General features: G+C 71.1%; 34 protein-coding genes. 21 read left to right on the top strand and 13 right to left on the bottom strand.

Annotated elements, in window-relative coordinates; all coding sequences use genetic code 11:
* The first annotated feature begins 244 nt into the window (after positions 1 to 244).
* The gene (locus H0E84_RS06765) at positions 245 to 1,987 is read left to right on the top strand and encodes a LysM peptidoglycan-binding domain-containing protein (protein ID WP_180677880.1); all 1,743 of its coding nucleotides are present in this window, start codon (positions 245 to 247) and stop codon (positions 1,985 to 1,987) included.
* Positions 1,977 to 2,738 (top strand): hypothetical protein, encoded by a 762-nt coding sequence (locus tag H0E84_RS06760; protein ID WP_180677879.1) that lies wholly within the window; start codon positions 1,977 to 1,979, stop codon positions 2,736 to 2,738. Before H0E84_RS06765 ends, H0E84_RS06760 begins: the two co-directional genes overlap by 11 nt.
* Before the next feature lie 7 nt (positions 2,739 to 2,745).
* Here H0E84_RS06760 and H0E84_RS06755 read toward each other — a convergent pair whose 3' ends face one another.
* Positions 2,746 to 4,269, bottom strand: coding sequence for a transglycosylase SLT domain-containing protein (locus H0E84_RS06755; RefSeq protein WP_180677878.1), 1,524 nt, complete (start codon positions 4,267 to 4,269; stop codon positions 2,746 to 2,748).
* Between the two features lie 130 nt (positions 4,270 to 4,399).
* Here H0E84_RS06755 and H0E84_RS06750 point away from each other — a divergent pair, with 130 nt between their 5' ends.
* Together H0E84_RS06750 and greB are read left to right on the top strand one after the other, a co-directional pair.
* A complete protein-coding gene (locus tag H0E84_RS06750; protein ID WP_180677877.1) occupies positions 4,400 to 5,899 on the top strand; it encodes a helicase HerA-like domain-containing protein in 1,500 nt (499 codons plus the stop codon).
* Positions 5,900 to 5,912: 13 nt separating this feature from the next.
* Entirely contained in the window at positions 5,913 to 6,419 is a 507-nt protein-coding gene (gene greB, locus H0E84_RS06745) for a transcription elongation factor GreB (RefSeq protein WP_180677876.1), read from the top strand.
* Between the two features lie 17 nt (positions 6,420 to 6,436).
* On the opposite strand, the gene H0E84_RS06740 is transcribed toward greB, so the two are convergent.
* From H0E84_RS06740 to H0E84_RS06725, 4 genes are all read right to left on the bottom strand, one after another.
* Complete coding sequence (locus H0E84_RS06740) at positions 6,437 to 6,964, bottom strand: type 1 glutamine amidotransferase domain-containing protein (RefSeq protein WP_180677875.1); 528 nt, start codon at positions 6,962 to 6,964, stop codon at positions 6,437 to 6,439.
* Between the two features lie 352 nt (positions 6,965 to 7,316).
* A complete protein-coding gene (locus H0E84_RS06735) occupies positions 7,317 to 7,751 on the bottom strand; it encodes a hypothetical protein (RefSeq protein WP_180677874.1) in 435 nt (144 codons plus the stop codon).
* Positions 7,748 to 9,106: a 30S ribosomal protein S12 methylthiotransferase RimO gene (gene rimO / locus H0E84_RS06730; RefSeq protein WP_180677873.1), complete on the bottom strand. Its 1,359-nt coding sequence runs from the start codon at positions 9,104 to 9,106 to the stop codon at positions 7,748 to 7,750. Before rimO ends, H0E84_RS06735 begins: the two co-directional genes overlap by 4 nt.
* Positions 9,107 to 9,221: 115 nt before the next feature.
* On the bottom strand, positions 9,222 to 12,071 hold the full coding sequence (locus H0E84_RS06725; RefSeq protein WP_180677872.1) for a S8 family serine peptidase: 2,850 nt from the start codon (positions 12,069 to 12,071) through the stop codon (positions 9,222 to 9,224).
* A gap of 256 nt (positions 12,072 to 12,327) precedes the next feature.
* Between H0E84_RS06725 and H0E84_RS06720 the strand changes: the two genes are divergently transcribed.
* The 5 genes from H0E84_RS06720 (at position 12,328) to H0E84_RS06700 (ending at position 16,863) form a co-directional block, all read left to right on the top strand.
* Positions 12,328 to 13,503 (top strand): thiolase family protein, encoded by a 1,176-nt coding sequence (locus tag H0E84_RS06720; protein ID WP_180677871.1) that lies wholly within the window; start codon positions 12,328 to 12,330, stop codon positions 13,501 to 13,503.
* A gap of 128 nt (positions 13,504 to 13,631) precedes the next feature.
* Positions 13,632 to 13,979, top strand: coding sequence for a hypothetical protein (locus H0E84_RS06715; protein WP_180677870.1), 348 nt, complete (start codon positions 13,632 to 13,634; stop codon positions 13,977 to 13,979).
* Between the two features lie 122 nt (positions 13,980 to 14,101).
* Entirely contained in the window at positions 14,102 to 15,709 is a 1,608-nt protein-coding gene (locus H0E84_RS06710; RefSeq protein ID WP_180677869.1) for a carboxyl transferase domain-containing protein, read from the top strand.
* A 234-nt stretch (positions 15,710 to 15,943) separates the two neighbouring features.
* Positions 15,944 to 16,489, top strand: coding sequence for a bactofilin family protein (locus H0E84_RS06705; RefSeq protein ID WP_257644108.1), 546 nt, complete (start codon positions 15,944 to 15,946; stop codon positions 16,487 to 16,489).
* Complete coding sequence (locus H0E84_RS06700; RefSeq protein ID WP_180677867.1) at positions 16,486 to 16,863, top strand: hypothetical protein; 378 nt, start codon at positions 16,486 to 16,488, stop codon at positions 16,861 to 16,863. Before H0E84_RS06705 ends, H0E84_RS06700 begins: the two co-directional genes overlap by 4 nt.
* 174 nt (positions 16,864 to 17,037) lie before the next feature.
* On the opposite strand, the gene H0E84_RS06695 is transcribed toward H0E84_RS06700, so the two are convergent.
* Genes H0E84_RS06695 through H0E84_RS06685 form a run of 3 tightly spaced genes read right to left on the bottom strand, consistent with a single transcriptional unit; the run spans position 17,038 to position 19,429 of the window.
* A complete protein-coding gene (locus tag H0E84_RS06695) occupies positions 17,038 to 17,289 on the bottom strand; it encodes a DUF6587 family protein (RefSeq protein ID WP_180677866.1) in 252 nt (83 codons plus the stop codon).
* A gap of 5 nt (positions 17,290 to 17,294) precedes the next feature.
* The gene (gene feoB, locus H0E84_RS06690) at positions 17,295 to 19,184 is read right to left on the bottom strand and encodes a ferrous iron transporter B (protein WP_180677865.1); all 1,890 of its coding nucleotides are present in this window, start codon (positions 19,182 to 19,184) and stop codon (positions 17,295 to 17,297) included.
* The gene (locus H0E84_RS06685; protein WP_180677864.1) at positions 19,181 to 19,429 is read right to left on the bottom strand and encodes a FeoA domain-containing protein; all 249 of its coding nucleotides are present in this window, start codon (positions 19,427 to 19,429) and stop codon (positions 19,181 to 19,183) included. Before H0E84_RS06685 ends, feoB begins: the two co-directional genes overlap by 4 nt.
* A gap of 116 nt (positions 19,430 to 19,545) precedes the next feature.
* On the opposite strand from H0E84_RS06685, the gene H0E84_RS06680 reads away from it, so the two are divergent.
* From H0E84_RS06680 to rnt, 7 genes are all read left to right on the top strand, one after another.
* A complete protein-coding gene (locus H0E84_RS06680; protein ID WP_180677863.1) occupies positions 19,546 to 20,334 on the top strand; it encodes an enoyl-CoA hydratase-related protein in 789 nt (262 codons plus the stop codon).
* Positions 20,335 to 20,432: 98 nt separating this feature from the next.
* Positions 20,433 to 22,439 (top strand): acetyl/propionyl/methylcrotonyl-CoA carboxylase subunit alpha, encoded by a 2,007-nt coding sequence (locus tag H0E84_RS06675; RefSeq protein ID WP_180677862.1) that lies wholly within the window; start codon positions 20,433 to 20,435, stop codon positions 22,437 to 22,439.
* A 244-nt stretch (positions 22,440 to 22,683) separates the two neighbouring features.
* Complete coding sequence (locus H0E84_RS06670) at positions 22,684 to 23,613, top strand: hydroxymethylglutaryl-CoA lyase (RefSeq protein ID WP_180677861.1); 930 nt, start codon at positions 22,684 to 22,686, stop codon at positions 23,611 to 23,613.
* Positions 23,610 to 26,204, top strand: a complete 2,595-nt coding sequence (locus H0E84_RS06665; RefSeq protein ID WP_180677860.1) for a sensor domain-containing protein — start codon at positions 23,610 to 23,612, stop codon at positions 26,202 to 26,204. Before H0E84_RS06670 ends, H0E84_RS06665 begins: the two co-directional genes overlap by 4 nt.
* A gap of 251 nt (positions 26,205 to 26,455) precedes the next feature.
* Entirely contained in the window at positions 26,456 to 27,226 is a 771-nt protein-coding gene (locus H0E84_RS06660) for an SDR family NAD(P)-dependent oxidoreductase (protein ID WP_180677859.1), read from the top strand.
* Between the two features lie 100 nt (positions 27,227 to 27,326).
* Positions 27,327 to 27,893: an elongation factor P-like protein EfpL gene (gene efpL, locus H0E84_RS06655; RefSeq protein WP_180677858.1), complete on the top strand. Its 567-nt coding sequence runs from the start codon at positions 27,327 to 27,329 to the stop codon at positions 27,891 to 27,893.
* Between the two features lie 55 nt (positions 27,894 to 27,948).
* Positions 27,949 to 28,593: a ribonuclease T gene (rnt, locus tag H0E84_RS06650; RefSeq protein ID WP_180677857.1), complete on the top strand. Its 645-nt coding sequence runs from the start codon at positions 27,949 to 27,951 to the stop codon at positions 28,591 to 28,593.
* Positions 28,594 to 28,857: 264 nt separating this feature from the next.
* On the opposite strand, the gene dapE is transcribed toward rnt, so the two are convergent.
* From dapE to map, 5 genes are all read right to left on the bottom strand, one after another.
* Positions 28,858 to 29,988 (bottom strand): succinyl-diaminopimelate desuccinylase, encoded by a 1,131-nt coding sequence (gene dapE / locus H0E84_RS06645; protein ID WP_180677856.1) that lies wholly within the window; start codon positions 29,986 to 29,988, stop codon positions 28,858 to 28,860.
* 234 nt (positions 29,989 to 30,222) lie between these two features.
* Positions 30,223 to 30,579: a Spx/MgsR family RNA polymerase-binding regulatory protein gene (locus H0E84_RS06640; RefSeq protein ID WP_180677855.1), complete on the bottom strand. Its 357-nt coding sequence runs from the start codon at positions 30,577 to 30,579 to the stop codon at positions 30,223 to 30,225.
* A 106-nt stretch (positions 30,580 to 30,685) separates the two neighbouring features.
* Complete coding sequence (dapD, locus tag H0E84_RS06635; protein WP_425600468.1) at positions 30,686 to 31,624, bottom strand: 2,3,4,5-tetrahydropyridine-2,6-dicarboxylate N-succinyltransferase; 939 nt, start codon at positions 31,622 to 31,624, stop codon at positions 30,686 to 30,688.
* Positions 31,572 to 34,190, bottom strand: a complete 2,619-nt coding sequence (gene glnD, locus H0E84_RS06630) for a [protein-PII] uridylyltransferase (RefSeq protein WP_180677853.1) — start codon at positions 34,188 to 34,190, stop codon at positions 31,572 to 31,574. Before glnD ends, dapD begins: the two co-directional genes overlap by 53 nt.
* Entirely contained in the window at positions 34,190 to 34,969 is a 780-nt protein-coding gene (gene map, locus H0E84_RS06625) for a type I methionyl aminopeptidase (RefSeq protein ID WP_180677852.1), read from the bottom strand. The genes glnD and map overlap by 1 nt, the downstream gene beginning before the upstream one ends.
* Positions 34,970 to 35,770: 801 nt before the next feature.
* On the opposite strand from map, the gene rpsB reads away from it, so the two are divergent.
* The 5 genes from rpsB (at position 35,771) to pyrH (ending at position 43,411) form a co-directional block, all read left to right on the top strand.
* Positions 35,771 to 36,640, top strand: coding sequence for a 30S ribosomal protein S2 (gene rpsB / locus H0E84_RS06620; protein WP_180677851.1), 870 nt, complete (start codon positions 35,771 to 35,773; stop codon positions 36,638 to 36,640).
* A gap of 143 nt (positions 36,641 to 36,783) precedes the next feature.
* Entirely contained in the window at positions 36,784 to 37,662 is an 879-nt protein-coding gene (tsf, locus tag H0E84_RS06615) for a translation elongation factor Ts (protein ID WP_180677850.1), read from the top strand.
* Positions 37,663 to 37,837: 175 nt separating this feature from the next.
* The gene (locus tag H0E84_RS06610; RefSeq protein ID WP_180677849.1) at positions 37,838 to 39,322 is read left to right on the top strand and encodes a GGDEF domain-containing protein; all 1,485 of its coding nucleotides are present in this window, start codon (positions 37,838 to 37,840) and stop codon (positions 39,320 to 39,322) included.
* A gap of 249 nt (positions 39,323 to 39,571) precedes the next feature.
* Complete coding sequence (locus H0E84_RS06605) at positions 39,572 to 42,577, top strand: TonB-dependent receptor (protein WP_180677848.1); 3,006 nt, start codon at positions 39,572 to 39,574, stop codon at positions 42,575 to 42,577.
* Positions 42,578 to 42,688: 111 nt separating this feature from the next.
* Positions 42,689 to 43,411, top strand: a complete 723-nt coding sequence (gene pyrH / locus H0E84_RS06600) for a UMP kinase (protein ID WP_180677847.1) — start codon at positions 42,689 to 42,691, stop codon at positions 43,409 to 43,411.
* Positions 43,412 to 43,443: the final 32 nt, after the last annotated feature.

Here is a 43,443-nt window from a genome sequence, read left to right as displayed (position 1 = left end):
GATTCACGGCGTGTCCCGCACCGGGGCGCCGTGCCGGCCCGCCCGCGAACTCATCCATCTTCGGATCGACACCCCCGCACCATCTGCATCGGTGTCGTGACTGCCGACACGGATCGTTCGGCGATCGCCGTCACAGAACGGGGTGCCGCGCCGCGCGCTCGGGTTTGCCCCAGCTTGGTCGTCGTGCATTCGCCCACCACCCTGGCTTCAGGAGCGAAGTTTCCGCAGAGGAGTGAGAGCGACCATGACCGAGGTCCAGCCGCGCAACGAGACGTCCACCCCCGGCCACGCCGGCGGCAATGACGCCTTCCATACCATCGCCCGCGGCGAGACCCTCGGCGCCCTGGCGCAGCGCTACGGAATCGGCGTGGACGCCCTGCTGCAGAGCAATCCGCAGATCCGCAACCCCGACCTGATCTACGCCGGAGAGCGGCTGTCGATCCCGGACGGCGGACAACAGAGCTACCTGGTGCGCTCCGGCGATACGCTCGGCGCGATCGCCCGCGAACACGGCACCACGGTCGGCGCCCTGGCGACCGCCAACAACATCCGCAATCCGGACCTGATCTTTCCTGGCGACCGCCTGGTCGTGCCGGCGGCGCGATCGGCACCCGAACCGCCGCCGGTATCGAGTCCCGCGCCGGAAGGCCCGCCGTCGACGCATTCACCGGTCCCGGTGGCCGGCGCGCCGCCGGCGGCCGAGGGACCGTTCGACTACGACGGCATCGTCGGCGTGCGCGGCAACCCGAACGTCACCCCCGACTTCATCGCCGGCGTCGAGGCCATGGCCGAACGCCTCGGCGCCGAGCCCGAGCACCTGCTCGCAGTGATGAGTTTCGAGACCGGCGGCAGCTTCGATCCGGCACAGCGCAACATGGCCGGTTCCGGAGCCACCGGCCTGATCCAGTTCATGCCCGCCACCGCGCGCGGGCTGGGGACCACCACCAGCGCACTGGCGGCGATGACACCGGTGCAGCAGCTCGAGTACGTCGAGCGTTATTTCGCCCAGTACCCCGGCCAGCTCGGCACGCTGGAAGGCGTCTACACCTCGGTGCTGTCGGGGCGCGCCACGCCCGACCCCGCTGCCACGCTGCGCACGCCTGCCGGCCGCGAATTCGTCCAGGGCAATCCGGAATACGCCCAGAACTCGGGCCTGGACTTCGACCGCGACGGCCGCATCACCGCCGGCGAGGCGACCCAGGCAGTGGCCGCGCGCCTGTACGGCGGCGTGTCCGCGGTCCAGCAGCAGCTGGTCGACGCCGGCGTGGTCCCCGCGGCGTTGCGCGACGGCTTCGTCGACGGCCAGTTCGGCCGCAACACCTCGGCTGCGGTGCGGGCGTACCAGGAGGCCAACGGCCTGCCCGCCACAGGCCTGCTCGACGCCGCCACCGGCGCCGCGCTCTCCGGCGGCGCGATGCCGCCGACCGAGGCGCCGGCGCCCGCAGGCGACCTGCAGCTCAGCCAGCCGGTGCACGAGCGCGGCACGCCGGGGCGGCAGACCATCACCTCGCCGGTGCTCGGCGAATTCATCCTGACCGAGGGCTTCATGGCGCGCGGCGGGCCGCACAGCTCCAAGCGCGAGGCGCTGGCCGTGTATTCCGACAATCCCGGCGTGGCCGAACGCGTGCCGGCCGGGGTCTACAACCTCGGCATCGACTACGTGGCCACCGACGGCCGGATCCGCTCCTGGTTCGATGGCACCGTCGAGGAGATCCGTCACGACGCCGGCGGCTACGGCAACTACGTCATCACCCGCACCGACGCCACCTTCGAATACCAGGGCCGCGAGTACACCGTCCATGCCCACTACGCCCATGCCGACAGCTTCGACGTGCGACCGGGCGACCGGATCCAGGCCGGACAGGACATCGGCACCCAGGGCAGCACCGGCGGCAGCACCGGCGACCACGTCGACTTCCTCGCCTGGATCAATGTCGAGGGCCAGCGCGTCTTCCTGTCGCCGAACCTGCTCGCCGGTGCCGGCTGATTTCGCCGCGCGCGGCGCGGCGGCTGCCGCCTGCCTGCTGGCGGGGCTGCTGGTCGGATGCAGCGCCGGCGATGCCTCGCGGCCGGAAGCGCTCGCCGCAGGCGACGCGCAGCCCGCCACCGCGTCGGCGGGCGCGCCCGCCCGCGCCGGCGAGGTCCTGTTGGACCTGCGCGCGCCCGCAGCCGCATTCGAGACCACCGCGGAGGAAACCCGGCGAGTGGTCGCCGCGGTGTACGGAGAAGGCGCGCCCGGCGACCTGGAACTGACTTCGCGCGCCGATGGTGCGTTCACCGCGCCCGATGCGCGGCAGACCGCCTACACCCTCCGCCGCGGCGGCGCGGTGCCCGGCCCGGACCGCGCGCGGACGCTCCTGGCGGTGCTGGAGGACGACGACCGCGTGGCCGCGCAGTTCGTCGTGGACCACGACCGCATCGCCGCGGCCGCGGATGTCGAGGGCGACGGCATCGAGGAACTGTTCCTCGCCAGCCACGGCTACCAGATGGGCCAGGCGTACGTCGGCCTGGAACTCGTCTCGCTGGCGGGCGGCCAGCGCCGCACGCGCGCGGAGTACCCGCAGGCTTGGCTCGACGCCTGCGGAAATCCCGCGGGCGAGCGCCACGTCGAGGCCGCGGTGATCGTCCGCGGCGCGCCGCAGCCGGAACTGCGCCGTTTCCGCGCCGACTGCACCGGCGACCGGCCGCCCGCCATCGACGACTACCGGCCCGCACCGCCGCCGGACGAGCCGGCCTGAGCGGTCCTCAGCGCGCGCAGCCCTCCAGGCGCAGGCGCTGTCCCTGGCGCACCGTATAGCCCGGCGCGCGCAGCTGGTTGGCCTGGGCCAGCACGCGCAGGCTGCAGCCGTAGCGCTCGGCGATGCGGCCCAGCGACTCGCCGCGCGCCACCCGGTGCTCGCGCACTGCGGCGGATGGTGCTGCGGCGGCGGCGCCGCCGGTAGCCGCCAGGGGCTGGGCCGGTCCGGAACGCACGATCGCCCGGCCGGGATCGCTGTTGACCAGCTCGCGGGCGAGCTCGGCGCGGGGGCCGCGCGTGCACCAGCGGCTGTACAGGCCGGCGACGCGGGTGGTGGCGTTGAGCTCGGTCCCGGCCGGAATGACGTCGTCGGCCTGGTAGCGCGGGTTGAGGTTGCGGAGCATGCGCATGTAGCCGTAGCGGCTGCCGCTGCTGCCCAGGCAGATCGTCAGCTCGTAGATCGAGGCCGGCCGCTCCAGCGCGAAGCTGGCCGGACGGGCATCGACCTTCGGGAAGGTCAGGCCGTACTTCTTCGGGTGCAGGTACAGCCAGGCCGCGGCGATCACCATTGGCACGTAGTCGCGGGTCTCGGGCGGGAACTGGCTGTAGACCGATTCGTCCCAGAAGCTGCGGCCGCCGTTGGCGTTGTACACCCGCAGCGCCCGGCCCTCGCCGCCGTTGTAGGCGGCCAGGGCGAGTTCGATGTTGCGGTTGAGCTCGGCCATGCGCTCGTTGAGGTAGGCGGCGCTGGCCTGCGCCGAGGCGTAGGGGTCGTAGCGGGTGTCGAAGCCGGTGGCGTCCGGGCCCAGCCCGAAGCGACGCCCGGTGGCGTACATGAACTGCATCGGCCCGGCGGCGCCGGCACGCGAGGTGGAGTGCACGCGGCCGGTGGACTCCTTGGCCAGGATCCCGAACAGCAGCGCCTCGGGCAACGCCGAGCGCTCGTAGTGGGGCCACATCAGGTGGCGCATGTACTGGTAGTTCTCGTGGCTGACGATCAGCGAGTGGCGCATGTCGGTGAGCCAGCGGCGGATCGCCTCCTGCACCGCGGGGTTGTACTGCACCATCTCCACGAACCGGCGGCCGTCGCTGAGCAGCGCCGCGGCGCGCGCTGCCTCCGGGACGTCGGCGCCGATCCCGCCGGCCATGCCGTCGGGGTCGGTGTCGAGGGGATCGATGTCCTCCTCGTCCTCGACCGCGGCGGCGGAGTCCGCGTCGGCCTTGAGCAGGCGCTTGAAAACGGTGACGTGGCGGATCGGGTCGCAGCCCCGCACCCGCCCGCACTCCACCATCACGTCCTCCATGTCCTCGAGCGCGGCATCGCCCTCGGCCACCGCATCCGGCTCGTTGTTGCGCACGCGCACCATCGCCTCGCGGTACCGGGCCTCGGCCTGTTCCATGCGCCGGTCCAGCTCCTCGACGGCGGCACGCTCGCGGCGCGATTGCGCTTCGGCGGGCGCCGCCGCCGCGAGGGTCAGCGATGCCGCCAGTACCGCCAGCAGGAGGAAGGACGAACTGCGGACTGCTGGCATGTCGACGGCGGCCGGGAGAAAGGGGACGGCAGGGTAGCCGCCGCCGCGCGAACCTGGCAAATCGGCGCGCCGCGGCGTGGAGCGGCCGGGCGATCGCATAGAATCTGCGCACTCCCGGCCGGACCTCTCCATGCCACCGATCCTCCTCGGAAAGTCGCTCACCAGGGCCGATGGCCATCAGGTCCACCTGCTCCCGAGCCACGGCAACCGCCACGGCCTGGTGGCCGGCGCCACCGGCACCGGCAAGACCGTCACCCTGATGACGTTGGCGGAAGGCTTCTCGCGGATCGGCGTGCCGGTGTTCATGGCCGACGTCAAGGGCGACGTCGCCGGCCTGGCGGTGCCCGGGGAAACCAGCGACCGCATCGGCGAGCGCCTGCGCACGATCGGCATCGACGACTACCGCAACGAGGGCAGCCCGACGGTGTTCTGGGACCTGTACGGCAGGCTCGGCCACCCGCTGCGGACCACCGTCAGCGAGATGGGGCCGACCCTGCTGGGGCGCATCCTCGAACTCAACGACACCCAGTCCGGGGTGCTCGACATCGTCTTCAAGCTCGCCGACGACCGCGGCCTGCTGCTGCTGGACCTGGCCGACCTGCGCGCCCTGCTCGCCCTGATCGCCGAGGAGCGCAAGGCTGTCTCGACGGAGTACGGGTTGGTCAACGTCCAGTCCGTAGGCGCCATCCAGCGCGCGCTGCTGCGGCTGGAGCAGGACGGCGGCGCGCAGTTCTTCGGCGAGCCCGCGCTGGAACTGTCCGACCTGATGCGCACCACGCCGGACGGACGCGGGGTGATCGGTATTCTCGCCGCCGACCAGCTGGTGCTGCGGCCGCGGTTGTATTCGAGCTTTCTGCTGTGGCTGCTGTCGGAACTATTCGAGGCGCTGCCCGAGGTCGGCGACCTGGACAGGCCGAGGCTGGTGTTCGTGTTCGACGAGGCCCACCTGCTGTTCAAGGACGCGCCCGCCGCGCTGCGCCAGCGCATCGAGCAGGTGGTGCGGATCATCCGCTCCAAGGGCGTGGGCGTGTATTTCTGTTCGCAGTACCCGGACGACGTGCCCGACGAGATCCTCGGCCAGCTCGGCAACCGCGTGCAGCACGCGCTGCGGGCCTATACCCCGCGCGACCAGAAGGCGGTACGCGCCGCGGCCGAGACCTTCGTCGCCAATCCCGCGCTGGACGTGGCTGCCGCCATCGGCAGGCTCGGCACCGGCGAGGCGCTGATCTCCACCCTCGGCGACAGGGGCATCCCCACGCCCGTCGAACACACCCTCGTGGCGCCGCCGCGCTGCCGCATGGGCGCGATCACCGAAGCCGAACGCGCGCGGGTCCGTGCCGGCAGCCCGGTCGGCGCGAAGTACGACACCCCGGTCGACCGCGAGTCGGCAGCGGAGCTGCTGGCCCGCCGAGCCCGGGCGACGAGCGAACAGGCGCGGGCGCCCGACGCGAAGCGCGCCTCCGGCGGCGAGCGCGGGCTGGGCCGGACCATGAAGGACGCGGTGTTCGGCACCGGCCGCCGCCAGGGCATGCTGGAGACCATGGGCAAGCAGGCCGCGCGCACCGTCGGCAACCAGATCGGCAGGCAGATCCTGCGCGGCGTGCTCGGCGTGTTCGGCGGCAAGCGCTGACGCCGGCCTGCGGATGGGACGCTGGCGCCCGCCGGGCGAGAAGAGCACCGCGCTGATCACCCCGCAAGGGCACGCGCGGCTGAAGGCCGAGCTGGACGACCTCTGGCGGGTGCAGCGGCCGGAGGTGGTGCGCGCGCTGGCCGCCGCCGCCGCCGAGGGCGACCGCTCCGAGAACGCCGAGTACACCTACCGCAAGAAGCAGCTCGGCGGCATCGATCGGCGGGTGCGCTACCTGTCCGGGCGGTTGGAGTCGTTGCGGGTGGTCGATACTCCGCCGGCGGACCGCGGCGCGGTCTACTTCGGCGCCTGGGTCGAGCTCGAGGAGATCGCCGGGGGCGCGCTGCACCGCTACCGCATCGTCGGCCCCGACGAGACCGACGCCCGGCAGGGCTGGATCAGCATCGACTCGCCGCTGGCGCGGGCGATGTTGAAGAAGCACGCCGACGACGAGTTCGAGGCGGACCTGCCGGCGGGCAAGGTGCGGATGGCGATCGTCGGCGTCGCGTACCGGGAGGATTGACCGCCGCACCCGGCCGCTCAGGACACCGCGTCGATCACCGCCCTGGTGAAGGCCGGAATGTCGTCCGGCTTGCGGCTGGTGATCAGGTGTCCGTCGATCACCACCTCGGCATCCTTCCAGCGCGCGCCGGCGTTCTCCAGGTCGGTGCGCACCGACGGCCAGGAGGTGACCTCCCTGCCCTTGGCCGCGCCCGACTCGACCAGCAGCCACGGCCCGTGGCAGATCGCCGCCAGCGGCTTGCCGGCCCCGTCGAAAGCGCGCACGAACTCGACCGCCTTTTCCTCGCGGCGCAGGGTGTCGGGATTGATCACCCCACCCGGCAGCACCAGTGCGGCGTAGTGGTCGGCATTGGCCTGCTCCAAGGTGACGTCGACCTGCACGCTGTCGCCCCAGTCCTTGCCCTTCCAGCCGCGGATCTCGCCCGCCGACGGTGCCACCACGTCGACCTCGAAGCCGGCCTCGCGCAGCTTGGCGCGCGGCTCCATCAGTTCGGACTGTTCGTATCCATCGGTCGCGAGGATCGCGATGCGCTTGCTGTCGGTCATGGTGAACTCCTGACGAATCGGAGGAGCGGGCACGCTAGCGCCACCGCGGTGGCAACACCGTGAATCGCGACCGCAGGCGGCGGCCAACGGCCCCGCGCTGTCGCAGGAACGCGCCAAGCGCGCGAAAGCCGGCGCGGTCGGAAACGTCGGGGCTCACCACCGACCCGGCCGGAGCCACCCGCGGCCTTCGCGGCCATGGGCCGCTCCTACGGGAGGCAGCCCCGAGCCCTGCAGTCGTAGGAGCGTGCCATGCACGCGAAGCCGGCGCGGTCACCAAAACCCCGAATCACCGCCCACTCGCCAGAGCCACCCACGGTCTTCGCGGCCATGGGCCGCTCCTACCCCGGGGCCGTCAACGTCCGGTGCCGTCTCCTTCGGCGCCGTCGATCCGCTCCAGCTCGAACAGGCCGGCGTCGGCCAGCACCGAGAAGTAACCGCTGCCCGACTGGAAGCCGTCGCGCGGGAAATGCGTACCCGGTTCCACCCGGCACAGCATGAACATCGCCGACAGGCCGCACTCGAGGCCGCGGCTCTCGCCGACGCCGGGAAACAGCCCGGCCATCTGGTCGGGCGTGGCACGCGCCAGCTCCAGCGGCTGGCCTTGGAACCAGGCCCGCCAGCCTCCGCCCGGGATCGGCTCGACCCGCAGCTCGCCCCCCTCGCCGGACGGCGCCGCACCGTCGCCGAGCGGCCGGTAGCGTCCGCTGAGGCGGTCGGAGGCCGCCGCCGGCAGTGCGATGCAGATCGTGGCGGCCAGCGCCACCGCGAAGCGGAGGCCGGGGGTCACCGCGCCACCTCGCCGTAGAGGTCGTGCTCGTCGCTGCCCATGATCCGCACCTCGACGAAGTCGCCGGGCTTCAATCCGGCCGCGGCGCCGTCCTGGACCTGCACCAGGCCGTCGATCTCCGGAGCGTCGGCCCGCGAGCGCGCGATCGCCAGCTCGCCATCGATCGCGTCCACCAGACAGCGCTGCACGCTGCCCACGCGCGCCTCGAGCCGCGCCGCGGAGATCGCCGCCTGCCGCTCCATGAAGCGCGCCAGCCGCTCCTGCTTGAGCTCCTCGTCGACAGGGTCCGGCAGCGCGTTGGCGCTGGCGCCCTCCACCGGCGAATAGGCGAAGGCGCCGACCCGGTCGAGCTGCGCCTGATCGAGGAATTCGAGCAGTTCCTCGAACTCGGTTTCGGTTTCGCCCGGGAATCCGACGATGAAGGTCGAGCGGATGGTGAGTTCCGGGCAGATTTCGCGCCAGCCGCGGATGCGCTCGAGCGTGCGATCCACTGCCCCGGGGCGCTTCATCAGCTTCAGGATGCGCGGGCTGGCGTGCTGGAACGGGATGTCCAGGTACGGCAGCAGCCTGCCCTCGGCCATCAGCGGGACGATCCGGTCGACGTGCGGATACGGGTAGACGTAGTGCAGCCGGGTCCACACGCCGAGTTCCGACAGGCCTTCGCAAAGCGCCTGCATCCTCGTCTCGTAGCGCCTGCCGCGCCACTCCCGTTCGGCGTAGCGCAGGTCCACGCCGTAGGCCGAGGTGTCCTGCGACACCACCAGCAGCTCGCGCACCCCGCCGCGGACCAGGCGCTCGGCCTCGCGCAGTACCTCGTCGACCGGCCGCGAGACCAGGTCGCCGCGCATCGACGGGATGATGCAGAAGCTGCAGCGGTGGTTGCAGCCCTCGGAGATCTTCAGATAGGCGTAGTGCCGCGGGGTCAGCTTGACGCCGATGTCGTCCTCGCCGGCGCGCCGCGGCACCAGGTCGACGAAGGGATCGTGCTTCGGCGGCAGCGCGGCGTGCACGGCGCGCATCACGCTGGCGTAGTCCTGCGGGCCGCTGATCGACAGCACCCCGGGATGCGCCTGGCGGATCACCTCCTCGCGCCTGCCCAGGCAGCCGGTGACGATCACCCTGCCGTTCTCGGCGATCGCCTCGCCGATCGCGTCCAGCGATTCCTCCACCGCGGCGTCGATGAAACCGCAGGTGTTGACCACCACCACGTCGGCGTCGTCGTAGCTTTGCACCAACTGGTAGCCCTCGACCTTCAGCTGGCTGAGGATCCGCTCGGAATCGACCAGCGCCTTGGGGCAGCCGAGGCTGACGAAGCCGACCCGGGGGCCGGCGGTCTTGAGGGGGATCACTGACATGCGGGGGCCGGACGGGGCGGCCGGCGATTATACCGCCGTGGCCGTTCCGGGCCGTCGGGGGCGACGCCGCCGCCCCACCCCTCCCCGCGCCAGGCGGGAAGGGGAGCCGGCCGCCTCAGAACCCCAGCGCGTAGCGCAGCGAGACCATGCGCGCGTCGCCGCGCGGCCCGAACCGCTGGTCCCACCCCAGCGTCACCACGCCGCGGCGCCCGGCCCAGGCCTCCAGCCCGAGCCCGAACAGCCCTCCCGAGCGCCCCGGTTGCAGGCCGCCCAGCGGCGACCAGGCGTCGGCGCCGACGAAGCTCGCATCGAAGTCCAGCCCGCTGGCGCCCAGGGTGTGCTGCCACTCCGCGTAGCCATGCAGCGTCAGGCCCCGCCAGCCGCGCTCGGCGCGAACCCCGGCGATGGCCTGGCTGCGGCTCGAGGTCCACGGGTCGGCGCGCAGCCCGAACCCGTCCGCCCCGGGCTCGAGGAAGCCCTCGCTGTCGACCCGGGTGTACTCGGCGCCGACGTATGGCGTCACCGCCGCATCGTGTCCGCCGAAACGGTAGCCGCTCTCGAGATTGGCGTTGAAAAAATCGCCGGCGTAGGCGGTCGCCACGCCCGCCGACCGACGCCCGGTGAACAGGTGCCGTTCGAGTTGCCGGTCGAAGCGCCCGAAGCCGGCCTGGGCCAGCGTATACGCGTTGCCGTGCAGGCTGCCGGCGTAGAGCTGGGCATGCGTCTGGCGATCGCGTCCACGGTCGCGGCTGCCGTCGCGACGGCTGTCGGCGCGACTCTCGCCGAACGCGAAGCCCGCCACGCCGTTGCCGCCGAAACGGTGGTCGCGGCCGATCATCCAGCCGTCGAGCGCGAACCCGTTGCCGGTGAAGCCGCCCTGTCCGCCCTGGCCCAGCTGCCGCTGCCAGACCTGCGGCCCCTGTACGCCCCGCCGGGCCGCGGCCTGGCCGAACTGCGCCGACAGCGCGCGCCGGCCCAGGTCGATGGCGTCGAACGTGGCCGAGGACGCCAGCGCGTGCAGCTCGCCCGAGAGGCTCGAGAGCGAGGCGGCGGCAGTGGCTTCGTCAGGGATGCGCTGGAACTCGCCGGCGGCGCGGATGAAGCCGTCGGCGATGGTGCCGGCCCCGCTCTCGCGCTGGCCGTCGATCTGCCGGAACGCGGTCTCCACGCGCTGCGCCGACGATAGCGATGCCGCGCTGACGGTCCCGAACGCGGAGGCGGTGGCGAGCACGTCGAGGCGGTTGATCCTGAGCAGCACCAGGTCGAAGCTGTAGTCGTGCACCAACGCGCCCTCGAAGAACACCGCGTCCTCGTCGAACGTGTAGCCGTCGAAGGCGCCGTTGAGTGTCCCGTCGGCGCGCAGCACCACCTCGTCGTTCTGGGTCGTGTAGCCGTCGAGCACGCCGGCCACATGCACGGTGCCGCCTTCGATGTGGGCGTCGCCGCCGACCGCCAGCGCGCCGGCGCCGAACAGCAGCGACAGCTGCGCGCCATCGCGATGCCGGTAGTCGCCGCCGACGGTCAGCGCGGTGGTGCCGTCGCCGGCATCCAGGTACACGACGCCGGCGTTGTCGACGTTGCCGGCGACCACACCGTCGCCACTGAGCATGCCGTTGCCGGCGATCGACACCGCCGAGCGGTTCAGCGCGCCGCTCAGCCGCAGCACGCCCTCCTCGACGCGGGTCTCGCCGCGGTAGTCGTTGTCGCCGGAAAGCTCGAGCAGCCCGCTGCCGCGCTTGGTCAGCCCGCCGCTGCCGGCGATGTCGTTCGACCATTCCGAACTCATGTCGTCGAAGTCGGCGGTCACCCGGCCCCAGTCGAAGCGGCCGGGTCCCTGCACGGCCTTGCCGACGTCCAGCAGGCCGTAGCCGAATACCTCGTCGACGCCCGGAGCGCCGATGTCAGCGGCGGTGCCGAGGATGGTCTGGCGCACCAGATCGTTGTCGAACCAGGGGAAGGCCTCCCAGACCAGCGCGGCGGCGCCCGAGACCTGCGGCGCGGCGAACGAGGTGCCGGACCAGCGCCAGTACTCGGGCGCGTCGGGCGCATCGTCGGTGCCGGTGACAACCACCGTGCCGGGAGCCGACAGGCAGTAGTTCATGGCGATGCCGCAGGCGTTGGAGTACTCAGCCAACTGCGTCGGGTCGTCGGCGTCCAGGGCCGCGACGGCGAGCCAGCCGCGCTCCAGATCCGCCGCCGGAGTGGTGCCGTTAGGGCCGGGCTGGCTCGGCAGAGCCGACATGTCGGTCGGGTCGGCACCCTCGAGGTTGCCGGTGGCGAACACCACAAGCCCGTCGTTGTCGAAAATGAAATCCCGGTACTCGTCCGCGATCGGTGCGGTCGCCGCGGAATCGTCCCAATACAGTCCACCCCAGGAATTGTTGAGGATGCGCACGCCGCGATCGATCATGTCCTGGTGGATCGGCTCGAGACCGAGCGGCCCGTCCACCTCGTTGCCCTCGCCGCTGCCGTCGTCGTCCGGCGGCTCGTCGTTGATGATGCGTGCCGAGACGATCTCCGCACCGGGAGCGATGCCGCCGGGCCACTGACCGAACGGGGTCCCGGCGATGATCTGCGTCACCGCGGTGCCGTGGCCGTCGACATCGTCCACCGAGAGATCGTTATCGATGCTGCTCACGTACACCAGGTTGTCCACGACCCGTCCGGCGAGGGCGGGATGTTCGCTGTTCACGCCGGTGTCGAGCACGCCGATGCGTACGCCCTCGCCGGTCAGGCCGGCGTCGTGCGCCTCGTAGCTATTGGTGAGCGCGAGGTGTTCGCTGTAGTCCGGGTTCGGCGGCTCGACCGTGGTCGGCGGCGGCGGCGGCCGCTCGGTAGGCGGCGGATCGGGACGGTTGTCGCTGCCGCCGCCGCCGCAGGCGGTGAGCGCCACGCCGACCGCGAGGGCCAGCAACGAAAGTCTGCAGGACGGTGCCGCGCGGGCACCGGAAATCTGTTCCGCCATAGCGATGGGTTCCTTCTCTGTTCCGGGCGCCACTGCCGTTGCCGCACCACGCGGGCGACACGCACCGATCCCTGCTCCACCATCCGGTGCGGTCATCTATACCCGCAAACAACGGGGCGTGCCACCGCGGAAACGTGACGCAGCGCGTTTCCCCGGCGATCGCAACCGCTGAATGGGCATGCGTTTGCCGCACCATCCACGCGGCGCGATAATCGCCGCTTTCCCGGGGCCCCCCGCCCCTGCCGGAGCAAGCTTCATGAGCGACATCGTCATCGTCGGCGCCAAGCGCACCGCCATCGGTTCCTTTCTCGGCCAGTTCACCGGCGTGCCTACCCCGACGCTCGGTGCCTCGGCGATCACCGGCGCGCTGCAGCACGCCGGCCTGGCCGCCGACCAGGTCGACGAGGTGATCATGGGCTGCGTGCTGCCGGCCGGCCTGGGGCAGGCCCCGGCGCGCCAGGCGTCGCGCGCGGCGGAGATCCCGGACCGGACCGGCTGCACCACCATCAACAAGGTCTGCGGTTCCGGCATGAAGGCGATCATGCTGGGGCACGACATCATCCGCGCGGGATCCTCGGCGGTGGTGGTAGCCGGCGGCATGGAATCGATGACCAACGCGCCGCACCTGCTCAACGGCTCGCGCACCGGGATCCGCTACGGCAGCGCCGAGTTCCTCGATCACATGGCCTGGGACGGACTCACCAACCCCTACGACGGCAAGGCGATGGGCGTCTTCGGCGACATCACCTGCGAAAAGTACCAGCTGAGCCGAGAAGACCTCGATGCCTTCTCCGCCGAGAGCGCGCAGCGCGCGCAGGCGGCGATCGCCGGCGGCGCCTTCGCCGGCGAGATCGTCCCGGTCACGGTGCGTACCCGCAAGGGCGAGCATTCTGTCGACACCGACGAGGAGCCCGGGCGCATCGACACCGCGAAGATCCCGACGCTGCGTCCGGCCTTCGGCAAGGAGGGGCGCCTCACCGCCGCGTCGTCGTCGAAGATCTCCGACGGCGCCGCGGCCACGGTGCTGATGTCCGCCGACGAGGCCGGCCGCCGCGGCCTGCAGCCGCTGGCGCGCATCGTCGCGCACGCCGGCCACGCCCAGGCGCCGGAGTGGTTCACCACCGCGCCGGTGAAGGCGATCGGCAGCGTGCTCGAGCGCGCCGGCTGGAAGGTGGAGGACGTCGACCTGTTCGAGATCAACGAGGCCTTCGCCTGCGTGGCGATGGCGCCGATGAAGGACCTGGGAATCGCCCACGAGCGGCTGAACGTGAACGGCGGGGCCTGCGCGCTCGGCCACCCCATCGGCGCCAGCGGCGCACGACTGGTGGTGACCCTGATCCACGCCCTGCGCGCGCGCGGAGGGCGCCGTGGCGTGGCTTCCCTGTGCATCGGCGGCGGCGAGGCGACCGCAATCGCGGTTGAACTGCTCTAGCCGGTTAACGCCATTTTTACGAAAAAAATCAAACACCTACTTGACACCCAACGGCGGCTTGTCATGATGTGCCCCGGCGCGCCGATTCGCGCGTTCTGACTCACCAACACGACGAGGAAATATCAATCATGTCCATCAACAAGGCTCTGCTTGCCCTGGCCATGGGTTTCGCCCTGGCCGCCTGTTCGAACCAGGACGCCGCCCAGGACGCGGCTGCCGATGCCGCTGACGCCGCTGCCGAGGCCCAGGCTCAGGCCGACGCCGCCTACGGCGACGAGACCGCCCAGGCCGCTGCCGACACCGCCGACATGGCTGCCGACACCGCCGCCGACGCCGCCGCCGACGCTTCGGCCGCTGCCACCGACGACGCTGCCGATGCCGCCGCCGACGCCGCCGAAGACGCGGCCGATGTCGCCGAGGACGCTGCCGACACCGCCGACGAGGCCCAGGACGCAGCCGAAGACGACATGCACTGAGTTCCGCCCGGCCCCCTCCGGGGCCTCGCGACAACAGCACGTGCAGAAAGGCCGCCGGTTCGCCGGCGGCCTTTTGTTTTGCGGACGGGTATCCTGATGAGCTTCCCCCGCCGGACATGCCCATGCCCGTACTGAGCTCGAGCCTGGATCCACGCTCGCAGGAGTTCGCCGACAACGCCGGCTATCACCGCGCCCTGGTGGCCGAGCTCGACCGCAGGCTCGCGCGTGCGGCGCAGGGCGGCGGCGACGCCGCGCGCGAGCGCCACACCGCGCGCGGCAAGCTGCTGCCGCGCGACCGGGTCAGCGCCCTGCTCGATCCCGGCTCGCCTTTCCTGGAGATCGCCCCGCTCGCCGCCGAGGACATGTACGACGGCGCGGCCCCGGCGGCCGGCATGGTCTGCGGCATCGGCCGGGTGATGGGCCTGGAGGTGGTGATCGTCGCCAACGACGCCACGGTCAAGGGCGGGACCTACTTCCCGATCACGGTGAAGAAGCACCTGCGCGCGCAAGAGCTCGCGCGCGAGAACCGCCTGCCCTGCGTGTACCTGGTGGATTCGGGCGGCGCGTACCTGCCGCTGCAGGACGAGGTGTTCCCGGATCGCGAGCACTTCGGCCGGATCTTCTACAACCAGGCGCGGATGAGCGCGGAGAACATCCCGCAGATCGCGGTGGTGATGGGTTCGTGCACCGCCGGCGGCGCCTACGTGCCGGCGATGTCCGACGAATCGGTGATCGTCAGGGAACAGGGCACGATCTTCCTCGGCGGGCCTCCGCTGGTGAAGGCCGCGACCGGCGAGGTCGTGGACGCCGAGGCGCTCGGCGGCGCGGACGTGCATACCAGCGTCTCCGGCGTGGCCGACCATTTCGCCGAGGACGACCGCCACGCCCTGCAGATCGCCCGCGACATCGTCGGCAGCCTCAATCGCCGCAAGACCGTGCCGGTGGCGCTGCGCGAGGCGCGCGAGCCGCTATACGCGGCCGAGGAGCTGTACGGCATCGTGCCCAAGGACACCCGCCGCCCATTCGACATCCGCGAGGTGATCGCGCGGATCGTCGACGCCAGCGAGTTCCAGGAGTTCAAGGCGCGCTACGGCAAGACCCTGGTGACCGGCTTCGCGCACCTGCACGGCTACCCGGTCGGCATCGTCGCCAACAACGGCATCCTGTTTTCCGAGTCGGCGCTGAAGGGCGCGCACTTCATCGAGCTGTGCAACCAGCGCGGCATCCCGCTGGTGTTCCTGCAGAACATCACCGGCTTCATGGTCGGCCGCAAGTACGAGAACGCGGGAATCGCCAGGGACGGCGCCAAGATGGTCACCGCGGTGGCCTGCTCCAGCGTTCCCAAGTTCACCGTGGTCATCGGCGGCAGCTTCGGCGCCGGCAACTACGCCATGTGCGGCCGCGCCTACGGCGCGCGCTTCCTGTGGATGTGGCCGAATGCGCGCATCAGCGTGATGGGCGGCGAACAGGCCGCCAGCGTGCTGGCGACCGTGCGCCGCGACGGGATCGAGGGCAAGGGCGGCAGCTGGAGCGCGGACGAGGAGGAGGCTTTCAAGGCGCCGATCCGCGACCAGTACGAGACCCAGGGCAGCCCCTGGTACGCCACCGCACGGCTGTGGGACGACGGCATCATCGATCCCGCCGACACCCGCAGGGTGCTGGGACTCGGGATCTCGGCCACGCTCAACGCAGCGTTCGAGCCGGCGCGTTTCGGCGTCTTCCGGATGTGACCGCCGCCGGCCGCGCGGCCGGTGCCGGCAACACCCGTGGAGGTGGCGTGGAGACTTCGCACGGCCGCCTCAACAAAGCGTCGTAACGCCCTGCCCGATCTCGGATTCGGTGAGCCCGGTCACATTCGGGCGCGGGCGGGTGCATGCTAGTCTCGCGGCACGACCCCCTGTCGTTGCGTGGCTGCCGCTGGCAGCCGACGCGCCTGTCCCTGTCCGCCCATGAGGAATTCCGTGATGGCCATCTTCAACCAGCCAAGCTCCGCCAAGAAGGACACGCCCTCCTTCGCCCCGGCTCCCGCCCCGGCCCCCGCGCCCGCCCGCGAGCCGCAGCCGGCCGTGGCCGACTTCAATCCGACCCAGACCTCGCCCCCGCGGCGTCCCGCCGCTGCCGAGATCAAGGAGTCGCTGATCGCCGCCAACCTCACCATCGAGGGCAAGATCGAGGGCACCGGCCACGTCCGCATCGCCGGCAGGTTCAAGGGCGACGTCAACGTGCAGGGCGACCTCACCATCGAGCAGGGCGCCAAGCTCAACGGCGGCGTGCGCGCGGAGAAGGTCGTCGTCTCCGGCGAGCTGGAAGGCAACATCGACGCCGCCTCGCGGGTGGAACTGCTCGACACCGCAGTGATGAACGGCGATCTCAAGGCCGGCTCGCTGACCGTCGCCGCCGGCTCACGGATCCGCGGCCACGTCGAGTGCGGTTGGGAAGCCAAGGACACCAAGGTCAACGGCAAGTCCGAGACCAAGGCCGACAAGGCGGACCTCGAACTCGCCTCGTGAGCAACGGCCGGCCTGGCGCGGCGGGCGCCACGCGCACCTGTCCGCACTGCAAGACCACGATCCTGCAGAGCGCGGCGATCTGCCCGTCGTGCCGGCACTACCTCCGTTTCGATTCGGCGGCGTCCGCGGGCGTCGCCGCCTCGACCACGGCCCTCAACGTCGAGGGAACGATCCGGCACCCTGCCGAGGGCGGCGCCTGGGAGTACTCCGTGGTGCTGGTCGTGCGCGACGACGAGGGCAACGAGATCAACCGCCAGGTGGTGGGCGTGGGAGCGATGCATTCCGGCCAGGAACGCAGTTTCAGCCTGTCGGTGGAGGTCTTCCCCACCAGCGACATGCGCAAGCCCGCCAAGCGCGTCACCACCCGGCACTAGGGCTTCATTTCACGATCCCAACGCGGCAGTTGGCGTCGCGGATTTCGGATTTCCAATAACCACTCGCAGCCCCCTGCGCCCCGAATCGGGGCAGCGTCAAGGGGAGAGCTGCGCGTGGTTCAGCCGGGCTGTTTCCCGGCGGCCACCCCTCGCTTCACGCGGCGCGCTTGCGCCTCAACGCTGCGCGTCGCCCGGCCCGCAACCGTCGCAACCGCCGCAGGCGTCGCCCGCCCGCGCTGCCGCCGGGGCGATGCGCCTGCCCAGCGCCCGCGACCAGGGCGCGCGACTATGGCGCAACACCGCGAGCGCGGCCGCGGCTCGCAGTCGACGCGCGGTGCCTGGTACCTGTTTCGCCAGTACCACCCAGGCGCTCGACGCGACCGCCAGCGCGACCGCGGCGTGTTGCAGGACGGTCGACGCGTCCATCGCGGCTACCCCGCCCCCAGCAGCACCGCCACCTGGTAGGTGACCAGCGAGGCGAGATAGGCGAGCGCGAACAGGTAGCCGGCGCTGATCGCCATCGTCCGCCACGAGTTGGTTTCTCGGCGGATCGTGGCCCAGGTGGAGATGCACTGCGGCGCGTACACGAACCAGACCAGCAGCGACAACGCGGTGGCGAGCGACCAGCCGTCGCTGATCAGAGGCGTCAGCGCCTGGGCCGCGGCATCGTCGTCCGCGGCGGACAGCGCGTACACGGTGGCCAGCGACGACACCGCGACCTCGCGCGCGGCCAGCCCAGGGATCAGCGCGATGCAGATCTGCCAGTTGAAGCCGAGCGGCGCGAACAGCCCGGTCATGGCATGGCCGAGGCGGCCGGCGAAGCTGTAGTCGATCGCCGGACCCGTCGCGCCCTCCGGCGCTCCGGGGAACGAGAGCAGGAACCACAACAGCACGGTCAGCGCCAGGATGATGCCGCCGACCCGGCGCAGGAAGATCATCCCCCGTTCGTACAGCCCGATCGCCAGGTCCCGCGGATGCGGCAGCCGGTACGAGGGCAGCTCCAGCATCAACATGTGCTCGCCGCCGGCGCGGCGCCACTTCTTCATCACGAACGACACCGCCAGGGCGCTGAGGATCCCGGCCATGTACAGCGCGAACAGCACCAGGCCCTGCAGGTTGAACACCCCGCCCACTTGTTGCTGTGGGATGAACGCCCCGATCAGCAGCGCGTACACCGGCAGCCGCGCCGAACAGGTCATCAGCGGCGCCACCATGATCGTGGCGATGCGGTCGCGCGGATCCTGGATCGAACGCGTCGCCATGATGCCGGGGATCGCGCAGGCGAAGCTCGACAGCAGCGGGATGAAGGAACGCCCGGACAGGCCGGCCGCGGCCATCGTCCGGTCGAGCAGGAATGCCGCGCGCGGCAGGTAGCCGGACTCCTCCAGCGCCAGGATGAAGGCGAACAGGATGAGGATCTGCGGCAGGAAGATGATCACGCTGCCCAGGCCGGCGATGATGCCGTCGGCGAGCAGGCTCGCCAGCGGGCCTTCCGGCAGGGTCGCGCCCACCCAGGCGGCCAGCCAGCCGGTGCCGGCGTCGATGGCGTCCATCATCGGCGTGGCCCAGGCATAGACCGCCTGGAAGATCAGGAACATCACCGCCGCCAGGGTCAGCAGGCCGGCCACCGGGTGCAGGAGCCAGCGGTCCAGTGCGTCGTCGATCCGGTCGGTGCTGGAGGGCATCCGCACCGCGACATCGAGCAGGCGCCGGGTCTCGGCGTGCAGCGCCGCGTCGTCGCCGGGCTCCGGCCCTGCCACTGCGGCGGCCGGGCCTGCCCGACCGGCCTGGGGCGGGGCGTCGACCAGCGCCTCGATCCGTTCCACCAGGGCCCGGGCGCCTTGGCGGCGCACCGCGACCGTTTCCACCACCGGCAGGCCCAGCTCCCGCTCCAGGCGCTCGCGGTCGATACGGATGCCGCGCCGGGCCGCCACGTCGGCCATGTTGAGCGCCACCACCATCGGCCGCCCCAGCCGCCGCAGTTCGAGCACGAAGCGCAGGTGCAGGCGCAGGTTGGTGGCGTCCACCACGCACACCATCACGTCGGGAGCGGGCTCGCCTGGATAGTGGCCGCGGCACAGGTCGCGGGTGATCGCCTCGTCCAGGCTGGAGGGGGTGAGGCTGTAGGCGCCGGGCAGGTCGAGCAGCGCGTAGCGCCGGCCCGAGGGCGCCACCAGCCGGCCCTCCTTGCGCTCGACCGTGACCCCGGCGTAGTTGGCCACCTTCTGCCGGCTGCCGGTGAGGCGGTTGAACAGCGCGGTCTTGCCGCAGTTCGGGCTGCCGACCAGCGCCAGGCGCGGCACCTCGACCTGCCCGCTCATGCCGCGCGGTCCCGCGCGTCCAGCAACACCCGCGCCGCCTCGGCGCGGCGCAGCGCGAAGCGGGTGAAGCCGATCTGCACCAGCAGCGGCTCGGCCCCGAACGGACCGGCCGCGGTGATCCGCACCGCCTCGCCGGCGATGAAGCCGAGTTCGCGCAGGCGCCGGGCGATGGGATCGCCCGGCGCCCGGTCTTCGACCCGTTCGACGCGGGCGGATGCGCCCCGCGGCAGCTCGGAAAGTCTCACGATGTCGCCCTGAATGCTAATTGTTCTCATTCTACCTTCGCGGCGCCGCGGTGTATGCCCCTGGCGCCGTCGGCGCAGCCGCTATCATGCGGGGCCCGTTCACCGGATCCGACGCAATGTCCGATGCCCTGCAGCTGCAACGCGCCGGCGCCGTCGCGCGCCTGCGCCTGAACCGCCCCGGGGTCCACAACGCCTTCGACGCGGGCCTGATCGCCACGCTAACTGCGCGCCTGGCCGAGCTCGGCAGCGACCAGGACGTGCGGGTCGTGGTGCTCGAGGGCGCCGGCGACTCCTTCTCGGCCGGCGCCGACCTCAACTGGATGCGCTCGATGGCCGCCGCCGACGCCGACGAGAACCGCGAGGACGCGCTCGCCCTCGCGCGGCTGATGCGCACCCTCGACCAGTTGCCCAAGCCCACCATCGCCCGCGTCCACGGCGCCGCCTTCGGCGGCGGCGTCGGCCTGGTCGCCTGCTGCGACGTCGCCATCGCCGCCGAGGACGCGAAGTTCGGCCTGACCGAGGCGCGCCTGGGCCTGCTGCCGGCGGTGATCTCGCCCTACGTCATCGCCGCGATCGGAGCGCGCAACGCCCGGCGCTACTTCGCCACGGCCGAGGTCTTCGCGGCGCCGGAGGCGCTGCGCATCGGCCTGCTGCACGAGGTGGTCGCCGCCGACGCGCTGGACGCCGCGGTCGAGCGCCAGGTGGGCCTGCTGCTCAGGGCCGGACCGGTGGCCTCGGCGCAGGCCAAGGCCCTGGTGCGCGCGGTGGTGCCGCAGGGCGACCGCGATGCGCTGGACGGCGCCACCGCCGACCTGATCGCCGCCATGCGGGCTTCCCCGGAAGGCCAGGAGGGCCTGACCGCCTTCCTCGACAAGCGGCCGCCGGCCTGGGCGCCCGCCTCGTGAGCGGCCCCGACCGCATCGATGCCAGCCGCGGTGCGTTCGCCCTCGACCCGGGTGGCCCCAGTGTCGCGGCCATCCGCCACGCGCCGGAGTAGCAGCGAATGTTCGACAAGCTCCTCATCGCCAACCGCGGGGAAATCGCCTGCCGGGTGATCCGCACCGCGCGCCGTCTCGGCATCGCCACGGTGGCGGTGTTCTCGGAGGCCGACGCCGACGCGCAGCACGTCCGCCTGGCGGACGAAGCCTGGCCCGTCGGCGGTCCGCGGCCGCAGGACAGCTACCTGCGCGGCGACGCCATCGTCGAGGCGGCGCGGCGCAGCGGCGCCGGGGCGATCCACCCCGGCTACGGCTTCCTCAGCGAGAACGCCGATTTCGCCGAAGCGATCGAGGCCGCCGGCATCGCCTTCGTCGGCCCGTCCGCGGCATCGATGCGGAAGATGGGCAGCAAGGCCGGAGCCAAGGAGTTGATGCAGGCTGCCGGCGTGCCGGTGGTGCCCGGCTACACCGGGACCGAGCAGGCCCCGGATGCGCTGCTCCGCGAAGCCGGGCGCATCGGCTGGCCGCTGATGATCAAGGCGGCGCACGGCGGCGGCGGCAAGGGCATGCGCGTGGTGCGTTCGGCGGAGCAATTCCTGCCGGCGCTGGAAAGCTGCCAGCGCGAGGCCGGCAGCGCCTTCGGCCGCGACCGCGTGCTGCTGGAACGCTACATCGAACGGCCGCGCCACATCGAGATCCAGGTGTTCGGCGACCGCCACGGCAACATCATCCACCTCAACGAGCGCGAGTGCTCGGCGCAGCGCCGCTACCAGAAGGTGCTGGAGGAATCGCCCTCCCCCTTCCTCACCCCGCAGCTGCGCGCGCGCATGGGCGAGGCGGCTGTGCTGGCGGCGCGCGCCATCGACTACGCCAACGCCGGGACCGTGGAGTTCATCGTCGACCCGGGCGGCGAGTTCTACTTCATGGAGATCAACACCCGGCTGCAGGTGGAGCACCCGGTCACCGAGATGGTCACCGGCCTGGACCTGGTGGAATGGCAGTTGCGGGTGGCGGCGGGCGAAACGCTGCCGCTGGCGCAGGACGACGTGCGGCAGCAGGGGCACGCGATCGAGGTGCGCCTGTACGCCGAGGACCCGGACGCCGGCTTCCTGCCCGCCTCGGGGCGGCTGCAGCGCCTGCGCCTGCCGCAACCGTCGGCGCACGTGCGGGTCGACGCCGGCGTGGTCGAAGGCGACACGGTGACGATCTTCTACGACCCGATGATCGCCAAGCTGATCGTCCACGACCTCGACCGTCCGCGCGCCCTCGCCCGCCTGCGCGAGGCGCTGGCGGGCTGCGCCATCGCCGGCCCGAAATCGAACATCGCCTTCCTGGAGCGCCTGGTGCGCCATCCGGAGGTCGTCGAGGGGCGCATCGACACCGGCTACCTCGACCGCCACCTCGACCGGGTGCTGGCGCCACCGGCGCCGCCCGGCGAGGTGCGGGTCGCCGCCGCGGCCGCGGCCACCCTGCTGCACGAGGAGGCCCGGGCGCGGCGCGGCGCTGCGGCCTCTCCCGAACCGGACTCGCCCTGGGCGATCGCCGACGGCTGGCGCCTCGGCCACGCCGGCGAGCGCCTGCTGGTGCTGCAGCAGGACGGCCGACGCCTGGAGCTGCACGCGTCCGGCACCGGCGGCGACTACCGGCTGCGCGGCGCCGGAACGGAGCCGCTGCGGATCGAGGGCGCGCGGCTGCGCGGCGAATCGCTCTCGCTGCGCGTCGACGGCCGCTCCCACCTGTTGCGCGCGCAGGTCGACGGCGGCAGCGTGACCGTCCACGACCGCGCCGGGCGGCTGGCCTTCGAGCGGCTGCCGGCATTCCGCTTCGAGGCCGGAGACGCTGCCGGCGGCAGCGACCGCGTCGCCGCGCCGATGCCGGGTCGCGTGGTGCTGGTGGAGGCGACGCCCGGCGCGGTGGTCGCCGAGGGGCAGACCCTGCTGGTGATGGAAGCGATGAAGATGGAGCTGACCCTGCGCGCGCCGCGCGCGGGCACGGTCGCCGAGGTGCGCGCGAGCGCCGGCGAGTTCGTCGAGGGCGACGCCGTGCTGGTGACCCTGGAACCGGAAGACTGAGGGCAAGGCGAGGCGGGACGGCCGGTCGCGCGCCCGTCTCGCGTGGCTTCATGTCCGGCGGCACGGTCCGGACCGGGCGCCCCGGGAAGCACGATCCGGCAGGCGGCCGCGGATGGCCGAGTGCGGCTGGCCGGGTCCCGGACCGGCGCCACTGAAACCCGGCGACCGGAACCGGTACCCTCGGGGACGGGGCCGGCGGCCGGCCTCCCCCGATCCGCGTTCCCCACGACTACCGCAGGACGCCATGAGCCAGTACCCCGCTGACGTGCGCATCGTCGAGGTCGGCCCGCGCGACGGGCTGCAAAACGAGAAGGCGCTGGTCGCCACCGCCGACAAGATCGCGCTCGTCGATCGCCTGTCGGACACCGGGCTGCGGACGGTCGAGGCGACCAGCTTCGTCAGCCCGAAGTGGGTACCGCAGTTGGCCGATGCCGCGGAGGTCTACTCCGGGATCGCCCGCCGTCCCGGGGTGGCCTACCCGGTGCTGGTCCCGAACGAGCAGGGCTACGCGCGCGCGCGCGCGGTCGGCGTCGAGGAGATCGCGGTCTTCACCGCAGCGTCCGAAGCCTTCAACCGCCGCAACGTGAACGCCTCGATCGACGAATCCCTGCAGCGCTTCGCCCCGGTGCTCGAGCGCGCGGCCGGTGACGGCGTGCGCGTGCGCGGCTACGTTTCCACGGTGCTCGGCTGTCCGTACCAGGGCGAGGTGGCGGTGGCCGACGTGGTGCGGGTGGCCCGCCGGCTGCACGCCATGGGCTGCTACGAGGTCTCGCTCGGCGACACGATCGGCGTCGGCACCCCGGCCAGGGCGCGGACGATGCTGCGCGCGGTCGCGGGCGAGGTGCCGATGTCCGCGCTGGCGGTCCACTTCCACGACACCTACGGCCAGGCCCTGGCCAACGTCCTCGCCTGCCTCGAGGAAGGGGTAGCGGTGGTCGACGCGGCCGTTGCCGGCACCGGCGGCTGCCCCTATGCGCGCGGCGCCAGCGGAAACGTGGCCACCGAGGACCTGGTCTACATGCTGCACGGCATGGGCGTGGGGACCGGCGTCGACCTCGCAGCCCTGGCCGCCGCCGGGCGCTGGCTGGCGTCGCTGCTCGGACGCGAGACCGGCAGCAGGGTCGGCCGCGCCACCGCCGCGGCGGCGGACGGCGACGGGGCGGCAGCGGGATGAACGCCGGCGGACCAGGCGCGCGCGCCGACGCTGCGGATGCCGGCAGCGACCCCGCCGCCCTCGCCGAGGCGCTCGAGGCGGCCTCCCGCGACGACGCCCTGCCGGCGTCCGCGCGGCGCCTGCTCGCCAGCGCCGCCACCGCCCTGCGCGGAGCCGCCGCGGACGCCGAATCCTCCCAGTCGCGCTACCGCGCGCTGTTCGATGCCGTGCCCGACCCGGTGAGCATCCTCGACGAGCGCGGCATCGTGCTCGACCTCAACCGCGCCGGCATGGCCGCCTACCGGCGCAGCCGCGGCGAGATCGTCGGCCAGCCGATCGAAGTGCTCAATCCCGACCTGCCCGAGGACCACCTGCAACCGGTGCTGGAGACGCTGCGCCGCGGCGGCACCTACGTCGTCGAGGTCACCAACATGCGCGGCGACGGCAGCAGGTTCCCGGTGGAGGTGCATTCGGCGGGCTTCGTCCACGACGGGCGCCGCTGCATCGTCGCGGTGGCGCGCGACCTCAGCGCGCGGCGCGAGGCCGAATCGCGCTACGGCCAGCTGCTTGAGGTGATCGACAAGGGCGTGCTGGTGCAGGACGCCGACGACCGTCCGCTGCAGGTCAACGCCGCGGCGATGCGCATCCTCGGCGCGGAGGACGACCGCAGCCTGGCGGACTACCTGGCCCCGGAGAAATGGACGGTGCTCGACGAGACCGGACGCCGGGTGCCGCCGGAGGAGCTGCCGGTACGGCGCTCGCTGCGCACCGGCCAGGCGACCCAGAGCACGGTGCTGGGGCTCTACCACAAGCCGGAGCGCCGCTTGCGCTGGCTCTCGGTGACCACCGTGCCGCTGTTCGCACCTGGCAGCTGCCGGCCCCACCAGGTGATCTCGCTCTTCAGCGACGTCACCCGGCTCAAGCGCGACAGCACGCTGTTCGCCCGCGCCCAGGCGCTGGCCCGCATCGGCGGCTGGGAATGGGAGGCGGGGCGCGACGCCCTGTACCTGACCGGCGAGGCCGCGCGCATCCTCGATCGTCCGCAGCCGCCGGCGACCATGGACGCGCTGCTGCGCTGCCTGCGCGAGGGCGATCGCGCCCGCTTCGCCCATGCGCTGCAGCAGGCGCTGCACCGGCAACAGCCGATCGACCTGGAACTGCAGGGCCGGCGCAGCGACGGACGCATGCTGTGGATGCGGATCATCGGCGAGCCGGAAAGCGACGAGTCCGCCAACGTCAGCATCACCGGCACCCTGCAGGACATCAGCGAGCGCAAGCAGGCCGAGGAGACGCTGCGGGTGCAGGCGCGCACCGATCCGCTCACCGGCCTGCTCAACCGCGACGCGATCCTCGGCGAGATGGGCGCACGGATGGACGATCCGGCGCAGGCGCGGCTGGCGGTGCTCTACCTGGACCTGGACCGTTTCAAGATGGTCAACGACGTGCTCGGCCACGGCGCCGGCGACGAACTGCTGCGCCATGCCGCGCAGCGGATCGTCCAGGCCGCCGGCCCGGAGGGACTGATCGCGCGCTTCGGCGGCGACGAGTTCCTGGTGCTGTGCAGCCTGGCCGACGACCCGGGCCGGCCCGAGCGCATCGCCCAGCGCATCCTCGATGCCTTCGAGGGCAGCTTCGGCTACGAGGGCGAGGAGTTCGACGTCACCGCCAGCATCGGCATCGCCCGCGCCCCGGAGGACGGCGAACGCCCGCAGACCGTGATCCAGAGCGCCGATGCGGCCATGTACGACAGCAAGCGCCGCGTGCGCAACGGCTGGCAGGCCTACAGCCCCGCCCTGGCGCAGTCGCGCGACGACCGGCTGCGCATGGAGACGCAGCTGCGCCGCGCGGTCGACAACGGCGAGTTCCATCTGGTCTACCAGCCCCAGGTCGACATGCGCAAGGGCAGCATCGTCGCCGCCGAGGCGCTGATCCGCTGGAAGAACCACCAGCTCGGCGAGATGCGCCCCGATCACTTCATCGGCCACGCCGAGACTACCGGCGACATCGTCAGGATCGGCCGCTGGGTGCTCAGCGAGGCCTGCCAGCAGGTCGCCGCCTGGCGCGACGCCGGTCTCGGCATCGTCCGGGTCGCCGTCAACGTGTCCTACCGCCAGTTCCTCGGCGACGACCTCGCCGGCACCGTGCGCGGGGTCCTCGACGAGTACCGGCTGCCCGGGGCCGCGCTGGAGCTCGAGTTCACCGAGCGCGCGTTGATCGAGGACGCTCCCGATACCCTGCGCACCTTCGCCGAGCTGCGCGAGATGGGCGTGGTCCTGACCATCGACGATTTCGGCGAGGGCTATAGCGCGCTCAACTACCTGCGGCGGCTGCCGATCCACGGCATGAAACTCAGCCAGCTGTTCGTCGAGGGGGTGCCGCGCAACCACTCCGACGTCGCGGTGTGCCAGGCGATCGCGGGCATCGCCCGCAGCCTCGGGCTGGGCCTGGTGGCCGAGGGCGTCGAGTCCGAGCCGCAGCGCCGGTTCCTGCTCGAGCTCGGCGTGCCGGTGGGCCAGGGCTTCCTGTTCGCACCGGGACTGTCGGCCGATGCGTTCGCCCACCAGCTCGGTGCCGGGCTGGCGCACGGCACGGCGTTGCGGAAGGCGCGCTGAGGCGACGGTCGCGAGCGCTCCGGCGTCGGCGCAGGCGCTTCCTTTTCGTGGAATCGCCGGCCTAGGGCATCGCGGAGACCGCGGCGGAGCGCTGGGCGCGGCGCGGGCGGCGCTCCTGCCGGAGCGGCGGTCTGCGGACACCGCGGCGGCGAGCCTGCGCGATCCCATGGGACGCGCCGCGGCCCGGCCCGCGCCGGAACGTGGCGCCGCGGGCGGGTAGAATGCCGGGCCCCGCATCCCTGGAGCCCGCCATGCAGCTTTCCGACCTCCGCGCCATCGTCACCGGCGGCGTCTCCGGCCTCGGCCTGGCGGTCGCCCGGCGCCTGGCCTCCGACGGCGGCAGGGTCGCCCTGTTCGACGTCGACGAGGACAAGGGCGCCGCCGCGGTGGCGGACCTGGGCGCGGAGCGCGCCCGCTTCTTCCGCACCGACGTCACCGACGAGCACGGCGTGGCCGCCAGCGTCGACGCCGCTTGCGCGTTCCTCGGCGGCCTCGATGCCGCGGTCAACTGCGCCGGGATCCTCGGCGCGGGCCGGGTGCTCGGCCGCGAGGCGCCGATGCCGCTGCGGCAGTTCTCGACCACGGTGATGGTCAACCTGGTCGGCAGCTTCAACGTCGCCAAGGCGGCGGCCGCGGTCATGCAGCACAACGATCCCGGCGAGGACGGCGAGCGCGGCGCGATCGTCAATACCGCCTCGGTGGCGGCGTACGAGGGACAGATCGGCCAGGCGGCCTACTCCGCCTCGAAGGCGGGCGTGGTGGGCATGACCCTGCCGATGGCGCGCGAACTCGCCCGCTTCGGCATCCGCGTCAATACCGTCGCCCCCGGCATCTTCTGGACCCCGATGGTCGACGGCATGCCCGAGGACGTGCGGAAATCGCTGTCGGCCTCGATCCCCTTCCCCTCGCGCCTCGGCCAGCCGGACGAATTCGCCGATCTGGTGGCGTACATCCTCGGCAACCGCTACCTCAACGGCGAGACCATCCGCCTGGACGGCGCGGTGCGGTTGGCGCCGAAATAGCAGGGAATCGGGAATCGGGAATGGGGAATCGAAAAGCCGCCCCCCTCCGACACCCGCTCTTTGCTCCCACCATTCCCCATTCCCGATTCCCGGCCACCAAATGAAAGCCAGCGACATCAAGAAGGGCAACGTCCTCGAGCACAACGGCAGCGTCTATCAGGTGCGCGACATCGAGCGCAGCGCGCCGCAGGGCCGCGGTGGCAACGTCAAGTTCCGCTTCACCCTGTATTCGGTGCCCGGCGGGACCAAGCTGGACCTGAGCGCCGGCGGCGACGACGACTTCCGCGAGGTCGAACTGTCGCGGCGCCAGGCCAGCTTCTCGTACCGGGACGGCGAGGCGTTCGTATTCCTCGACGATGAGGACTACATCCCCTACACCCTGGATGCCGACGTGGTCGGCGAGGATGCGGGCTACGTCCACGAGGGCCTGACCGGCTGCTACGTGCAGATCATCGACGAACTCCCCGTCGGTCTGCAGCTCCCGCAGACGGTCGCGCTCGAGGTCGTGGAGACCCCGCCGGAGCTGAAGGGCGGCACCGCCACCAAGCGCCCCAAGCCGGCGCGGCTGAGCACCGGCATCGAGATCCAGGTGCCGGAATACATCGGCAACGGCGAGCGCGTGCTGGTCAACACCACCACGGGCGAGTTCGCCGGTCGCGCCGATTGAACCGCCGGCGATCGCGATGCACGGCCCGCCGCTGCGGGCCTGCTAGGCTGGACGCATGAATCAGCCCCCCCCTGTCGCGACTCCCGCCAGCCCGATGGCGAAACGCTTCCGCGGCTACCTGCCGGTGGTGGTGGACGTGGAGACCGGCGGCTTCGACTGGAACCGCCACGCGCTGCTGGAGATCGCGGTGGTGCCGATCGACCTCGACGCCGACGGCCGCTACGTACTCGGCGAAACCGCCAGCGCCCACGTGATCCCGGCCGACGGCACCGAGATCGACCCGCAGTCGCTGGAGATCACCGGCATCGACCTGGACCACCCGTTCCGGCTGGCCAAGCCCGAGCGCGAGGCGCTGAACCACGTGTTCGCGCCGGTGCGCACCGCGGTGAAGAAGCACGGCTGCCAGCGCGCGATCCTGGTCGGCCACAACGCCCATTTCGACCTCAACTTCCTCAACGCCACGGTGGCCCGCTGCGGCCACAAGCGCAATCCGTTCCATCCGTTCAGCGTGTTCGACACGGTCACCCTCGGCGGGGTGGCCTACGGCCAGACGGTGCTGGCGCGTGCGGTACAGGCCGCGGGCTTCACCTGGGACAGCGCCGAGGCGCATTCGGCGGTGTACGACGCGGAGCAGACAGCGCGGCTGTTCTGTGCGGTGCTCAACGCCTGGCCGCCCCCGCCGACTCCCGGATCCCCGTAGCGGCCCATGGCCGCGAAGACCGCGGCAGGTTCCGATCGCGTCTGCGGTGATTCCTGGCGTGGGCAGCCACGCCGGCTTTCGCGTGCATGGCACGCTCCTACAGGCGCCGCATCCCTCGCCCGTAGGAGCGGCCCACGGCCGCGAAGGCCGCGGGAGGTTCCGATCCGGTTGGCGGTGATTCCGGGTGTAGCCGACGGCGCCGGCTTTCGCGTGCATGGCCCGCTCCTACACGGGCGCGGCGAGCCGATTCCCACAGGCGCGCCGTCATCGGGCGAGCAGGCGCTCCAGCAGTGCCAGGTAGACCCCCGGCAGCGCCTCGAGGTCGGCGATGCGCACGTGTTCGTCGACCTGGTGGATGCTGGCATTGACCGGGCCCAGCTCGATGCACTGCGCGCCCAGCGGGGCGATGAAGCGCGCATCCGAGGTGCCGCCACCGGTGCTCTCCTCGGGCGCGCTGCCGAGCAGCTCCGTCAGCACCTCGCGCGCGGCCGCGCGCAGCGGCCCCTCTGGGGTGTGGAACGGCTCTCCGCTGCGATGCCAGCGCAGGCCGTAGTCCAGCCCGTGCGCATCCAGCAGCGCCGCCACCTCGGCCTCGAGCCGCGGCGCATCCCAGTGCGGGGTGTAGCGCAGGTTGAACCGCACCTGCAGTTCGCCGGGGATGACATTGCTGGCACCGGTGCCGGCATGGATATCGGAGACCTGCAGACTGGTGGGCGGGAAGCTCTCGTAGCCCTCGTCCCAGCGCCGGGATACCAGGTCGCCCATCGCCGGCAACGCCAGGTGCACCGGATTGCGCGCCTTGTCGGGATAGGCGACATGCCCCTGCACCCCGCGCACCGTGAGCAACCCCGACAGCGACCCCCGTCGCCCCACCCGCAGCAGATCGCCGAGCCTGGCCTTCGAAGAGGGTTCGCCGGTGATGCACCAGTCGATCCCCTGGCCGCGCTCGCGGAAGGTTGCGGCGACGCGCCGCACGCCGTCGATGGCGTCGCCCTCCTCGTCCGAGGTCAGCAGCAGCGCCAGCGTCCCGGCATGCCGCGGGTGGGCGGCGACGAAGCGTTCGGCGGCGACCACGAACGCAGCGACGCCGCTCTTCATGTCGGCCGCGCCGCGTCCGTACAGCATCCCGTCGCGTTCCTCCGGCACGAACGGATCGCTGGCCCATGCCTCCCGCGGACCGGGCGGCACCACGTCGGTATGCCCCAGCAGCACCAGTACCGGGCCGCCCTCGCCGTGGGTCGCCCAGAGATTGTCGACCTCGCCGTAGCGCAGACGCTCGCAGGAGAAGCCGGCGCGCTGCAGGCGGCCGGCGATCGAAGCCTGGCAGCCGGCGTCGTCCGGAGTGATCGAAGCGCGGCCGATCAGGTCGCGGGCAAGCTGGAGGACATCGGACATGGCGGCGGCGGGTGGGTGAGGCGCCCAGCCTAGCAAGGACCGCAAGGCATCGGCAGCGAGGCGCCGCCGACGACCGCACCGGAACCACCGCCGACCCCGCGGGATCGCCCGCGGCTTTCGCGGTCATGGGCCGCTCCTGCGGGCGACGCGGCTGCGCGGGCTCTCGCGCGCACGAGCGCACCGTGCGCGCGAGAGCCGAAGCGGTCGGCGGCGCCGTATCCGCGCCGCGCGGGCTCACCCCTTGCCGAAGCGCTTCTTGAAGCCGTTGTCGGTGAAGCCCTGGGTGGCGACCCCGTCGGCGGTGACGATGACCGGGCGCCGGACGAGCTGCGGATACTCGCGCAGCAGCAGCTTCCACTCGGCTTCCGAGCCCGGGGTCTTGCGGGGCGGCGGAAGGTTTCGCCAGGTGGTGGAGGACTTGTTGACCAGCGCGTCCCAGCCACCGGCCTGGGCGGCCCAATCGGCCAGCGTCTGCGGCGATTGCGGCGTGTCGCGATAGTCGACGAATTCGTGCGCGACGCCGAAGCGATCGAGCCACTTGCGCGCTTTCCCGCAGGTATCGCAGTTCTTCAGTCCGTACAGCGTCGTCATTGGATTCCCCACGTCTGCAACAGGCACGCCTGCGCGGGATGCGCACGGCCGGCGGAGGCGCCGCTCCCGCAGCGGCACGCGTGCGCGCCCTTGCGGGCAGCAGCGATCAAGCCAGGCCCCGCAGCAGCTCGTTGACCGAGGTCTTGGCGCGAGTGCGCTCGTCCACCCGCTTGACGATCACCGCGCAGTACAGCGAATGGCTGCCGTCGGCGGCGGGCAGCGAACCGGACACCACCACGCTGCCCGGGGGCACGTATCCGTAGCTGATCTCGCCCGTCGCCCGGTCGTAGATGCGCGTGCTCTGGCCGAGAAACACGCCCATGCCGATCACGCTGTGATGGCCGACGACCACGCCCTCGACGACCTCGGAACGGGCGCCGATGAAGCAATGATCCTCGATGATCGTCGGCCCCGCCTGCAGCGGCTCGAGCACGCCGCCGATGCCGGCTCCGCCGGAGATGTGGCAGTGGCTGCCGACCTGGGCGCACGAACCCACCGTGGCCCACGTGTCGACCATGGTGCCGGCGCCGACGTACGCGCCGATGTTGACGAAACTCGGCATCAGCACCACGTCGCGGCCGAGGTGGCTGCCGCGACGCGCCACGGCACCGGGCACCACCCGCACGCCGAGGGCGCGGAAGGCGGCCTCGTCGTGCCCGGCGAAGCGCGCCTCCACCTTGTCCCAGAACGGCGCCGGCTGCGCCTCGACCACCGCCATGTCGTTGACCCGGAAGTACAGCAGCACCGCCTTCTTCAGCCAGGCGTTGAGCCGCCAGCCGCCGTTGCCGTCGGGCACGGCCACGCGCAGCACGCCGGCTTCCAGGCCAAGGATCGCCTGCTCCACCGCCGGACGCACCGCGCCGGCGATTTCCTCGGGGGTGAGCGCCGCGCGGCGTTCGAAGGCGCTGTCGATGGTCGTCTCGAGCAGGTCGAGGGCGGCGCGGTCGGCAACGAAGGCTGGGGCGGTCATCGGCAGGGTCGTCTCGCAGGGGTCATCGGGGAGCGTCGCCGTCGATCGTCGCCAGCAGCGCATCGCGCAGCGAATCCTGGCGCGACGCGTCGAGCGCGTGGTTGCCGGCGGCCAGCCGAAACACGTCCTCGACGCGTTCGCCGTAGGTGGCGACGCGGGCGTCGTGCACGCGCAGGCCCTGCAGGCGCATCACATGGGCGACGTCGGCCAGCAGCCCGGGGCGGTCGGTGCAGACCAGGCTGAAGACGGTATGGCGGCCGTCCGCGCTGTCGCTGAAGGCGATCTGCGGCACCACGCGAAAATGGCGCAGGTGCCGCGGCTGCGCCCGGCGCGCCGGCCGCACGTCGAGCGAACCGGCGAGCACGGTCAGCAGCTTGCGTTCGATCGCCGGCAGGTCCGGCACGTGGCGAGGATCGGTCGGCAGGACCTGGAAGACGTCGAAGACGGTGCCGCCAGGGCCGTCGATGGCGCGCGCCTGCTGGATCGCCAGGCCGCTGCGGTCCAGGGTGATGGCGATCGCGGTGAACAGTCCGTCGCGGTCGCGCGCGTGGACGAACACCTCGAGCGCCTGCGCGCCGGCCGCCAGCCGCCGCACCCGCACCACGCTGTCGCCGGGAGCGGTGCCGCGCAGCCCCAACGCCTGCCAGGCGATCTGGTCGGCGCGGCCGCGCAGGAACAGCGGCTCGGGCATCCGCGCGAACAGCGCGTCGGCCTCGTCGTCGCCGACGCCGTACGCCGACAACAGGCCGCGGGCGCGGTCGCGGGTCTCGGCGATGCGCTCCACCGCCGCCACCGGGTTCTCCAGCCCGCGGCGCATCGCCAGGCGGGTGGCGGTGCGCAGGTCGGTGAGCAACCTGTCCTTCCAGGCGTTCCACAGTTTCGGCGAGGTCCCGGCGATATCCGCACAGGTGAGCAGGTAGAGGTAGTCCAGCCGCTCGCGGTCGGCGACCTCGGTGGCGAAACGATGGATCACCCCCGGGTCGGAAATGTCCAGCTTCTGCGCGGTGGTCGACATCAGCAGGTGCTTGCGCACCAGCCATTCCACCAGCGCGCTGTCGGCCTCGCCCAGCCCGTGGCCGTCGCAGAACTCGCGCGCATCGACCGCTCCGAGTTCGGAATGATCGCCGCCGCGGCCCTTGGCGATGTCGTGGAACAACCCCGCCAGCAGCAGCAACTCCGGCTTGCGCAGCTGCGGCCAGACCTCGTGCGCGGTCGAGAAGCGCTCGTCCGGCGCTTCCATCGAGAAGCTGGCGATGTTGCGCAGCACCGCCAGGGTGTGCTGGTCGACCGTGAACACATGGAACAGGTCGAACTGCATCCGCCCCGAGACCTGCGCGAACTCCGGGATCCACACCCCGAGCACGCCCATCCGCGACATCCGCTCCAGGGTGCGCACCGGCGTCGGGCCGCGCAGCAGCGCAATGAACTGCGTCCGCAACTTCGCGCCAGCGTCGCGCCAGGACGGCAGTGCGTGCAGCGATTCGGCCAGCGCCCGCGCGGTCTGCGAATGCAGGCCGCGGATCTCCGGGCGCTCGGCCCACATCGCGAACAGGTCGAACACGCGGCCGATGTCGCCGCCGGGCCAGACCTCGTCGCGCGCGACCAGGTAGCCGCGGCGGGTGGCGAAGTCGGTGTCCAGCGGCACCAGCTCGCCCTCGCCCTCGATCTGCTCCTCGAACCGCTGCAGCAGCCGGTCGTTGATGCGCAGCACCACCGAGGCGCTGCGGTAGAACTCCTGCATCATCCGCTCGACCATGGCGTTGTCGGCCTCGTCGGCGTGCGCCAGGCGTGCGGCCAGGGCCTTCTGGTGATCGAAGCGCAGCCGCTCCTCGGCCTTGCCGGCCACCAGGTGCAGGCCGAAGCGCAGCCGCGACAGGGTCCGGCGCTCGCGCTCGAGGGTGGCGTACTCGTCGACGCCGAGCAGGCCCAGGGTGATCAGCTGTTCGAGTCCGTAGGCGTCCAGCACCCGCCGCGCCATCCAGCGCAGGGTATGCACGTCGCGCAGGCCGCCGGGCCCGTCCTTGAGGTTGGGCTCGAGGTTGTCGGCGGTGTCGCCGTAGCGGGCGTGGCGATCGCGCTGCTCCTGGCGCTTGGCGGCGAAGTAGCGATCGGGCGGCCAGCTGCGCTCGATCGAGATCGCGTCGTTCAGGGTGCGCACCTCCGCCAGGTTGGCGAGCAGCGGACGCGCTTCCTGCAGCGAGGTCTGCACGGTCAGGTCGGCGGCGGCGGCGCGGGTGCACTCGGCGGCGCTGCGCACGGCATGCCCGACCGGCAGCCCGGCGTCCCAGAGCAGCGCGAAGAGCCGCGCCAGGGCATCGGCGTAGCGCTCCTGGGAGCCCTCCTCAGCCAGCGCCAGCACGTCGATGTCCGAGTGCGGGAACAGTTCCCCGCGTCCGTAGCCGCCCACCGCGAACAGCGCCAGCGGGGCATCGGCGGGAATGCACCGCGCCCAGGTCTGCCGAACCCAGCCGTCGACGGCGTTGACGCGCTCGGCCAGCAGCCGGTCGATCTCCTCGCCCTCGTCGAAGCGGCGGGCCAGCTCGGCGTCGTGTTCGGCCAGGGCCGCACGCGCGTCGGCGGCCCAGGCGGCGTCGTCGGGCGCGCCGCCGTTCGCCTGCTCGCCTGGCGCAGCATTCGCCATCAGAGGAACTGATCGTTGTCGTCGCCGGGCACGCGCGTGAGGATGTCGAACCCGTCCGCGGTCACCGCGATGGTGTGTTCCCACTGCGCCGAGAGCCTGCGGTCCTTGGTGACCACCGTCCAGCCGTCCGGCAGCACCCGGGTGTGGCGCGCCCCCTCGTTGATCATCGGCTCGATGGTGAAGGTCATGCCTTGCTGGAGCACCGTGCCCTCGCCCGGCCGGCCGTAGTGCAGCACTTGTGGTTCGTCGTGATAGACCCGGCCGATGCCATGGCCGCAGTACTCGCGCACCACGCTGAAGCGCTCGCCTTCGGCGTATTTCTGGATCGCGTGGCCGATGTCGCCCAGGGTGGCGCCAGGGCGCACCGCGCGGATGCCCTCGAACAGCGCATTGCGGGTGGTCTCGACCAAGCGGCGAGCCATCACCGAGGGCTCGCCGACGTAGTACATCCGGCTGGTATCGCCATGCCAGCCGTCCTTGATGACGGTGACGTCGATATTGATGATGTCGCCATCCTTCAGGACCTTCTCGCTGGGGATGCCGTGGCAGATGACGTTGTTGGCGGAGATGCAGGTCGCCCTCGGGTATCCGCGATAGCCGATGTTGGCCGGGGTCGCCTTCTGGACGTTGACGATATGGTCGTGGCAGATGCGATCGAGCTCCTCGGTGGTCACGCCCGGCTTGACGTGCGGGGCGACGACCTGCAGCACTTCGGCGGCCAGGCGGCCGGCGATGCGCATCTGCTCGATCTCTTCTGGGGTCTTGAGGGTGATGGCCATCGGGCCATTATCGCCGATCCCGGCGCACCGGGCCCGGAGGCGCTGCGCCTGCGACGTCGGACCCCGCGATTCGAGCGCTGTGGTGTGCGGGCTTCGGAGGCAGCGGTGCCCGGGCCGGGGGATGCTCCCCGGCTCAGTCGGGCCATCCATGGCCCGATTCGCCGCCGCAAGCCATCCATGGCTTGCTGTCCGCATCCCCCGGCCCGGGCACCGCGTCGGTGATTCACTTTCGGATGCTCGGTCACCCATTCCTCCGGAGCCGACCAACGCTGCAGCGGGAGCTGCGCCGGGGGGATTGCGGAGAGCTGCACAGGGATGTGCAGCGGCCCTTCGGTCCGGCCATGGATGGCCGGACCGAAGGGCGGAGCAATCCCCCCGGCGCGGCTCACGCCCCGCGCAGTTGACCGAAGCGGCTCTGGGGAGCGGGCAAACAGCGGCTATTCGCTTCCGTACCCCGTGGCGACGGTGATACATCCTCCCAACGGAGGAAACTGCTTGGCGCGGCGACGGTGACGGATTGAAGCGACGGATGGGACTGCTTGGCGCGGATTTGCCCTTGCCCCCGCAAAAGGCTAGAATCCCGCGGCTGCGCCGGCTCCGGCCGTCCGCACCGCCCACGCCGGGCGACACCGGCGAATACACACCCGCTGCCGCAGCCCGTGCCGGGGTGCCCCACGATCCACGGATCCGGGGTTCGGTCACGGAGGCGGCGGGGAAGCCCAACCCCGGAACCTCGCGCCCGCATGCGGGCGTACCGCCCCATCGGACGGGCGGCCGGTTCCCTATCAGGAGTTTCCAGCGATGCCCCAGATCACCATGCGCCAGATGCTGGAGGCCGGCGTGCACTTCGGCCACCAGACCCGCTACTGGAACCCCAAGATGGCTCCCTACATCTTCGGCGCCCGCGGCAAGATCCACATCATCAACCTCGAGAAGACCGTCCCGCTGTTCGGCGACGCGATGAACTTCATCTCCGCCATCGCCCAGAAGCGCGGCATGATCCTGTTCGTCGGCACCAAGCGCAGCGCGCGCGAGGCGGTCAAGGAAGAAGCCGAGCGCTGCGGCATGCCCTACATGACCCAGCGCTGGCTCGGCGGCACCCTCACCAATTTCGCCACGGTGAAGAAGTCCGTCGGCCGCCTCAAGGAACTCGAAGCCGCCGAGACCGACGGCACCTTCGAGAAGCTGGTCAAGCACGAGGTGCTGGGCCTGCGCCGCGAGCGCGAGAAGCTGCTGGCCTCGCTGGGCGGCATCAAGGAGATGGCGCGCCTGCCCGACGCCCTGTTCGTCATCGACATCGGCCATGAAGGCATCGCCATCAAGGAAGCCAAGAAGCTCGGCATCCCGGTGATCGCCGTGGTCGACACCAACTACGACCCCGCCCTGGTGGACTACGCCATCCCCGGCAACGACGATGCCATCCGCGCCGTGCAGCTGTATGCCCGCGCCGCCGCCGACGCCGTGCTCGAGGGCAAGGCCGCCGCACCGTCCGCCGCCACCGTCCGCGAAGAGGACTTCTCCGAGGACGGCGACAAGCGCCGCGGTCCGGCCAGGAAGTCGGCCGCCAGGAAGAGCGCCGACAAGCCCCAGGCCGAAGACGCCGCGGCCCCGGCGGAAGCATCGTCCCCGGCGGAGCCAGCGGCCGCGAGCGAAACGCCGGCCGCCGAGTAGCCGCAACGCCACGCGGCCGCGCGATCCGGCACGGCCGCCGTTCTCCCGCAGGAGCGCCCCATGGGCGCGACCCGCCCGTCCGGCGGCCACCCCGCGTCCATGGGGCGCTCCTGCGTACCACATCCGCATTCAGAGGTATCCCGATGGAAATCACCGCAAGCCTGGTCAAGGAACTGCGCGAGCGCACCGGCGCCGGCATGATGGAGTGCAAGAAGGCGCTCACCGAGAACAACGGCGACGTCGACACCGCAGCCGAGGCGCTGCGCAAGTCCGGCCTGGCCAAGGCCGACAAGAAGGCCAGCCGCGTCGCCGCCGAGGGCCGCATCGCCACCGCCCAGGCCGAAGGCCGTGCGGTGCTGGTCGAGGTCAACTCCGAGACCGACTTCGTCGCCAAGGACGGGAATTTCATCGCCTTCACCGACGCCGTGGCGCAGACCGCGCTCGAGGCCGGCGGCACCGACGTCGAGGCCCTGAAGAGCGCGAAGCTGCCCTCCGGCGAGTCCGTCGAGGAAGCACGCGCCGCGCTGATCGCCAAGGTCGGCGAAAACGTGCAGGTGCGCCGCATCGCCCGGATCGACAGCGGCAACAACGTCGCCGCCTACGTCCACGGCGGCCGCATCGGCGTGCTGGCCGAGGTCCAGGGCGGCGACGCCGAACTGGCGCGCGGCCTGGCCATGCACGTCGCCGCGATGAATCCGCCCTACAACAAGGCGGCCGACGTCCCGGCCGATTTCATCGCCAAGGAGAAGGAGATCGAGTTGGCGAAGATGTCCGACAAGGACCGCGCCAAGCCGGCCGAGATCCTGGAAAAGATCGTCAGCGGCAAGATCAACAAGATCGTCAACGAAGTCACCCTCTACGGCCAGCCGTACGTGCTCGACACCAACCAGAGCGTCGAGGCCGTGCTCAAGGCCGCTGGCGCCGAGGTGGTCGGCTTCCAGCGCCTGGCCGTCGGCGAGGGCATCGAGAAGGTGGTCGAAGACTACGCCGCCGAGGTCATGAAGCAGGCCGGGCTGGCCTGAACCGCCAGCGGCACACACGAAAAAAGCCGCGGCATGCCGCGGCTTTTTTCATGGCTCGACGGATGCCCTGCCCGCCCGTGCCCCCGACTACAGTTCCGGTGCGGCCGGCCGATACCGTGGCGCCCACGGAGCGCGCCAGGCGGTCCGTCCTGAATCGCCACGGAGCCCGCAGTCGATGCACCCGGAGCTCGAAGCCCAGCTCGGCCGCTGCCGCGACCTTCCGACGCCGCCCGGGGTGGCGCTGCGGGTCATCGAGCTTGCCCAGGACCCGGCGGCGGACCTGACCGCCACCGCCGAGGCGATCTCCCTGGACCCCGCGTTGAGCGCCCGGATCCTGCGCATCGCCAACTCGCCGCTGTTCGCCAGCGCCAGCCGCCGCAGCTCCGCCACGGTGTCCCAGGCGCTCGCCCTGCTCGGCCTGAACGCCGCGCTCAGCCTGGCGCTCGGGTTCTCGCTGGCCGCCACGATGCGCGGCGGCGACCAGGTCGCCGCGGAGCGCGAGCGCTTCTGGCGCCGCAGCGTGCTCGGCGCCATGGCCAGCCGCCTGCTCGGCGAGCAGGCGGGCCTGGAGCGGCTGGAGGAACTGATGCTCGCCGGTCTGCTGCAGGACATCGGTGCGCTGGCGCTGATGCAGGCGCTTCCCGAGCGCTACGCGGAGCTCGGCGGCGGACCCGCCGGCGTGCCCGCCCTGGAGCGCGAACGCGCACTGTTCGGCGCCGACCACGCCGAGGTCGGCGCCTGGCTGGCCGCACGCTGGAACCTGCCCGCATACCTGCAGCGGCTCATCGCCCGCCACGAATGCGGCGAGGACGACGATGCCGCGCTCGTCTGCGTGGCCGGGTCGGGACTGCTGGCGGACCTCTGGCTCGGCTCCGGCGGGCCGGAAGCGCTACGCGGTATCGCCGCCGCGCTCGAGCGGCGCACCGGGCTTTCGGGGGCGGAGATCGCCCGCCTGATGGAGCGCATGTCGGCGTCGGCACCCGAACTCGGCACCCTCTTCGACGTCCGCCTGGAGCATCCGCGCCAGGTCCACGAACTGCGCCAGCAGGCGCTGGAGCTGATGGTGGTGCGCAACCTCGTCGAGGTCCGCGACGCCGCCGACGCCCGCCGCGAGATCGACGCCCTCAAGACCAGGACCCGCGACCTCTCCGAACAGGTCCGTCGCGACCCGCTCACCGGCGCCTACAACCGCCTGCAGCTGGAGGAAGTGCTGCAGCGCGAATTCGAAGAGGCGCTGCGCTGCAAGCGCCCGCTATCCATCGCCTTCGTCGACCTCGACGACTTCAAGCGCATCAACGACCGCCACGGCCACCTGGTCGGCGACCAGGTGCTGCAGGAATTCTGCCGCTGCCTGGGCAGGCAGCTGCGCCAGACCGATCTGCTGGCGCGCTACGGCGGCGAGGAATTCCTCATCGTGCTCAGCAACTGCGATGCCGACGCGGCGCGGGCCACGCTCGAACGGATCCTCGCCGAAATCTCGAGCACGCCGATGGCGCTGGTCGACGGGGCGCCGCTGTACATCACCTTCTCCGCCGGGCTGGCGTGCCAGGGCGGCGGCGACCAGTTCGCCAGCGCCGAGGACCTGCTCAAGGCGGCCGACGAGGCCCTCTACGGTGCCAAGCGCGACGGCCGCAACCAGGTGGCACCGTCCACCTGCTGAAGCGCGAGCGCGCTACCGCCAAGCGGCTTTCCGGCCGATCGATGACCGCGATGCGAGCCTGCGAAAGCCGCAGATCAGCCGCCAACGATGTCGGCCACCTCCCTGGTAGCGCTACCTGTCAACAGTGCCGGGTTGCCAACCCTCCAAAATCCATGCTATTCGACACTTGCGGATGAACGGATTCTGTTCTTCCGATTTGCTTTACTTGCTTATTTAGCCGTTCCAAACCAATCGGGGAGAACAACTTCCATGCGCACTCTGAAGAGGGCGGCCCTGTTCGCCGCACTATGCGTTGGCCTGAACGGGGTGGCCCACGCCCAGTCCAACGCAGCAGGCTCGATCTACGGCACCGTCGAGCCCGGTTCCACGGTGGTCATCACCCGCAGCGACACCGGATTCCGTCGCGAGATCCAGGCCGATGCCGGCGGCCGGTACCGGGTGCCGGCGCTGCCGGTAGGTGAATATGAGGTCAGCGTCACGAAAGATGGACAGGCCATCGGCAGCCGAAGCGTGCAGGTGTTTCTGGGCGGCGGCGCCGACGTCTCGTTCGCACGGGCTGGTGAGAATATCCAGGATTTCGCCGCGGTCACGGTGACGGGCACCGCCGCTTCCTTCATCGACGTGTCCAATACCGACACGCGCGTCGTCTTCACCGCAGAAGACCTGCGCCGAATCACGGTCGGCAACAACATCGAGTCGGTGGCGATGCTCACCCCGGGCGTAGTCGCGGCCGACTCGCGCTACACCAACGCCTCGGGCGCCCCCGTACAGTCGTTCGGCGGCTCGGCTGCCTCCGAGAACGCGATCTATATCAACGGCTATCCCGTCACCAATCCGCTGACGAACCTCGGCTCCACGACCATGCCTTTCAACGGCATCAGCCAGTATCAAGCTTTCATCGGCGGCTACGGGGCCGAGTTTGGCCGCGCCACCGGCGGAGTGGTCAACATCATCACCCAGCGGGGCACCAACGATTGGGGCGGCGGACTGTCGCTAATGTGGTCGCCGGACAGCCTGAGGGCCGACCAGCGCAACATCTACTACCCCATGAACGGAACCGCGAACGACGGCCTGCTTTACCAGAATCTTTCCGCGCAGACCGACGACCACATCACGTACGGGGGTTATGTCAGTGGCCCCATCGTGAAGGACAGGCTGTTCTTCTACGCCAGCGCCGAATTCACCGACCGGGAGCGGGAGACCTATTCCGCACGCGGCACGAACCAGTATTTCGAGCGGGACTACGAGGTGCCGCGCTGGCTCGGCAAGGTGGACTGGCACATCACCGATAACCACCTGCTTGAGCTGACGGCCATTTCCGACGTGACCAAGCAGACGGCGCTGGTTAGGCCCTACGATTACAACACCGGCGAAATCGATCGCAACGCCGAGTTGTCCGGATACGAATGGGAAGACGGCGGCGAACTCTACATCGGAAAATACACCGGCTACATCACCGACAACCTGACCTTGTCCGCCCTCTACGGCAGGCAGAAGCAGGACCATATCGAAAATCTGATCGGCTACGACCCCAGCGTGGTCTACGTGAGCGACGCCCGCAACACTCCCAACCCTGTCCAGAACGGCCGCTTTGCGCAGGTCGCCTTCCCGGATGCGTTCGACGAAACCGAGGGCGGGCGCCTCGATATCGACTGGCAGGTGGGGAGTCACGGACTGCGCCTCGGCTACGACCGGATCGACTCGACGTCGCGGGCCGGCGAGCAGACCTCGGGGCCGGGATACCGCTGGCGCTACGAGTCGGTCGGACCCGACGCAGCGAACGACACGATTCCCGGCAGCGGCGGCGCGAGCGGCCCTGGCGGCAACGGCGACTACGTGGTCCGGTACATCTATGCCAACGGCGGCACCTTCGAAGTCAAGCAGTACGCGTACTATCTCGAAGACCGCTGGCAGATCAACGATCGCTGGCTGCTGTCGCTGGGCGTGCGCAACGAGAATTTCGAGAACTTCAACGCCGACGGCATCCAGTACGTCGAACAGAAGAACCAGTGGGCGCCCCGTATCGGAGCCACCTGGGACGTTCATGGCGATTCCAGCATGAAGGTCTTCGCCAACGTCGGGCGTTATCACCTGGCCATGCCGAACAACGTCGCCCTTCGCGGCGCCGCCGGCTCCCTCTACACCCAGGAATACTTCGCGTTCACCGGCATCGACCCGGCGACCGGCGAGCCGCTCGGCCTGACGGCGCTGGGCGACGGACCGCATTCGTCGAACAACGAGTTCGGTCAGGCCCCGAACCCGCTTACCGTCGCGGCGAAGGACATCGACTCGCACTACCAGGACGAGTTCGCGATCGGTTTCGAGAAGGCCGTGGGCGACAGCCACATCTTCGGCGCTCGCTACATCTACCGCGACCTGAAAAGCGCGATCGACGACATGTGCGACTACCGTCCGGCCTACAACTGGGCGATCCGCAATGGCTACTCCGAGGATATCGCCCTGGAGATCGGCGACTCGCTGGCGCACTGCCGCCTGTTCAATCCTGGCGAAGACAATACCTTCGTTCTGGACGACGCCGAAGGCAATCTCTACGAGGTGCCGCTGACCGCGGACGAACTCGGATTCCCGAAGCTCAAGCGAACCTACCAAGGCGTGGACCTGTTCATCGAGCGGCCCTTCGACGGCACCTGGTACTACAAGATCGACTACACGTTCTCCAAGAACTACGGCAATGCCGAAGGCCAGCTGAAGTCCGACGTGGGCCAGGGTGATGTGTCGATGACCATGGACTGGGACCACCCGGAACTGATGGAGCATACGAACGGCTACCTGCCCAACGACCGCAGGCATTACGTCAAGGCTTTCGGTTTCTACCAGATGAACCCCGAGTGGCGCTTCTCGGCGACCATGACGCTGCATTCCGGCCGCCCGAAGAACTGCCTGGGCATCTACAACGGACCCAGCCTCGATGAATCGGACGAGTTTCGGAACAACGTGGAATACGGCGGTCCGTACTATATGTACTGCAACGGCGAACCGAGCCCGCGCGGCAGTGCCGGAAGGCTGCCCTGGAGCGGCAAGCTCGATCTAGGGGTTGCCTGGTCCCCAGCATTCCTCGACCACAAGCTGATGGTCGGGCTCGACGTGTTCAATGTGACGGATGCGCAACCCGTGCAGAGCGTCATGGAGTATGGAGAGATCGGTGCTCCGGGCAATCCGTACCACTCGACGAATCGCCCGATCAGCTACCAGGCGCCCCGCACCGCCCGGTTCACGGTCCGCTACGACTTCTGATCCACCGTCATCCCTTTCCCTCTTGGACGCCCGCGCAAGCGGGCGTCTTTTTTTCCGCTGAACCCGGACAACCTCGGCTACAATTCGCCCGTTTGCCCGCCCGGAGCCCCCATGTCCCAAGTCGCCTATCGCCGCATCCTGCTCAAGCTGTCCGGCGAGGCCCTGATGGGTGACGAGGACTACGGGATCGATCCCAAGGTGATCGGCAGGCTGGCGCGGGAGGTGGTCGAGGCGCAGCAGGCCGGGGCCGAGATCGCGCTGGTGGTCGGCGGCGGCAACATCTTCCGCGGCGCCGGGCTCGCCGCCGGCGGCATGGACCGGGTCACCGGCGACCAGATGGGCATGCTGGCCACGGTGATCAACGCGCTGGCGATGCAGGACGCGCTGGAGAAGGTCGGCGCCAAGGCGCGGGTGATGAGCGCGATCAAGATCAACGACGTCTGCGAGGACTACATCCGCCGCCGCGCCATCCGCCACCTGGAAAAGGGCCGGATCGTGATCTTCGCCGCCGGCACCGGCAACCCGTTCTTCACCACCGACTCGGGCGCCGCCCTGCGCGCGATCGAGATCGGCGCCGATCTGCTGCTCAAGGCCACCAAGGTGGACGGCGTGTACGACGCCGACCCGAAGAAGAACCCGACCGCCACCCGCTTCGACGCCCTGACCTACGACGAGGTGATCGCCCGCGACCTGCAGGTGATGGACACCGCGGCGTTCGCGCTGTGCCGCGACAGCGACCTGCCGCTGCGGATCTTCGACATGAGCCAGCCAGGCCAGCTGCTCCGGATCCTCGAGGGCGAGCCGATCGGCACCCTGGTCCAGGGCCGCGGCTGAGCCTTCCCGCCGCGTCGCGCGGCGGCCCCGCC

This window comes from Luteimonas salinisoli (assembly GCF_013425525.1).
Taxonomy (GTDB): Bacteria; Pseudomonadota; Gammaproteobacteria; order Xanthomonadales; family Xanthomonadaceae; genus Luteimonas; species Luteimonas salinisoli.
The sequence above is the reverse complement of the archived record's forward strand: the minus strand, read 5'-3'. Positions and strand labels throughout refer to the sequence as shown.

Bases quoted from the DNA above. Each gene is read 5' to 3' on its own strand.
- rnt (WP_180677857.1), top strand. From the start codon at position 27,949: ATGAATCAGCCCCCCCCTGTCGCGACTCCCGCCAGCCCGATGGCGAAA.
- H0E84_RS06680 (WP_180677863.1), top strand. From the start codon at position 19,546: ATGTCCGATGCCCTGCAGCTGCAACGCGCCGGCGCCGTCGCGCGCCTG.
- dapE (WP_180677856.1), bottom strand. From the start codon at position 29,988: ATGTCCGATGTCCTCCAGCTTGCCCGCGACCTGATCGGCCGCGCTTCG.
- rimO (WP_180677873.1), bottom strand. From the start codon at position 9,106: ATGTCAGTGATCCCCCTCAAGACCGCCGGCCCCCGGGTCGGCTTCGTC.
- H0E84_RS06755 (WP_180677878.1), bottom strand. From the start codon at position 4,269: ATGCCAGCAGTCCGCAGTTCGTCCTTCCTCCTGCTGGCGGTACTGGCG.
- H0E84_RS06725 (WP_180677872.1), bottom strand. From the start codon at position 12,071: ATGGCGGAACAGATTTCCGGTGCCCGCGCGGCACCGTCCTGCAGACTT.
- H0E84_RS06670 (WP_180677861.1), top strand. From the start codon at position 22,684: ATGAGCCAGTACCCCGCTGACGTGCGCATCGTCGAGGTCGGCCCGCGC.
- H0E84_RS06675 (WP_180677862.1), top strand. From the start codon at position 20,433: ATGTTCGACAAGCTCCTCATCGCCAACCGCGGGGAAATCGCCTGCCGG.
- H0E84_RS06715 (WP_180677870.1), top strand. From the start codon at position 13,632: ATGTCCATCAACAAGGCTCTGCTTGCCCTGGCCATGGGTTTCGCCCTG.
- H0E84_RS06695 (WP_180677866.1), bottom strand. From the start codon at position 17,289: ATGGACGCGTCGACCGTCCTGCAACACGCCGCGGTCGCGCTGGCGGTC.
- pyrH (WP_180677847.1), top strand. From the start codon at position 42,689: ATGTCCCAAGTCGCCTATCGCCGCATCCTGCTCAAGCTGTCCGGCGAG.
- H0E84_RS06720 (WP_180677871.1), top strand. From the start codon at position 12,328: ATGAGCGACATCGTCATCGTCGGCGCCAAGCGCACCGCCATCGGTTCC.
- H0E84_RS06660 (WP_180677859.1), top strand. From the start codon at position 26,456: ATGCAGCTTTCCGACCTCCGCGCCATCGTCACCGGCGGCGTCTCCGGC.
- map (WP_180677852.1), bottom strand. From the start codon at position 34,969: ATGGCCATCACCCTCAAGACCCCAGAAGAGATCGAGCAGATGCGCATC.
- H0E84_RS06705 (WP_257644108.1), top strand. From the start codon at position 15,944: ATGGCCATCTTCAACCAGCCAAGCTCCGCCAAGAAGGACACGCCCTCC.
- H0E84_RS06610 (WP_180677849.1), top strand. From the start codon at position 37,838: ATGCACCCGGAGCTCGAAGCCCAGCTCGGCCGCTGCCGCGACCTTCCG.
- feoB (WP_180677865.1), bottom strand. From the start codon at position 19,184: ATGAGCGGGCAGGTCGAGGTGCCGCGCCTGGCGCTGGTCGGCAGCCCG.
- H0E84_RS06710 (WP_180677869.1), top strand. From the start codon at position 14,102: ATGCCCGTACTGAGCTCGAGCCTGGATCCACGCTCGCAGGAGTTCGCC.
- H0E84_RS06765 (WP_180677880.1), top strand. From the start codon at position 245: ATGACCGAGGTCCAGCCGCGCAACGAGACGTCCACCCCCGGCCACGCC.
- H0E84_RS06750 (WP_180677877.1), top strand. From the start codon at position 4,400: ATGCCACCGATCCTCCTCGGAAAGTCGCTCACCAGGGCCGATGGCCAT.
- glnD (WP_180677853.1), bottom strand. From the start codon at position 34,190: ATGGCGAATGCTGCGCCAGGCGAGCAGGCGAACGGCGGCGCGCCCGAC.
- tsf (WP_180677850.1), top strand. From the start codon at position 36,784: ATGGAAATCACCGCAAGCCTGGTCAAGGAACTGCGCGAGCGCACCGGC.
- efpL (WP_180677858.1), top strand. From the start codon at position 27,327: ATGAAAGCCAGCGACATCAAGAAGGGCAACGTCCTCGAGCACAACGGC.
- rpsB (WP_180677851.1), top strand. From the start codon at position 35,771: ATGCCCCAGATCACCATGCGCCAGATGCTGGAGGCCGGCGTGCACTTC.
- H0E84_RS06740 (WP_180677875.1), bottom strand. From the start codon at position 6,964: ATGACCGACAGCAAGCGCATCGCGATCCTCGCGACCGATGGATACGAA.
- H0E84_RS06605 (WP_180677848.1), top strand. From the start codon at position 39,572: ATGCGCACTCTGAAGAGGGCGGCCCTGTTCGCCGCACTATGCGTTGGC.
- H0E84_RS06665 (WP_180677860.1), top strand. From the start codon at position 23,610: ATGAACGCCGGCGGACCAGGCGCGCGCGCCGACGCTGCGGATGCCGGC.
- H0E84_RS06640 (WP_180677855.1), bottom strand. From the start codon at position 30,579: ATGACGACGCTGTACGGACTGAAGAACTGCGATACCTGCGGGAAAGCG.
- greB (WP_180677876.1), top strand. From the start codon at position 5,913: ATGGGACGCTGGCGCCCGCCGGGCGAGAAGAGCACCGCGCTGATCACC.